50 protein-coding genes, 4 tRNA genes and 1 pseudogene (1 of these 55 only partly in view) are annotated in these 57120 nt (G+C 69.0%); 24 read left to right on the forward strand and 31 right to left on the reverse strand.

Annotated features, from left to right (window positions below):
• Positions 1–317: 317 nt before the first annotated feature.
• The 16 genes from IPV09_RS05235 to IPV09_RS05310 form a co-directional block, all read right to left on the reverse strand.
• Positions 318–1292 (reverse strand): polyprenyl synthetase family protein, encoded by a 975-nt coding sequence (locus IPV09_RS05235; protein WP_370590228.1) that lies wholly within the window; start codon positions 1290–1292, stop codon positions 318–320.
• 23 nt (positions 1293–1315) lie between these two features.
• Complete coding sequence (nuoN, locus tag IPV09_RS05240) at positions 1316–2893, reverse strand: NADH-quinone oxidoreductase subunit NuoN (RefSeq protein ID WP_207474174.1); 1578 nt, start codon at positions 2891–2893, stop codon at positions 1316–1318.
• Positions 2890–4410 carry an NADH-quinone oxidoreductase subunit M gene (locus IPV09_RS05245; protein ID WP_207474176.1) on the reverse strand — a complete coding sequence of 507 codons (1521 nt, stop codon included), beginning with the start codon at positions 4408–4410 and terminating at the stop codon, positions 2890–2892. The genes nuoN and IPV09_RS05245 overlap by 4 nt, the downstream gene beginning before the upstream one ends.
• A gap of 16 nt (positions 4411–4426) precedes the next feature.
• Entirely contained in the window at positions 4427–6340 is a 1914-nt protein-coding gene (gene nuoL, locus IPV09_RS05250; protein WP_370590229.1) for an NADH-quinone oxidoreductase subunit L, read from the reverse strand.
• 11 nt (positions 6341–6351) lie between these two features.
• Positions 6352–6651 (reverse strand): NADH-quinone oxidoreductase subunit NuoK, encoded by a 300-nt coding sequence (nuoK, locus tag IPV09_RS05255; RefSeq protein WP_207474177.1) that lies wholly within the window; start codon positions 6649–6651, stop codon positions 6352–6354.
• Entirely contained in the window at positions 6648–7463 is an 816-nt protein-coding gene (locus tag IPV09_RS05260) for an NADH-quinone oxidoreductase subunit J (protein WP_207474180.1), read from the reverse strand. The genes nuoK and IPV09_RS05260 overlap by 4 nt, the downstream gene beginning before the upstream one ends.
• A complete protein-coding gene (gene nuoI / locus IPV09_RS05265; protein WP_207474269.1) occupies positions 7463–8017 on the reverse strand; it encodes an NADH-quinone oxidoreductase subunit NuoI in 555 nt (184 codons plus the stop codon). Before nuoI ends, IPV09_RS05260 begins: the two co-directional genes overlap by 1 nt.
• A gap of 8 nt (positions 8018–8025) precedes the next feature.
• Entirely contained in the window at positions 8026–9390 is a 1365-nt protein-coding gene (gene nuoH / locus IPV09_RS05270; protein ID WP_370590233.1) for an NADH-quinone oxidoreductase subunit NuoH, read from the reverse strand.
• A gap of 11 nt (positions 9391–9401) precedes the next feature.
• Entirely contained in the window at positions 9402–11852 is a 2451-nt protein-coding gene (locus tag IPV09_RS05275; RefSeq protein WP_207474181.1) for an NADH-quinone oxidoreductase subunit G, read from the reverse strand.
• Entirely contained in the window at positions 11849–13195 is a 1347-nt protein-coding gene (nuoF, locus tag IPV09_RS05280; protein WP_207474183.1) for an NADH-quinone oxidoreductase subunit NuoF, read from the reverse strand. The genes IPV09_RS05275 and nuoF overlap by 4 nt, the downstream gene beginning before the upstream one ends.
• Positions 13192–13956, reverse strand: coding sequence for an NADH-quinone oxidoreductase subunit NuoE (nuoE, locus tag IPV09_RS05285; protein WP_207474185.1), 765 nt, complete (start codon positions 13954–13956; stop codon positions 13192–13194). The genes nuoF and nuoE overlap by 4 nt, the downstream gene beginning before the upstream one ends.
• A complete protein-coding gene (locus tag IPV09_RS05290; RefSeq protein WP_207474271.1) occupies positions 13953–15281 on the reverse strand; it encodes an NADH-quinone oxidoreductase subunit D in 1329 nt (442 codons plus the stop codon). The genes nuoE and IPV09_RS05290 overlap by 4 nt, the downstream gene beginning before the upstream one ends.
• A gap of 65 nt (positions 15282–15346) precedes the next feature.
• Positions 15347–16171 carry an NADH-quinone oxidoreductase subunit C gene (locus IPV09_RS05295; protein ID WP_207474187.1) on the reverse strand — a complete coding sequence of 275 codons (825 nt, stop codon included), beginning with the start codon at positions 16169–16171 and terminating at the stop codon, positions 15347–15349.
• Positions 16168–16725, reverse strand: coding sequence for an NADH-quinone oxidoreductase subunit B family protein (locus IPV09_RS05300; protein WP_207474189.1), 558 nt, complete (start codon positions 16723–16725; stop codon positions 16168–16170). Before IPV09_RS05300 ends, IPV09_RS05295 begins: the two co-directional genes overlap by 4 nt.
• A 25-nt stretch (positions 16726–16750) precedes the next feature.
• Positions 16751–17110 carry an NADH-quinone oxidoreductase subunit A gene (locus IPV09_RS05305; protein WP_207474190.1) on the reverse strand — a complete coding sequence of 120 codons (360 nt, stop codon included), beginning with the start codon at positions 17108–17110 and terminating at the stop codon, positions 16751–16753.
• 64 nt (positions 17111–17174) lie between these two features.
• A complete protein-coding gene (locus tag IPV09_RS05310) occupies positions 17175–18485 on the reverse strand; it encodes a geranylgeranyl reductase family protein (protein ID WP_207474191.1) in 1311 nt (436 codons plus the stop codon).
• Positions 18486–18643: 158 nt separating this feature from the next.
• Between IPV09_RS05310 and IPV09_RS05315 the strand changes: the two genes are divergently transcribed.
• The gene (locus IPV09_RS05315) at positions 18644–19894 is read left to right on the forward strand and encodes an isochorismate synthase MenF (RefSeq protein ID WP_207474192.1); all 1251 of its coding nucleotides are present in this window, start codon (positions 18644–18646) and stop codon (positions 19892–19894) included.
• Between the two features lie 29 nt (positions 19895–19923).
• Here the strand turns inward: IPV09_RS05315 and IPV09_RS05320 are convergent, their stop codons facing one another.
• Positions 19924–21708, reverse strand: coding sequence for a DUF6297 family protein (locus tag IPV09_RS05320; protein WP_207474193.1), 1785 nt, complete (start codon positions 21706–21708; stop codon positions 19924–19926).
• Positions 21705–22343 (reverse strand): ABC transporter ATP-binding protein, encoded by a 639-nt coding sequence (locus IPV09_RS05325; RefSeq protein WP_207474194.1) that lies wholly within the window; start codon positions 22341–22343, stop codon positions 21705–21707. Before IPV09_RS05325 ends, IPV09_RS05320 begins: the two co-directional genes overlap by 4 nt.
• A 107-nt stretch (positions 22344–22450) precedes the next feature.
• Between IPV09_RS05325 and IPV09_RS05330 the strand changes: the two genes are divergently transcribed.
• Together IPV09_RS05330 and IPV09_RS05335 are read left to right on the forward strand one after the other, a co-directional pair.
• Complete coding sequence (locus tag IPV09_RS05330; RefSeq protein ID WP_207474195.1) at positions 22451–23173, forward strand: class I SAM-dependent methyltransferase; 723 nt, start codon at positions 22451–22453, stop codon at positions 23171–23173.
• A complete protein-coding gene (locus IPV09_RS05335; RefSeq protein WP_207474197.1) occupies positions 23170–24885 on the forward strand; it encodes a TM0106 family RecB-like putative nuclease in 1716 nt (571 codons plus the stop codon). The genes IPV09_RS05330 and IPV09_RS05335 overlap by 4 nt, the downstream gene beginning before the upstream one ends.
• A gap of 201 nt (positions 24886–25086) precedes the next feature.
• Here IPV09_RS05335 and menD read toward each other — a convergent pair whose 3' ends face one another.
• From menD to IPV09_RS05355, 4 genes are read right to left on the reverse strand one after another with little or no spacing between them, the layout of a single operon-like run.
• Positions 25087–26682 (reverse strand): 2-succinyl-5-enolpyruvyl-6-hydroxy-3-cyclohexene-1-carboxylic-acid synthase, encoded by a 1596-nt coding sequence (menD, locus tag IPV09_RS05340; protein ID WP_207474199.1) that lies wholly within the window; start codon positions 26680–26682, stop codon positions 25087–25089.
• Entirely contained in the window at positions 26679–27683 is a 1005-nt protein-coding gene (locus IPV09_RS05345) for an o-succinylbenzoate synthase (protein ID WP_207474201.1), read from the reverse strand. The genes menD and IPV09_RS05345 overlap by 4 nt, the downstream gene beginning before the upstream one ends.
• Before the next feature lies 1 nt (position 27684).
• The gene (locus IPV09_RS05350) at positions 27685–29088 is read right to left on the reverse strand and encodes a hypothetical protein (protein ID WP_207474203.1); all 1404 of its coding nucleotides are present in this window, start codon (positions 29086–29088) and stop codon (positions 27685–27687) included.
• Between the two features lie 29 nt (positions 29089–29117).
• On the reverse strand, positions 29118–29576 hold the full coding sequence (locus IPV09_RS05355) for a MarR family winged helix-turn-helix transcriptional regulator (protein ID WP_370590230.1): 459 nt from the start codon (positions 29574–29576) through the stop codon (positions 29118–29120).
• A gap of 93 nt (positions 29577–29669) precedes the next feature.
• Here IPV09_RS05355 and IPV09_RS05360 point away from each other — a divergent pair, with 93 nt between their 5' ends.
• The 11 genes and pseudogenes from IPV09_RS05360 to IPV09_RS05405 all read left to right on the forward strand — a co-directional run bounded on the left by IPV09_RS05360 (position 29670) and on the right by IPV09_RS05405 (position 41109).
• Positions 29670–30407: a maleylpyruvate isomerase family mycothiol-dependent enzyme gene (locus tag IPV09_RS05360; RefSeq protein WP_207474205.1), complete on the forward strand. Its 738-nt coding sequence runs from the start codon at positions 29670–29672 to the stop codon at positions 30405–30407.
• Positions 30404–31501 (forward strand): AMP-binding protein, encoded by a 1098-nt coding sequence (locus IPV09_RS05365; RefSeq protein ID WP_370590231.1) that lies wholly within the window; start codon positions 30404–30406, stop codon positions 31499–31501. The genes IPV09_RS05360 and IPV09_RS05365 overlap by 4 nt, the downstream gene beginning before the upstream one ends.
• Positions 31502–31526: 25 nt before the next feature.
• Complete coding sequence (locus IPV09_RS05370) at positions 31527–32423, forward strand: 1,4-dihydroxy-2-naphthoate polyprenyltransferase (protein ID WP_207474206.1); 897 nt, start codon at positions 31527–31529, stop codon at positions 32421–32423.
• 60 nt (positions 32424–32483) lie between these two features.
• Positions 32484–32978 carry a MarR family transcriptional regulator gene (locus IPV09_RS05375; RefSeq protein ID WP_207474207.1) on the forward strand — a complete coding sequence of 165 codons (495 nt, stop codon included), beginning with the start codon at positions 32484–32486 and terminating at the stop codon, positions 32976–32978.
• Entirely contained in the window at positions 32975–34264 is a 1290-nt protein-coding gene (locus IPV09_RS05380) for an MFS transporter (RefSeq protein WP_207474208.1), read from the forward strand. Before IPV09_RS05375 ends, IPV09_RS05380 begins: the two co-directional genes overlap by 4 nt.
• A gap of 14 nt (positions 34265–34278) precedes the next feature.
• On the forward strand, positions 34279–35838 hold the full coding sequence (locus IPV09_RS05385; protein ID WP_207474209.1) for an inositol monophosphatase family protein: 1560 nt from the start codon (positions 34279–34281) through the stop codon (positions 35836–35838).
• Positions 35839–35899: 61 nt separating this feature from the next.
• Positions 35900–36295 (forward strand): annotated as a pseudogene (gene dhaM / locus IPV09_RS14605) (dihydroxyacetone kinase phosphoryl donor subunit DhaM); the annotation flags it as partial.
• Between the two features lie 78 nt (positions 36296–36373).
• On the forward strand, positions 36374–38209 hold the full coding sequence (locus tag IPV09_RS05390) for a putative PEP-binding protein (protein WP_370590234.1): 1836 nt from the start codon (positions 36374–36376) through the stop codon (positions 38207–38209).
• 214 nt (positions 38210–38423) lie between these two features.
• The gene (locus tag IPV09_RS05395) at positions 38424–38978 is read left to right on the forward strand and encodes a PRC-barrel domain-containing protein (protein ID WP_207474211.1); all 555 of its coding nucleotides are present in this window, start codon (positions 38424–38426) and stop codon (positions 38976–38978) included.
• A 65-nt stretch (positions 38979–39043) separates the two neighbouring features.
• Positions 39044–39874, forward strand: coding sequence for a nucleotidyltransferase family protein (locus IPV09_RS05400; protein ID WP_207474212.1), 831 nt, complete (start codon positions 39044–39046; stop codon positions 39872–39874).
• 2 nt (positions 39875–39876) lie between these two features.
• Entirely contained in the window at positions 39877–41109 is a 1233-nt protein-coding gene (locus IPV09_RS05405; protein WP_207474273.1) for a galactokinase family protein, read from the forward strand.
• A gap of 14 nt (positions 41110–41123) precedes the next feature.
• Here the strand turns inward: IPV09_RS05405 and IPV09_RS05410 are convergent, their stop codons facing one another.
• Positions 41124–42068 carry a cation diffusion facilitator family transporter gene (locus IPV09_RS05410; RefSeq protein WP_207474213.1) on the reverse strand — a complete coding sequence of 315 codons (945 nt, stop codon included), beginning with the start codon at positions 42066–42068 and terminating at the stop codon, positions 41124–41126.
• A 59-nt stretch (positions 42069–42127) separates the two neighbouring features.
• Between IPV09_RS05410 and IPV09_RS05415 the strand changes: the two genes are divergently transcribed.
• The gene (locus IPV09_RS05415) at positions 42128–43636 is read left to right on the forward strand and encodes a patatin-like phospholipase family protein (protein ID WP_207474214.1); all 1509 of its coding nucleotides are present in this window, start codon (positions 42128–42130) and stop codon (positions 43634–43636) included.
• 4 nt (positions 43637–43640) lie between these two features.
• On the opposite strand, the gene IPV09_RS05420 is transcribed toward IPV09_RS05415, so the two are convergent.
• Positions 43641–44381 carry an HAD-IIA family hydrolase gene (locus IPV09_RS05420; RefSeq protein WP_207474274.1) on the reverse strand — a complete coding sequence of 247 codons (741 nt, stop codon included), beginning with the start codon at positions 44379–44381 and terminating at the stop codon, positions 43641–43643.
• 143 nt (positions 44382–44524) lie between these two features.
• Here IPV09_RS05420 and IPV09_RS05425 point away from each other — a divergent pair.
• From IPV09_RS05425 to IPV09_RS05460, 8 genes are all read left to right on the forward strand, one after another.
• Positions 44525–44597, forward strand: a tRNA-Lys gene (locus IPV09_RS05425).
• Between the two features lie 99 nt (positions 44598–44696).
• Positions 44697–45938 carry a hypothetical protein gene (locus tag IPV09_RS05430; RefSeq protein ID WP_207474215.1) on the forward strand — a complete coding sequence of 414 codons (1242 nt, stop codon included), beginning with the start codon at positions 44697–44699 and terminating at the stop codon, positions 45936–45938.
• 21 nt (positions 45939–45959) lie between these two features.
• Positions 45960–46634, forward strand: coding sequence for a hypothetical protein (locus IPV09_RS05435; protein ID WP_207474216.1), 675 nt, complete (start codon positions 45960–45962; stop codon positions 46632–46634).
• A gap of 431 nt (positions 46635–47065) precedes the next feature.
• On the forward strand, positions 47066–48439 hold the full coding sequence (locus IPV09_RS05440; protein ID WP_207474217.1) for an SH3 domain-containing protein: 1374 nt from the start codon (positions 47066–47068) through the stop codon (positions 48437–48439).
• Positions 48440–48679: 240 nt separating this feature from the next.
• Positions 48680–48755 (forward strand) — tRNA-Glu (locus IPV09_RS05445).
• Between the two features lie 190 nt (positions 48756–48945).
• Positions 48946–49019, forward strand: a tRNA-Asp gene (locus IPV09_RS05450).
• Positions 49020–49077: 58 nt separating this feature from the next.
• Positions 49078–49151: transfer RNA gene (locus tag IPV09_RS05455), tRNA-Phe, on the forward strand.
• A 230-nt stretch (positions 49152–49381) separates the two neighbouring features.
• Positions 49382–49978, forward strand: a complete 597-nt coding sequence (locus IPV09_RS05460; RefSeq protein ID WP_207474218.1) for a hypothetical protein — start codon at positions 49382–49384, stop codon at positions 49976–49978.
• A gap of 85 nt (positions 49979–50063) precedes the next feature.
• On the opposite strand, the gene IPV09_RS05465 is transcribed toward IPV09_RS05460, so the two are convergent.
• From IPV09_RS05465 to IPV09_RS05490, 7 genes are all read right to left on the reverse strand, one after another.
• Positions 50064–51395 (reverse strand): NAD(P)/FAD-dependent oxidoreductase, encoded by a 1332-nt coding sequence (locus IPV09_RS05465; RefSeq protein WP_207474219.1) that lies wholly within the window; start codon positions 51393–51395, stop codon positions 50064–50066.
• 12 nt (positions 51396–51407) lie between these two features.
• The gene (locus IPV09_RS14185) at positions 51408–51611 is read right to left on the reverse strand and encodes a hypothetical protein (RefSeq protein WP_242681266.1); all 204 of its coding nucleotides are present in this window, start codon (positions 51609–51611) and stop codon (positions 51408–51410) included.
• Entirely contained in the window at positions 51608–52411 is an 804-nt protein-coding gene (locus IPV09_RS05470; protein ID WP_242681267.1) for an alpha/beta hydrolase, read from the reverse strand. Before IPV09_RS05470 ends, IPV09_RS14185 begins: the two co-directional genes overlap by 4 nt.
• A gap of 76 nt (positions 52412–52487) precedes the next feature.
• On the reverse strand, positions 52488–52712 hold the full coding sequence (locus IPV09_RS05475; protein ID WP_207474220.1) for a DUF3073 domain-containing protein: 225 nt from the start codon (positions 52710–52712) through the stop codon (positions 52488–52490).
• Between the two features lie 143 nt (positions 52713–52855).
• A complete protein-coding gene (purM, locus tag IPV09_RS05480; RefSeq protein WP_207474221.1) occupies positions 52856–53920 on the reverse strand; it encodes a phosphoribosylformylglycinamidine cyclo-ligase in 1065 nt (354 codons plus the stop codon).
• Positions 53917–55401 carry an amidophosphoribosyltransferase gene (purF, locus tag IPV09_RS05485; protein WP_207474222.1) on the reverse strand — a complete coding sequence of 495 codons (1485 nt, stop codon included), beginning with the start codon at positions 55399–55401 and terminating at the stop codon, positions 53917–53919. Before purF ends, purM begins: the two co-directional genes overlap by 4 nt.
• Positions 55402–55520: 119 nt before the next feature.
• Positions 55521–56330, reverse strand: a complete 810-nt coding sequence (locus IPV09_RS05490; RefSeq protein ID WP_207474223.1) for a DUF4397 domain-containing protein — start codon at positions 56328–56330, stop codon at positions 55521–55523.
• Between the two features lie 166 nt (positions 56331–56496).
• Here IPV09_RS05490 and IPV09_RS05495 point away from each other — a divergent pair, with 166 nt between their 5' ends.
• On the forward strand, positions 56497–57120 hold the 5' portion of the coding sequence (locus IPV09_RS05495) for a MerR family transcriptional regulator (RefSeq protein WP_207474224.1). Its footprint extends 228 nt past the window's final position; the window shows 624 of its 852 coding nt (coding positions 1–624); its start codon is at positions 56497–56499; its stop codon lies beyond the right edge, outside the window.

A 57120-nucleotide genomic window follows, 5' to 3' on the forward strand; every position in this document is an offset into this window, starting at 1 on the left:
CTGGCAACTCACCCAGCCCTCCCCGGGCACCTTCCTGTGGCGATCACCACTCGGGTTCGGCTACCTGGTCACGCCCTCGCACTCGTGGATGATCGAGGACCCCTCGGGTCAGATCCTGCCCAAGCAGCAGCACCCCGCACCGGCCGCCCTCGCCAGCTGATAACCGAACAACCAGTACCCGCCGTCACCCGGCGGGCCACTGGCATGTCTGCATCACGGCTCCACGCCCAGTCGGGGCCACCTGCAGTCCAGCGCTGACCCGCTCCTGATCCCGGCTGTTGGCCGCTGAGGCGGCTCACCCCACCGCAGGTGGCGCCTCAGCTCACCCGGGTGGCGATGTCGTCGCAGGCGCGCAGCAGCGCGTCCTTGGCCTGGCCTTCGGGCAGATTGGCCAGGTGACCGCGGGCCAGATCGGCGCGGCGCTGGACCTCGGCGCGCGCCTGGTCGATGACCGGGTGGTCGCGCAGTTTCGCCAGGACAGCAGCCAGTTCGGCGTCGTCGTCCAGGTTGGAGTCAATGGCCGCGACCAGCTCGGCATCGGCCGGGTCGTCGGACGCGCGCAGCAACAACGTCGGTAGCGTCGCAACACCTTCGCGCAGATCGGTGCCCGGCGTCTTCCCGGTCACCTCGCTGGTGATGTCGATGACGTCATCCGAGAGCTGGAAGACCAGTCCGATCTCGTCGCCGAACCTGCGCAGCGACTCCAGGTGCTCATCGCTGACGCCGGCGACCATGCCCCCGAAGACCGCCGAGGTGGCGATCAGCGAACCCGTCTTGTCGGCAATGACCTGCAGGTAGTGCTGCAGGGGATCTGCCCCGTTCAGCGGGCCAAGGGTTTCGGCGATCTGCCCCTGCACCAGGCGGGCGAAGGTCTCGGCCTGCAGCGAGACGTAGTCGACGCCCAGGGTGGCGACGGTCGACGAGGCCCGTGCGAACAGGTAGTCACCCACCATGATGGCCACGCTGTTGCCGAAGCGGGCGTTGGCCGAGGCCGCCCCACGGCGGAGGTCGGCCTCGTCCATGACGTCGTCGTGGTACAGGCTGGCCACGTGCGTCAACTCGACCACGGCAGCGGCCTTGACCAGTGCCTCCACGTCGGGCTCACCACCGAACGCGCTGGCCAGGACCACCAGCAACGGACGGAACCGTTTGCCGCCCGCCGAGATGATGTGGTTGGCCGCCTCGGTCATGAAGGGCGTGTCCGCCCCGGCGAGCTGCTCCAGGCGCTGCTCGACCAGGGCGAGACGTTCGGTCACCAGTGCCGAGAATGCCTCGTCGCCCGAAACGCTCACGGCGATCCTTTCGAAGGGGTGGGTCAGCGCAGGAATTCAGCAGCGCTGATGGCCAGGTCGGCCAGTGGTCCACTCCACAGACCAAGGGCAAGCGTACCGACGGCGGCGACGATGATCACAGTCCAGGTCATCCAGCTGGGCGAATCGACGGTCACACCCTCAGCGGCCTCACCGGGCTCGCGGAAGAACATGACCACGATCAGGCGCAGGTAGAAGAACGCTGCCACCAGGCTCATGAAGACCGCGACCAGCACCAGCCACGCGTAGCCACCCGCCCAGCCGGCCAGGAAGACCTGCAGCTTGCCGATGAAGCCACCGGTCAGCGGAATGCCGGCGAAGCTCAGCATGAACAACGTCATCAGGGCACCAATGAACGGGTGGCGACGACCCAGACCGGTCCAGGCGGCCATGTTGTTGGCCTCACCACCGGCCTTGCGGACCATCATCACGATCGCAAAGGCACCCAGCGTGGCCAGTGCGTAGGCGGCCAGGTAGAACAGCACCGCGTCCACCGAACCGACCGAAGCCTTCTGGTGGGTGGTCGAGGTGACGGCGCCCGCGATGGCGACCAGCAGGAAGCCTGCGTGGGCAATCGAGGAGTAGGCCAGCAGACGCTTGATGTCGGTCTGGCTCAGGGCCACGACGGAACCGACGAGCATGGTGAGCACCGCCAGCGCGGCCACGACCGGCTGCCAGTCCCAACGGATGCCGCCCAGCCCGACGTAGAGCACCCGCATCATCGCCAGCACGGCGGCTGCCTTGGTGGCGATGGCCATGTAGGCGGTGATCTGGGTCGGGGCGCCCATGTAGACGTCAGGGGTCCACGAGTGGAACGGGACGGCGCCGATCTTGAACAGCAGGCCGACCAGCACCAGCACGGTGCCGCCGTAGAGCAGCGCCGGACTGGAGTCGGGGTTGGTCTGGATCGCGGCGGCCAGGTCGCTGAGGCGCAGCGAGCCCGAGAAGCCGTAGAGCAGCGCGGTGCCGTACAGGAAGATCGCCGAGGTCAGCGACCCGAGCAGGAAGTACTTCAGCGCGGCCTCCTGGCTCAGCAGGCGACGACGACGCGCCATGCCCGAGAGCAGGTAGAGCGGCAACGAGAAGATCTCCAGCGCCACGAACATGGTGATGAAGTCATTCGCCGAGGCGAACAGCATCATGCCGAACGTGGCGAACAGCACCAGCGGGTAGACCTCGGTGTGCTCGTTGCGCACCTCGAATGCCTTGGCCTCCGCGGCCGAACCGGGCACCGACGAGGCCAGCGGGGTGAAGTTGGTGGCGCCCTTGTTCAGCTTGCGCTCGCTGACCAGCAGCATCGCCAGCAGGGTGACGACCAGCAGCAGCACCCAGATGAAGTAGGTGGGACCGTCGGTGGTGACCGAGCCCAGCGCATGCACCCCGAACTCCTCGGTGCGCCAGTTCTGGATCGCCATGGCCAGGGCACCGAGGATGCCCAATGCCGAGACGATCATCTGGGCCTCGTCGCGCAGCCCCTTCTTGATGATGCCCTCGATGAGGACACCGAACGCCGCGGCGGCGAACAGGATGATCAGGGGTGCCAGCGCTCGGTAGTCGAGCTGCACCTCGAGCAGGGTGATCATCGGTTGCCTCCCGTGGCGGGATCGGTCATGCCAATCTGCGACATGGTGTCCTTCGATGAGGTGTTGAGCACGTCTGTGAATGGCTTCGGGTAGAACCCGAAGAACAGCAGCAGTGCGATGAGAAGACCTGCGACGGTACGCTCACGCGCGCCGAGGTCGGTGGTGATCGTCGACTCGACCTGGTCGGTGACCGGGCCGGTCATGGTCCGCTGGTAGGCCAGCAGCACGTACAGCGCGGCCAGCACCATGCCGAGGCAGGCGACGGCGGCGTAGATCGGGTGACGCTGCCAGACCCCGGTCAGGACCAGGAACTCGCCCACGAAGCTGGCGGTGCCGGGCAGTGACAGGGCCGACAGGCCGGCCACCAGGAAGGTGCCCGCCAACAGCGGGGCCTTCTTCTGGACGCCGCCGAAGTGGCGGATGTCGGCGCTGCCGCGTCGATCAATCAGGAAGCCGATGATCAGGAACAGCGCTGCCGTCGAGAATCCGTGCGCCAACATGTAGTAGCCGGTGCCGGTGATCGAGGCGGTGGTGAAGGCAAAGATGCCGAGCACCATGAACCCGAAGTGGCTGACCGAGGTGTAGCTGATCAGGCGCAGCAGGTCCTTGGCGCCAATGGCCATCAGCGCGCCGTACAGGACGCTGACGACCGCCAGCACCAGCACCAGCGGGGTCGCCCAGGTGCTGGCCTCGGGGAAGATCTGCAGGCAGAACCGAAGCATGCCGAAGGTGCCGATCTTGTCCAGGATGCCGACCAGCAGCGTCGAGGCACCCGGACGGGCCTGCTCGGCAGTGTCCGGAAGCCACGTGTGCACCGGCACCATGGGCGCCTTGATCGCAAACGCGATGAAGAAGCCGGCCCACAGCCACTTGCCCATGGCGGAGTCGAAGTCCAGAGCCGCGAGGTCACTGACCAGGAAGCTGACATTGCCCTGGGCGGCGGACTCGGCACCGACACCGACCACGCTGAACAGCATGATCAGGCCGCCGGCCAGGGAGTAGAGCAGGAACTTCATGGCGGCGGCGCCACGCTTGGGCCCGCCCCATCCGCCGATCAGGAAGTACATCGGGATCAGGGTGGCCTCGAAGAACAGGTAGAACAGCAACGTGTCCACGCTCATGAAGCAGAACAGCGCGAAGCTCTCCAGCATCAGCGCCAGCGCGAAGAACGTGCCGGTGCCCCAGCTGCGGTCGCGTCCGTGGGTCATCGTGGTCTCGCCGCCGACGCGCCACTCGGCGATCAGCACGATGGGGACGACGACCACGGTCAGCAACACCATGGTCATGGTCAGGCCGTCGTCGCCGAGGGCGTAGTAGGCGCCGATCGACCGGATCCAGCTGTAGGTCTCGGACAGGTCGGTGCCGCGGGCCGCGATGAAGGCCCAGACGCCGAGGCCGAGCGTGGCGATCGAGAACACCAGGCCCGTCCAGCGAGCGGCCGCGCCTCGCAGCGCAAAGGTGATCAGTGACCCGACCAACGGCAGCAGCGCCAGAGCAGTCAACAAGGGGAATCCCATTTCTTCTTCCTCCCCCTCAGGCCAGGTGGCCCAGGTACATGGCGGCCGCAAGCAGCAGCACGCCAACGATGATGGTCAGGGCGTAGCTGCGCACGTACCCGTTCTGCAGGCGACGCAGCGCCATGGACATGCCGGTGAAGACACCGGCACCGCCCCGCACTGCCCCGTCGACGATGCCGTCGTCGAACGTCGCCAGCCCGCTGACGACCTTCTCGCCGGGACGCTGGAAGGCGTACAGGTTCACGTCGTCACCGAACAGGTCGCGGCGACCAGCCAGCACCAACGGGTTGCGGGTCTCGGGCTGGGTCTGCGGGATGCTGCGGCGGTGCAGGGCCCAGCCGATCAGGACTCCGGCGGCGACGGTGGCCATGGTGGCCCAGCCGATGGGGGTGATGTGCAGCAGGCCGGTGGTGTGCGGGTGGTCGTCGCCGACGGCCGGTGCCAGCCAGGTGCCGATCCAGCCGTTCATGACGATGCCGGCACCGACGCTGAGCACGGCCAGCACGATCAGCGGGACGGTCATCGTCAGCGGGGACTCGTGCGGGTGCACGTCGTCCTTCCAGCGCTTCTCACCGAAGAAGGTCATCATCATCAGTCGCGTCATGTAGTACGCGGTGACGCCGGCGCCCAGCAGGGCCAGCAGGCCGAAGGCCAGGTGCTTGTCCCAGGCCGCCTCGATGATGTGGTCCTTGGAGTAGAAGCCGCTGGTGAGCGGGAAGCCGATGATGGCCAGGTAGCCGAGCCCGAAGGTGACGAAGGTGATCGGCATGTACTTGGCCAGACCGCCGAAGCGTCGCATGTCGACGTCGTCGTTCATGCCGTGCATCACCGAACCGGCACCCAGGAACATGTTGGCCTTGAAGAAGCCGTGGGTGACGAGGTGGAAGATGGCGAAGGCCGCACCCGCCGGGCCGATGCCGGCGGCCAGCATCATGTAGCCGATCTGGCTCATGGTCGAACCGGCCAGCACCTTCTTGATGTCGTCCTTCGAGGTACCGATCCAGGCACCGAACAGCAGGGTCACGGTGCCCACGATGGCCACCGCCAGGGCGGCCTCCGGCGCCAGCGTGTAGATCGGGTGGCTGCGCACGACCAGGTAGACACCGGCGGTCACCATGGTGGCGGCGTGGATCAGTGCCGAGACGGGCGTGGGGCCCTCCATGGCGTCCAGCAGCCAGGACTGCAGCGGCACCTGGGCGGACTTGCCGCAGGCGGCGAGCAGCAGCAGGAAGCCGAGCAGGACGACCCAGGTCTTGTCGACCTGGCCGATGCCGGCCGCGACCTCGGTGAACTTCACCGAACCGATCTGCGACAGCATCACGCCCATGCCCATCACCATGCCGAGGTCGCCGACGCGGTTGACCACGAAGGCCTTCTTGGCGGCCTTGGCGGCGGAGTCACGGTGCTGCCAGAAACCGATCAGCAGGTAGGAGGCCAGACCGACGCCCTCCCAGCCGACGAACAGCAACAGGTAGTTGTCGGCCAGCACCAGGATCAGCATGGCGGCAACGAACAGGTTCAGGTAGGCGAAGAACCGGCGGCGGTTCTCGTCATGGGCCATGTAGCCCAGCGAGTACACGTGGATCAGCGAACCCACCCCGGTGATCAGCAGCACGAACACGATCGACAGCTGGTCGACCAGCAGGTTGACCCGGAAGGTCCACTCGCCGGTGGTCAGCCACTGGTAGACGGGCACCTCGACGGCGCGCTGGGCCGCATCGCGGCCCAGCAGGTCGACGAACAGCAGTGCACCGATGACGAAGGAGGCGATTGGCGCCAGCGTGGCCAGGTAGTGGCCCCAGCCGTTGGTGGCCCTGCCACCAACGAGCAGCAGACCGGCGACCACCAGTGGAATGGCGATCATCAACCAGGCCAGGCTGAACAATCCCGAGGCAGCTACCGGCTCGGTGACGGTTTCGAGGAAATACACGCCCTACCCCTTCAGAACTTCAGCAGGTTCGCGTCGTCGACCGAGGCCGAGCGGCGGGTACGGAAGATGGTCACGATGATGGCGAGCCCGACCACGACCTCGGCGGCCGCGACGACCATCACGAAAAAGGCAGCAACGTGTCCGTCCAGACCACCGTGGTGGTGGGCGAAGGCCACGAAGGCCAGGTTCGACGCGTTCAGCATCAACTCGATGGACATGAACGCGATGATGGCGTTGCGTCTCAGCAGGAAGCCGAGCACCCCGATGGTGAACAGGATGGCCGACAGGATCAGGTAGGCGTCGGTGCTCATTCCAGTTCTCCCATGTTGTTGGGCGACTTGTTGGCGCTGATGGCCGTGAAGGTGGCCTCGCTGGGTGCCTTGAGCTCGTTCGCGTCGACGAAGGCGCCGCGTTCGCTCAGGATCTTCGACACCGAGGTCTCGGCGACGCTGCCGTCAGGCAGCAGGGCCGGGGCGTGGATGGCGTTGAAGCGTGCGTAGACACCGGAGTTGGGCATCGGGCCGATGTGCTGCCCGTCCTTGGCGTAGGCGGCCATCTTCTTGGCGGCGGTCTGCTTCTGGTCCAGCTTGGGGATCATCCGCTCACCGTGGGCCAGCACCATCGCACCGACGGCGGCGATGGTGAGCAGCGCGGCCGTGGCCTCGAAGACCACCACGTAGCGACCGAAGAGCAGGTCGGCCAACGCCTGCACCGACCCGCCGGCGGGCGCGATGGCCGCGTCCAGTCCGACGGGGGCAGCAGTGACGGCGCGGCCGGCGACGGAGATCACCAGCAGGCCGAAGGCGAGTGCGGCCAGCGTCGAGGCCAGCCGGTGGCCCTTGATGGTCTCGATCACCGAGTCCGAGGTGTCGACACCGATCAGCATCACGACGAACAGGAACAGCATCATGATGGCGCCCGTGTAGACGATGATCTGGGCGACGAACAGGAACGGCGCGGCCAGCGACGCGTAGAGGGTCGCCAGGCCGATCATCATGCCGACCAGCCAGACGGCCGAGTGGACGGGCTTGCGGCTGAGCACCATGCCGAGGGCACAGATCACCATGATCGGTGCCACGACCCAGAACGCCACCGACTGGGCGCTCGCGAGTGGGAGCAACATCACTTGTCGCCTCCCTTCTGGGCACTCTCGTGGACCGGGGTCCGGTTGTCAGGCTTGCCGGTGGGCGGCAGGCCCAGGAAGTAGCTCTGCTCGTCGGGGCCGAGACGGCGCGCGTGCGGCGGCTCCTCCATGCCCGACAGCAGCGGGGCCAGCAGGTCGTCCTTGGTGTAGATCAGCGACTCGCGGCTGGTGTTGGCCAACTTGAACTCGTTGGTCATCGTCAGGGCACGCGTCGGGCAGGCCTCGATGCACAGACCACAGAAGATGCAGCGCAGGTAGTTGATCTGGTAGACGTGCCCGTACCGCTCCCCCGGTGAGTAGCGGCCGTCCTCGGTGTTGTCGGCACCCTCGACGTAGATGGCGTCGGCGGGGCAGGCCCAGGCGCACAGCTCACACCCGACGCACTTCTCCAGACCGTCAGGCCAGCGGTTGAGCTGGTGGCGCCCGTGGAATCGGGGCGCGGTGACCTTTTCACCCTTGTGCGGGTAGTTCTGGGTGAACGTCTTGCGGAACATCGTCTTGAAGGTGACGCCGAAACCGCCCCACTGCTCCATGAATCCCATCAGGACTCGTCTCCCTTCGATGACGCGGTCGCGTCGGCAGGTTCGGTTTCGGTGGCGTCATCGGTGGTGACCGAGGTCCCCGACAGCACGCCTGCCAGTTCGGGCAGGGTCTGGCCGGGCATCGGGGGCACCGGGTAGCCGCCCGCGAACGGGTCGAACGGCTCGGAGGTGTCGACCGCACCCCGTCGGGTCTCCTCCTGGGTGCCACCGCCCCACAGGATGAGCCCCAACAGGGCCACGACGAGGACGCCGATGATGATGAAGAAGACCGGCCCCGAGAACCAGCCCTCGCGCTGGCCCACCTTGAGCAGGGCGACCGCAACGATCCAGGCCAGGGCGATCTCGATCAGCCACTTCCAGCCCAGCTTCATGAACTGGTCGTAGCGGAAGCGTGGCAGGGTGCCGCGCAGCCACACGAAGCCGGTGATGATCAGCTGCACCTTGAGGATGAACCAGACCGGACCCATCCACGCGGAGTCGAGGAACTCGATCTGGTTGAACGGCCACGGCGCCCGGTAGCCACCCAGGAACAGGGTGGTGGCGATCGCCGAGACGGTGGCCATGTTGATGTACTCGGCCAGGAAGTACATGGCGTAACGGAAGCCGGAGTACTCGGTGAGGTAGCCCGAGACCAGCTCGGACTCACACTCGGGCAGGTCGAAGGGCGCCCGGTTGGTCTCGCCGACCATCGAGATCAGGTAGATCACGAAGGCCGGAGCCAGCAGCACGGCATTCCACTGCGGCAGGCCGGTGTCGAAGCTGCCGAAGGTGAAGGTCCGCGACTGGCTCTCGACGATGGTCGAGGTGCTCATCGAACCGGCGAACATGAACACGCCCACCAGCGACAGGCCCATGCAGGCCTCGTAGGAGATCATCTGCGCGGCGGAACGGACCGAACCGAGCAGCGAATAGGTCGAGTTCGACGCCCAGCCGGCCAGCACGATGCCGTAGATGCCCACCGAGGCGATGGCCAGCATGAACAGCATGCCGACGGGCAGGTCGGTCAGCTGCAGCCGGGTCTCGACACCGAACATGGTGACCTGCCCGCCCAGCGGCATCACTGCCCAGGCGGTGAAGGCGGCCATGCCGGTCAGCAGCGGGGCCAGGTTGAAGATCCACTTGTCGGTCTTGGTCGGCCGGAAGTCCTCTTTGAAGATCAGCTTGGCGCCGTCGGCCAGGGCCTGCCCCAGCCCGAAGGGGCCGTTCATGATCGGTCCGAGGCGGTGCTGCATCTTGCCCACCACGCGACGCTCGAACCAGACGTTGAAGATGGTCCAGACCAGCAGCAGGACGAACAGCCCCACCACCTTGATCAGCACGATCCACCAGGGATCGGGCGGCCACACGTTCTCCAGCGGCATCAGGTCCAGGGGATTCATGCCACACCTCCCACGAGTCGGACTCGGTCACCGGCCACAGCGCCCAGCGCGCTGGCCGTCTCGGTGCCGCTGTTCAGCGGCACCCACACCACGTCATCGGCCATGTCCTCGACGATTTCGAGGGGCAGGGTCAACTGGCCGTTCGGCCACACCACGGTTGCCTCTGCGGCACCGGCCAGGCCGTGGGCCTGAGCGGTGGCGGCGGAGGTTCGGACGACCGCACGCGGTGCGGTGGCCATCAGGTCGATCTCATTGTCGGTCGACGCGGAGTTGTCCAGCAGCACCCGCCAGGTGGCCAGCGTCAGGTCGCCCTGGCCGACCGGCTGGTCGGGAGCGGTCGGAGCCTGGGCGAGCGCCGGACGCTCACCGTCCCAGGTGCCCAACTCGTCGATCGAGGCCAGCGCGTCACGCGAACCGCGGAAGCCGAGGTCGCTGCCCAGGGCGTCGGCCAGCGCGGCCAGCACCCGGATGTCGGTCATCGGCGCCACCTGGTGCGCGATCACGGTGTTGACCCGGCCACGACGGTGCTCCCAGTTGAGGAAGGTGCCGGCGTGCTCCTCGATCAGGGCGACCGGGAAGACGACGTCGGCGCGCTCAGCCACCGCGCTGCGGCGATTCTCGATGCTGACCACGAAGGGGGCAGCCTCCAGGGCCTCGGTGACCAACGCGGGGGTGCGGAAGTCCTCGGGCTGCACCCCAGCCACCACCAGCGCCTGGAGGCCACCCGAGCGGGCGGCAGCGACGATGGCGTCGGCGTCCAGTCCCTCCGCGGTGGGCAGGGACTCCACGTCCCAGGCGGTGGCGACGTCGACGCGGGCGCTGGCGTCGGCGAGCGGACGTCCACCGGGGAGCAGGTTCGGCAGGCAGCCGGCCTCGACGGCGCCGACCTCACCGGCCCGACGCGGCACCCAGGCGAGCTTGGCGCCGGTCTGCTCGGCCAGGTGGGCGGCGGCGGTCAGGGCGCCCTGGGACAGGTTGGCCCGCTCCCCCACCAGCAGGATGGTCTGGTCGTCCAGCAGGCCCTCGTCCTTCAGGCTGCCGAGCACCTGGGCCTCGGTGCCGGGGACGCAGGCGACGACCCGGGCATTGAGCTTCTGGGAGCCACGCGAGGCGTAGGGCGCCAGGGTGACGACCTGCAGCTTGTTCTTGCGGTGGGCCTTGCGCAGGCGCAGGAAGACGATGGGTGATTCGTCCTCGGGCTCGAAGCTGACCAGGACGACGCGCTTGGCGTTCTCCAGGGCCTCGTAGGTGACCGAGTCCGCCAGGGTGCGACCGGCCACGGTGGCGGCCAGGAACTGGCTCTCCTCGCCGGTGTGCGGACGCGAACGGAAGTCAATGTTGTTGGTGCCCAGCACGGCCCGCGCGAAGCGGCTGTAGGCGTAGGCGGCCTCCATGGTCAACCGCCCACCGGGCAGCACGCCGACCTGCTGGCCGGCGGCCCGCAGACCGTGCACGGCGGCGTCGATGGCCTCGTGCCAGCTCGAAGGCTGCAGGACGCCGTCACGGCGCACCAGCGGGGTGGTCAGCCGGTCCGCACCGCGGGCCGAGACGAAGGCGAAGCGGCCCTTGTCACAGTTCCACTCCTCGTTGACCTCGGGCAGGTTCCCGGCCAGGCGACGCTTGACCTGGTAGTGGCGGTGGTCGCTGCGCAACTCGCAGCCGGCGGCGCAGTTCTCGCAGGTCGTGGTGGTGCTGACCAGGTCGAAGGGCCGGGCCTGGAAACGGTACGAGACGCTGGTCAGCGCACCGACCGGGCAGATCTGGATGACGTTGCCCGAGAAGTAGGAGTCGTAGGGGTCTTCCTGGTACGTGCCGATCTGCTGCAGGGCGCCGCGCTCGACCAGGGCGATGAACGGGTCACCGGAGATCTGTTCGCTGAACCGGGTGCAGCGGGCGCACAGCACGCAGCGCTCGCGGTCGAGCAGGATCTGCGCCGAGATGTTGACCGGCTTCGGGAAGGTCCGCTTGATGCCCTCGTAGCGGCTCTCGCCGTAGCCGTGGCTCAATGACTGGTTCTGCAGCGGGCACTCGCCGCCCTTGTCGCAGATGGGGCAGTCGAGGGGGTGGTTGATCAGCAGCAGTTCCAGCATCCCCTCCTGCGCCTTCTTGGCGACAGGCGAGGTGAGGTGGGTGTTGATGACCATGCCGGGGGCGCACTCGATGGTGCACGAGGCCTGCGGCTTGGGGAAGCCGCGGCCGTTGCCCGCGTCGGGGATCTCGACCATGCACTGGCGGCAGGCGCCCACGGGGTCGAGCAACGGGTGGTCGCAGAACCGCGGGATGTCGATGCCGACCACCTCGGCGGCACGGATGGCCAGGGTGCCCTTGGGCACGCTCACCTCGATGCCGTCGATGGTGAGGGTGATCAGGTCTTCGCGCTTGGCGACCTCGGCGGCCCCCTCGCCGTGGGGGGTGGCTTCGGTCCTGGACTTGGCGTCGACGCTCATGCGTGTGCACCTTCCTTGTCACTGGCCACGCTGGCAGCAGCGGGCCTGGCGAACAGGGCGCTCTTCTCGTAGGGGAAGAGTTCCCATGCCGGGGTCGTGTACCCGGCCTCGAATTCCTCACGGAACTCCTTGACGGCGCTGGTCACGGCAGCGACGGCACCATCGGCCAGGGCGCAGAAGGAGCGTCCGCCAATGTTGTCGCAGACGTCGAGCAGCTTGTCGACGTCGCCCTCGGTGCCCTTGCCTGCCTCGAGGTTGCGCAGTGTCTGGACCAGCCACCAGGTGCCTTCACGGCACGGGGTGCACTTGCCGCAGGACTCGTGCTTGTAGAACTCGACCCAGCGCAGGGTGGTGCGCACCACCGAGGTGGTTTCGTCGAAGATCTGCAGCGCACGGGTGCCCAGCAGCGACCCGGCGGCGGCCATCGCCTCGTAGTCCAGCGGCAGGTCGACCTTGTCGGCGGTCAGGATCTGCGTCGATGAGCCGCCGGGGGTGAAGAACTTCAGCTGGTGGCCCTCACGCATGCCCCCGCCCAGCTCGATCAGCTCGGCCAGGGTCGTGCCCAGGGGTGCCTCGAACTGGCCGGGGCTCTTGACGTGGCCGGACAGCGAGTACAGCACGAAGCCACGCGACTTCTCGGTGCCCATCGCGTTGAACCAGCCCTCGCCGTTGGCGATGATGGCCGGCACCGAGGCGATGGACTCGACGTTGTTGACCACCGTCGGGCTGGCGTACAGGCCGGCGACGGCGGGGAACGGGGGGCGCAGGCGCGGCTGGCCGCGGCGTCCCTCGAGCGAGTCGAGCAGCGCGGTCTCCTCACCGCAGATGTAGGCACCGGCACCGGCGTGGACGACGACCTCCAGGTCGCGTCCCGAGCCGAGGATGTCCTTGCCGATGTAGCCGGCGGCGTAGGCCTCGCGGACGGCCTGCTGCAGGCGGCGGATGACGTGCAGCACCTCACCGCGGACGTAGATGAAGGCGTAGACGGCCTTGGTGGCCATCGCCGAGATGATGACGCCCTCGACCAGCGTGTGCGGGCTGGCCATCATCAGCGGGATGTCCTTGCAGGTGCCCGGCTCGGACTCGTCCGCGTTGACCACCAGGTAGGTGGGGTTCGGGTTGTCCTTGGGCAGGAAGCTCCACTTCATGCCCGTGGGGAAGCCGGCGCCGCCGCGGCCGCGCAGGTTGGAGGCCTTGACCTCGTTGACGATCTCGTCGGGTGACATGGAGACGGCCTTGCGCAGCCCCTGGTAGCCGCCGCGGCGCTCGTAGTTCTCGAGCTTCCAGGCGCGGTCCTCACCCCAGTTGGCGCTGAGAATCGGGGTCAGCTTGTCGATGCTCACTTGCCCTCCTCCTTGTGGTCGGCTTCCGGACGCACGGTGTCCGGTGCCGGGGCGGTCCAGCCCTCGCGTTCGGCAATGCGCAACCCGACCAGCGAGGCGTGTCCGGCGGTGGGGCCCTCGTCGGCGCGTCCGTCGGGGAAGCCGGCGAGCACGCGCTCGGCCTCACGCCAGGAGGTGATTCGGGCGCCGCGGGTGGAATGCACCTCGTCGTCGTTGGCCAGCTTGTCGAGCAGGTCGTCGGCCTTCTCGGGGGACATGTTGTCCATGAACTCCCAGTTGACCATCATCACCGGCGCGAAGTCGCAGGCGGCGTTGCACTCCAGGCGCTCCAGGCTGATCTTGCCGTCGGCGGTGGTCTGGTTCTCGCTGATGCCGAGCTTCTTCTCGACGTGCTCCAGCAGGATGTCGCCACCCATGACGGCGCACAGCGCGGTGGTGCAGACCCCGACGTGGTGCTGGCCGGCGGGACGACGCTTGTACATGGTGTAGAAGGTGGCCACCCCCGAGACCTGGGCGGTGGTGATCTCCAGCACCTCGGCGCACACCTCGATGCCGCGCGGCGAGATGCGGCCGTCGACGCTCTGCACCAGGTGCAGCATCGGCAGCAGCGCCGAACGCTTCTGCGGGTAGCGGGCCGCGATCTGTCGCAGTTCGGCGATGGTGGACTCATCGATGCTGGTGCTGGTGTCGGCGTAGTCGATGCCACCCGAGCCCGGCTGCTGCGGGTCGTCGAAGTGGGACTGGAACTCGTGACCGCTCATCGGTCAACACCTCCAAGAACGGGGTCGATGGAGGCCACGGCGACCACCACGTCGGACATCATGCCGCCCTCGCACATGATCGGCGTCGCCTGCAGGTGGTGGAAACCTGGGTCGCGCAGGTGGGAGCGGTACGGACGGGTGCCCCCGTCCGAGACCAGGTGTACGGCGAGCTCGCCCTTGGGCGACTCGATGGCCTGGTAGACCTGGCCGGGGGGCACGCGGAAGCCCTCGGTGACGATCTTGAAGTGGTGGATCAGCGCCTCCATGGACTCACCCATGATGTGCTTGATGTGCTCGTTGGAGTTGCCCTGGCCGTCGGGGCCGAGCGAGAGCTGGGCGGGCCACTTGATCTTGGGGTCCTCGATCATCACCGGCTCGCCGGTCGACTTCTCGAGGCGCTCGGCGCACTGCTTGACGATCTTCAACGACTCCCACATCTCGGCCTCGCGCACCCGGAAGGCGCCGTAGGCGTCGCTGGTGTCCCAGGTGGGCACGTCGAAGTCGTAGGTCTCGTAACCGCAGTAGGGCTCCGACTTGCGCAGGTCGTGCGGGAAGCCGGTGCCGCGCAGTCGGGGACCGGTGACGCCCATGGCCATGGCCTGGGTCAGGTCAAGGTGCCCGACGCCCATCCGGCCCAGGAAGATCGGGTTCTCGTTGCAGAAGATGCCGTACTCGGGCAGGTACTTCTCGAGCCAGCTGATCACCCGGCGCAGGTGGTCCAGGCCGCCCTCGGGCAGGTCGTTGGCGACCCCTCCGGGACGGATGTAGGCGTGGTTCATCCGCAGGCCTGTGACGGCCTCGAAGAAGTCGAGGATCATCTCGCGCTCACGGAAGCCGATCGTCATGACCGTCAGGGCGCCGATCTCCATGCCGCCGGTGCCGATCGCGACCAGGTGTGAGGCGATTCGGTTCAGCTCCATGAACAGCACCCGCAGCACCGTGGCGCGCTCGGGGATCGCGTCGGTGACATTGAGCAGCTTCTCGACGCCCAGACAGTAGACGGCCTCGTTGAAGATCGGGGCGACGTAGTCGGCGCGGGTCAGGAAGGTCACGCCCTGGGTCCAGGTGCGGTACTCCATGTTCTTCTCGATGCCGGTGTGCAGGAAGCCGATGCCGGGACGAAGGCTCGTCACGGTCTCGCCGTCCATCTCCAGGATCAGGCGCAGCACGCCGTGGGTCGAGGGGTGCTGGGGACCCATGTTGACCACGATGGTCTCGTCGCCGCGTTCGGCCTGCTCGGCGACGATCTCGTCCCAGTCACCACCCTGGGACAGGTAGACCTTGTCGACGTCCCCGTCGCCGATGCTGGCGAAGCCCTGGTTCATGGCCTCGGTCGAGCTGGACGGGATGGCGCGCTCAGCGTCGTGCTCGTGGATGTTCTGGGTGCTCATCAGGAGTAGCTCCTACGCTCGTGCGGCGGCGGGACGACGGCGCCCTTGTACTCGACATCGACGCCACCGAGCGGGTAGTCCTTGCGCTGCGGGTGGCCGTGCCAGTCATCGGGCATCAGGATGCGGGTGAGGGCATGGTGGCCATCGAAGATGATGCCGAACATGTCCCAGGTCTCACGCTCGTGCCAGTCGACGTGCGGGTAGACGCTGATCAGCGACGGGGTGTGCGGGTCAGCGTCGGGCAGGCCGACCTCGAGGCGGATGCGACGGTTGTGGGTGATCGAGAGCAGGTGGTAGACCACGTGCAGTTCCTCACCGACCGAGTACGGGTAGTGCACCCCGGACACGCTGGGGCACATCTCGAAGCGCAGCTGGGCGTCGTCGCGCAGGGCGCGGGCCAGCTCCACCATCTTGGCGGGGCGCACGTGGAAGGTGATCTCGCCGCGGTCGACGATGGTGCGTCCGGTCGAGAAGCCGGGAACCAGCGCCTCCATCCGGTCGGCCACCTGGTCAAACCAGCCGCCGTAGGGACGCTGGGCCGACTCGGGCATGGTGATGGTGCGGGCGATCTCGCCGTAGCCGGAGGTGTCGGTGGAACGCTGGCCACCCCACATGCCCTCGCGCACCCGCAGCACCTGCGGGTCGCCGGCCTGCGGCGTCTGCGGGGCCAGGTGGACGGTGCCGGTGGTCTCCGACGCCCGCGCGTCCTCGCGTTCGACGCCCGCCTTCGGGTTGGGCTCGGCAGAGCCCTGCTTCTCATGGGCGGGGGCATCGGGGGCCGGGGTGTTCGGCGAGTTGTTGTCCTGCTTGTTCTGCTCGCTCATCGCATGAGTCCCTTCATCTCCATCGTGGAGGGCGCTTCCAGCGCTTCGGCCTCGCGGGTCTCGATCTGCTCGACCATGTTGGGGCCGATGGGGGTCTTGGCGACGATGCCCTTCTTCAGCTTGAAGACGGCGTCAATGAGCATGTCGGGGCGCGGCGGGCAGCCGGGCAGGTAGATGTCGACGGGCAGGAAGTGGTCGCAGCCCTGGACGATCGCGTAGTTGTTGAACATGCCGCCGGAACTGGCGCAGGCGCCCATCGAAATGACCCACTTGGGGTTCGGCATCTGGTCGTAGACCTGGCGGATGACCGGGGCCATCTTCTGGCTGACCCGGCCCGAGACGATCAGCAGGTCGGCCTGGCGCGGGGAGGCGCGGAAGACTTCCTGGCCCCAGCGGCCGGCGTCGAAGCGGGGTGCACCGAATGACATCATCTCGATGGCGCAGCATGCCAGGCCCATCGTGGCCGGCCAGAACGACGCCTGCCGCATCCAGCCGGCGATGGCCTCGATGCTGGTGAGAATGACGCCACTGGGGAGCTGTTCTTCAATACCCATGATTGTTTCCTTCCTGGGTTTCTGGTCAGTCCCAGTCCAGGCCGCCGCGGCGCAGGACGTAGAAGTAGGGGATGAACACGGTGACGATGAACAGGAGCATCGCGAGCACCGGGAAAAGGGTCATCTGGTTGAACGCCACGGCCCACGGGTAGAGGAAGACGATCTCGATGTCGAAGATGATGAACATCATCGCGGTGATGTAGTACTTCACCGGGAACCGGCCGCCGCCGACGGGCTGGGGGGTCGGCTGGATGCCGCACTCGTAGGAGTCGTACTTCGCCCGGTTGTACCGCTGCGGGCCCACGTGGCCGCTGAGGTTGATCGAGACGATGATGAACAGCGAAGCCAGCGCAAAAATCCCGAGAATGGGAATGTAGGCGTTCACGCGAGTCCTCCCCCGAGCCGACGAGGCTCTGATGTGGTGGTGCAGTGGGTGTGGCGGATCGCGGTCATGCCGACGGAGCAATCCGGGTCAGGGTGTTGATCAGGCGGTCGACGACGTCCCCGTCGTGCTGGTCGGTGAGGTTGGCCAGCAGCTTGTGGACAATCTTCATCAGGCTCTTGCGGGGCAGCCCGTAGCGCACGCAGACCTTCATCACCTCAGGATGGCCGATCAGCTTGGCAAAGATGGTGCCCAGGCGGAAGTACCCGCCCATGTCGGCCCTCAGGCGGGTGACGTAGCCCTGCAGCGCCTGCTCGGCGTTCGGGGTGCCCCAGCCGCGGGAGCGGGCCTCGGCGATGGCCTCGGCGGCGATCTCGGCAGCCTCCAGGGCGTAGTCGATGCCCTCACCGTTGAACGGGTTGACCATGCCGCCGGCGTCGCCGACCAGCAGCAGGCCGCGGGCGTAGGCCGGCTGGCGGTTGAACGCCATCGGCAGCGGGGCGCTGCGGATCTCGCTGATCCGGTTGTCCTCGGTGAAGCCCCACTCGGGCGGGGTGGCCGCGAGCCAGCGCAGCATCAGGTCCTTGTAGTCGGTCCTGGCGAAGGCCGGCGAGGTGCTCAGCATGCCGAGGCCGACATTGCTGATGCCGTTGCCGCTGGGAAAGGCCCAGCCGTAGCCGGGCAGCAGCGCCGACTGGTGGGGTTTGCCGTCCCACAGTTCCAGCCAGGACTCCATCCAGTCGCCCTCGCCCCGTTCGCACTCGTAGTAGGCGCGAGCGGCCACACCCATGGGACGGTCGTCGCGCTTGGTGATGCCCATCTGCACCGACAGGCGCGAGGAGGGACCGTCGCAGGCCACGACGATGGGAGCGCGGAACTGGCGGCCGTCCTTGCTGGTCACCCCAACGATGCGGTCGGTGCGCTCGTCGATGATGGGGGTCTTGACGGTGCATCCGGTGATCAGGGTGGCGCCGAGTGCTTCGGCGTGCCGAGCCAACAGTTCGTCGAAGTCCTGGCGCCGGCGCACCAGTCCGTAGTTCGGGAAGTCGGACAGTTCCGGCCAGGGCATGTCGAAGGGTTCCACCCGGCCGCCGTAGACGCGCAGGCCCTTGTTGCGGTGCCAACCCTCGGCGGTGGTGTCGATGCCCAGGTTGACCAACTGCTTGACGGCGCGCGGGGTCAGTCCGTCGCCGCAGATCTTGTCGCGGGGGAAGGTCGCCTTCTCGAGCAGCAGTACCTGCAGCCCGCGGCGCGCCAGATGGGCCGCGGTGGCCGCACCGGCGGGGCCGGCGCCCACGACGATGGCGTCTGCCTGCAGCACCTCGACTGACTCGGAGGTGTCGTCACGCGGGGTCTGGTCGACCGCGACGTCACTCATCTTTCCTACTTCCTGAGGGCTCATTCCTCTGGGAGTCTAGGCACTTTTTTCACGAGCGGCGAACCGGCGTCCCACGAGGGATTTCGGCAACATCGGGCTACTCAAATTGGGGCACCCGGCCTGCCCGACCCGTGCGGTGGGTCGGCTAGGCTGCCCCAGTGACAAGGAGCGACCGCCGCGGCCGCCTGCGCGCGCGCACGGTTGCCATCCCTGACCCCGGGCCGCTGGAGGCCTACCTGCCGACCGGTGCTGCCACCGCTTTCCTGCGGCGGGGTGACGGCATCATCGGGTTGGGTGAGGTGCACCGCGTCGAGGTTCGGACGGCCTCCCAGGCTGACGCCGCCTGGTCGGAGTTCATCGCCGACGTCGAGCACGAAACCGAACTGATGGGCCATTTCGGCACCGGCCCGCTGGCCTTTGGCTCGTTCCTGTTTGACCCCGACAACAGCGCCGCCACGTCGGTCCTGGTCGTGCCCGAGCTGCTGGTCGGACGCCGCAAGGGCGTCAGCTGGATGACCCTGGTCGGCTACGACACCCTGCCGGACCTGTTGCCGATCCCCCAGCCGGCCCCGATGCCCCATGGTCGGGTCACCTGGCGCGAGGGTGCCATGGCTGGTGAGGCGTGGAGTGAGCTGGTGGCCACCGCCATCCGGGCCATCGACGCCCACGAGGTCGACAAGGTGGTCCTGGCCCGCGACGTGGTGGCCACTGCTGTTGACCCCATCGACCCCCGGTCCCTGGTCAACTACCTGACCGCCGAGTACCCCACCACCTGGACCTACCTGGTCGACGGCATGGTGGGCGCCACCCCCGAGATGCTGGTGCGACGCGAGGGCGGTCTGGCGACCTCGCGGGTGCTGGCCGGAACCATCCGCCGTCATGGTGTCGGGCCCGAGGACGCCGCCCTACTGGCCGATGCGCTGAGTTCCTCGTCGAAGGACCTGCGCGAGCACGAGTTCGCGGTCACCTCGGTGGCCGAGGCCCTGGAGCCGTTCTGCTCGGGCATGAACGTGCCCGACGCCCCCTACGTCCTGGAACTTCCGAACGTGCTGCACCTGGCCACCGACATCACCGGTGTCGCCCGTCCCGGGGCGACGTCGCTGGCCATGGCGGCGGCGCTGCACCCGTCGGCGGCCGTCTGCGGCACCCCCACCGACGTGGCCCGGTCGCTGATCGCCCGCATCGAGGGCATGGACCGGGAGCGCTACGCCGGCCCGGTGGGCTGGATGGACGCCGACGGCAATGGCGAATGGGCGATCGCGTTGCGCGGCGGCCAGCTGAACCGGGCCAACCCCCGCGAGATCCGCCTGTTCGCCGGTGGTGGCATCGTCGCCGACTCCGACCCGGTCGCCGAACTCGCCGAGACCCGGGCGAAGCTGTTGCCCATGCGGGCGGCCGTCGGCGACTAGGGCCCCGACCAGACCCGGGTGCGCCCGGGTCAGCGTCCGCGGGTGACCTTGATCTTCTGACCCGGTGTGGCGTTGGGCGTGGACCCGGGCTTGCCGCCCTTGGTGGTGGCCCGCGCCTGCTCCATCTGCTTGCGGTTCTCCTCCTGCATGGCGGCCAGTTCCTCCTGGTCGATGCCGCCCATCCGCAGCACCGAGAAGCAGATGACGGCCAGCACAATGCTGATCCACACCGACCAGCCCAGCAGGGCGGGCAGGGTGATGATGGCGACCATGTCGAAGCCCCGCACCAGGTTGAAGATCATCCCCGGCGGCAGCGCCCCCATCTGGGTGGACACCATGGGCGCCTGGTAGTTGGCCGGCTTGGCGCTGACCCAGCGAATGGCACCGACGAAGCCGGCCGCGGCGGTGACGACGGCGATCATGGCCGTCTCCAGTGGACCCGCGCCGATCATCGGGGCATCGGCGACGCCCATGATGGCCGGGGTGATCAGGATTGCCCACAGCAGCGCCAGCACCGCCGGGACGACCGAGGCAGCGGTGCGGATCTGGCTGGTGGTGAACGGCAGCATCCGGGCCAGGCCGTTGCTGCGCGACAGCACCCGCAGCGTGTTGAAGAACGGCACCAGCGCAGCCAGCAGCACCAGCGCCGAGATCGGGATGGTCAACCGGCCCAGGCCGAGGGCCTGCATGGCGTAGGGCACGATCGCGCTGGCCAGCAGGGTGAGCAGTGGCCGCGGGAAGCGGTGCAGGCGCTGCACGTCGCGCATCACCAGCGCCTGCAGGCCCGTGGACCGGCCGCGGGTCGGCTTCACGTGCCCGCGCTCGTTGGCCTCGCGGGTCACCAGGATGTCGCGCATCAGGGCGAAGTCGAGCGCGAAGGCAGCGCCCTGCATGCCGCTGACCAGGTTGCCGCCAGCGACCAGCCGGGCGCGCCGGATGCGGTCGATGCGGTGGTTGGCGATGATCGACGAGGCGATCAGCATCACCAGTCCGATGCCAGCCACCACCAGGGCCAGCAGTTCGGTGACGTCGCGGCCGAGCACCGGGTGCAGCCAGCCGGCGGCGGTGGCGACGACCAGCAGCAGGGCAGCCATCGCGGCCAGGGCCATCACCGAGTGGATGAGCTTGACCCGCCAGGTGCGCTCGGCGCCCTGTTCGGCGGCGGCCAGCGCGGTCAGTCCGCCGGCACCCAGGCCACAGGCCAGGGTCCAGGCCACGATCGCCCCGGGTGCCGAGCCGGTCAGGGTGGCCACCAGCGCGCCCAGCACCGCCCCGCTGACCAGTGCGATCAGCACGGCAGCGAGCAGGCGACGGCCCAGCAGGCGGCGGCGCGACACCGGCGCCTCCATCAGCCAGAAGCCCTCGGCGGCCGAGGCCAGCACCGGGCCGAACATCCGGGCGATGGCCAGGGTGAAGGCGAGCACCCCGAAGGTGGCGGCCCACGGCAGCAGCCCACGACCCGAACTGCAGGCGTCGGTGCTGCAGTCGGCGGCCAGTGACTGGGCACGGATCAGCGAGCTGACCACCATGGCCACGATCATCACGATGGCGAAGACGGCGATGTAGGCGTCGCTGAGCGCCTGCCACAGGTTCTTGGTGGCGCGGCCCTTGCGCCAGTCGTCCATCAGGCCGAGCAGGGCGCGTTCGTCGACGACGTGCTGCTCGAAGGCGTTGACGTCGTGGGTGAGCACCAGTGCCGGTTCGGGCACCTCAACCGGGACCGGCTGCTGGGGCGCGTCGGGCTGGGGCTGGGCCGCGGACTGCGCCTTCTGGGCGCTGCGACCGACCCGTCGGTTGCGTCGGGGCTGGCTCATCGGGTGCCGACCTCGACCACGCGGGCGTTGAGCGCCTCGACCAGGGAAGGCTCGTGGGAGGCCATCAGGATCGCCAGCCCGTTCTGCTTCTCCACGGCCAGGCGCTTGCCGAGCCAGGCCACGCCCTCGACGTCGAGGCGCTGCTCCGGCTCGTCCAGCACCAGCAGTTTGCGGGGCCGGACCAGGGCGGTGGCCAGGGCCAGACGGCGGCGCTGGCCCGAGGACAGGGTGCCGGGGAGCTGGCCCGACTGGGGCACCAGCTGCACCTCCTCCAGCACCTCGTCGACGAGCGCGTCGACGTCGTCCAGGCCGTGCGCGCGGGCCAGCAGGTCGAGGTGCTCGACGACCGACAGGTCGGGGAAGAAGTCGAGGTCGTCGATGACGGTGGCCACGTTGCGGCGGATCTCGGGGTTGGTCTCGGCAACCTTCATGCCCAGCACCTCGACGGTTCCCTCGGTGGGACGGTCGGCACCGACGATGCACCGCAGGATGGTCGACTTGCCGGCACCGTTGCGTCCGGTCAGCGCCACCGCCTCGCCCTCACTGATGGTGAGGCTGAACTTGTCGACGATGGTGTGGTCCCCGTATCGCTTGACGAGGTTGTCCACGCTGAGCACGGTCTTCGCTTTGGCCATGGACACATTGTTCACCATCGACCAAGGTGCTCCGACACCCGTCGGCGCCTCACTGCTCGGACGTGGGCCTGCACGTGCTGTCGGCGGCTTGTGGGAAGATTGGTGGCATGTCCCAGACCCGTGCCACCCTCGCCAAGCGTCGCGCTGACGTGGCCGCCATGTTCGACTCGGTGGCCACCCGGTACGACCTGATGAACTCGCTGATGACCTTCGGCGTGGTCGAGCGGTGGCGCAAGGACGTGCTCGAGGCAGTCGACCCGAAGGCGGGCATGAAGATCCTCGACCTGGCCGCCGGCACCGGTGCCTCGTCGGCCCCCCTGGCCGCCACCGGCGCCCACGTCTTCCCCACCGACATGAGCCTGGGCATGCTGCGGGTCGGCAAGCAGAAGCTGCCCACCCTGAACTTCATTGCTGGCGACGCCCTGTCGCTGCCCTACGCCGACAACTCCTTCGACGTGGTCACCATCAGCTACGGACTGCGCAACATCGAGGACACCGCCGCCGGCCTGCAGGAGTTGTTGCGGGTGACCCGGCCGGGCGGCCAGATCGTCATCGCCGAGTTCTCGACGCCGACCAACCGGCTGTTCCGCAGCGCCTACGGCTTCGTGCTGGGCACTGTCATCCCGACCCTGTCCAAGGGATTCGCCAGCAACAGCCCGGCCTACTCCTACCTCACCGAGTCGATCCGGGCCTGGCCCGACCAGCAGGGACTGGCCGAGTTGATGTCGGGGGCCGGCTGGAAGGCGGTCGGCTGGATGAACCTGACCGGCGGCATCGTGGCCCTGCACCGTGGCTGGAAGGCCGGCCCCGACCCTCGTCGGGCAGAATGATCCTGCTCGACGCGTACGCCGCGCGCAGTTGCCCGGTCAAGACGCAGAACCAGTTCGACCCGACCATCGCTGCGCCAGGCGAGGGCGCCGACGCAGAACTGCAGGAGATCTTTGCCGGGTCCCAGCAGTACAAGGACCTGGTGCTGGGCCGGTTGGCGGGTGCACCAGGCGCCGTGGACCTGCGCACCCAGCGCGAGGGTCGGGCCGAGGCCACCGTCGCTGCCGTCGCGTCGGGGGCGGCCGTCATCATCGGTCCCTGGCTGCCCCTGGACGCCGGCGGTCACCGCCGCGGCAACCCGGACGCTCTGGTGCGCGGCCAGGACCGACCCGATGGTCGTCCCGGCTACCACCCGGTGCAGGTCAAACGCAAGCTGCTGGTCGAGAAGCGCCGCCCGACCGAGGTGTTCTGCTGGACGACCCCGCTGGAACAGCCCTTCGCGGCCGCGCTGCAGCCACTCAACGAGCACTCCTTCCGCACCTCGCGCGACGCCGAGTTGATCCAGATGGCCCACTACGTGCGCGCCCTGGAGAACCTGGGTTGGGCCGCCGAGCGGGAGGTGGCCGGCCTGATCGGCACCGACCAGTTGATCGGGCTGGAGGACGAGCGGGCAGCAGATCATGGCATCGTCTTCGTCGACCTGCGGCATCGTTTCCTGCGGACCTTTTCGCGCACCGCCGAGACCCATTGGCGGATGCGCTCGGCGCTGGAGCGCTACGACCATGAGTTCGGGTTCCGCCTCACCGTCGCCCAGACCGCCCAGGGCCATCGTCCCGACGAGCCCTACCACCCGCGGGTCACCCCGATCGTGGTGCGCGAGTGCGCCTCATGCCCGTGGTGGCAGCGGTGCGAACCGCTGCTGGACGCCGACGACCTGAGCCTGCGGATCACCAAGACACCGCTGGACGTCCGCGAAATCTCGGTGCTGCGCAAGCTGGGCATCTCCACCCTGGACGACCTGGCCGACGCCAGCCTGGAGGCGCTGCTGCCGCAGTACCTGCCCGAAGTCGCCCACCGCAACCAGGCCGAACGACGATTGCGCACCGCCGCCCAGCGGGCGCAGATGATGCGGGCCGGGGTGGCCCTCAGCCGGGTGGGCAACGACCCGATCGCCCTGCCGGCCGGTGACATCGAGGTCGACCTGGACATCGAGACCAGCAGCAATGACGAGATCTACCTGTGGGGGCTGCTGGTCAGCGCCGACGGGCAGCCGCCGACCTACCATGCCTTCGTCCACTGGGGTCCGATGACCACCGAGGCGCAGGTGGGCCTGGCCCGCCAGGCCATGTCCTTCCTGGAGGACCTCTTCGCCACCGGACGTCGGGTCCGGGTCTACCACTACTCCGACTACGAGCCGCGCCACCTGCGTGAACTGTCCTCGGCCGACAAGAGCCCTGACGACCTGTTGGGACGGGCACTGGGACGCGTCGGCCAGCACTGGGTCGACCTCTACACCGTGATGGAGACCCACTTCTTCGGGGTGCAGGGACTCGGCCTGAAGGTGGTCGCCCACGAGGGCGCCGGGTTCCAGTGGCGCGACGACGAGGCCGGCGGGTTGAACTCGCAGGGCTGGTTCGCCGACGCCATCGACCCGTCCTTGTCGACCGAGGAGCGCGACGCAGCCCGGCAGCGGGTGCTGGCCTACAACGAGGACGACGTCCGGGCGACCCAGGTGCTGCGGGCGTGGTTGCGCACCGAGCACGGGGCTCGTTGAGGCCAGGCGGCACATCGTTCACCAAGTGCCGGTCCTGACCGAGCCAGGCGGCACATCGTTCACGAAGTGCCGGTCCAGGCAACCCCAGACGGCACATCGTTCACAAAGTGCCGGGCCAGACCAACCCAGACGGCACATCGTTCACGAAGTGCCGGCGGAGAACTGACGCCCTGCCAGGCGCTGCACCTGAACCGCGGCGGGCTACCCGGCTCGGCGGGCACTCCGGTCCACCTGCACCACCACGACCTCGACACCTGCCGGGGGCCGCGCCAGCGCCGCGGCCAGGTCATCGACCGCGCTGACCTGGGTCACCGTGGCACCGAACCCGGCGGCGACCATTGCCAGGTCAACGCGTTGCGGGGTGGCGAAGACCCGTTCGAAATGCCGCTGGTAGTCGGCGGCACCCTGCTCCAGGCCATGGAAGATGGAGCCCCCATGATCGTCCAGGACGACCACCCGCAGGTCGGGACGCCGCTCCAGGTCACCGATGCCGAGAGCACTGACGTCATGCAGGAAGGTGAGGTCCCCGACCACCACGGTCACCGGACGACCTGAGCCCAGGGCCAGGCCGATGCCGGTGCTGATCGTGCCGTCGATGCCGGCCAGCCCGCGATTGGCATGCACCACCGGGCCCGAGTCCATGATCGGCAACAGGTCGGCGTCCCTGATCGGGTTGGACGAGCCGAGCATGACCAGGTCGTCGGCGCCGAACCCCGCCCACACCGTCCGGGTCGCGAGCCGCGGCGACAGCACGCCGTCCACGTCGTCCCCGAGGCTGGTGCAGGACTCGAGCTCGCGGTCGGCGGCCAGCCATTCCTGAAGCCACTCCTCCGAGCCGCGGTCCTCGGTGGTGACGCCATCGACGACGCTGCTGGCGCCATGGCCCGGATCGATCCAGTCGGCACCTGCCGACACCATGATCAACTCCACGTCGTGGCGGGCGAGCAGCGCCGAGACGGGACGCGACAGGGTGGGCCGTCCAAAGACCACGACGCGCTCGACCCGGTCGGCCAAGCGCGGCAACAGCAGCCGGTACCCGGCGATGGCGTGGGCGCCGCGACGGGCATTGCTGGACGGTTCGGCCAGCAGCGGTGCCCCGGCCTCGGCCGCGAAGGCCACGGCCCGGGCGCCCACCGCGGGCGGGGCGTCGCCGGCGACGACCACGGTGCGCGGGCGACCGTCGAGCAGCAGCGGCGAGGCGGGCATCGGCTCCCGGACGGCCAGCACCGCCGCCGGTTCGACTGGCTCCAGCAGCTCCGGGCCGACCAGGGGCGCGGCGAGTTCGACGTTCAACTGGACCGGTCCCGGCTGGCGGGTCCTCGCCCCGGAAGCCAGCAGCACGGCCCGCCGGACCAGGTGGCGCCAGTCCTCGACGCCACCAGAGTCCGAGGCCACCCGCAGGCACTCCAGGGCATGCTCACCGAGCAGTCGGTCCTGTCGGGTGGTCTGGTTCGCCCCGGAGTTGATCATGGACGAGGGCCGGTCAGCGCTGAGCACCAGCAGGGGCACCCCGGCATGACGTGCCTCCATCACGGCCGGCAGCAGGTTTCCCACGGCGGTGCCCGAGGTGGTCACCACCGCTGCCACCTCGCCGGTGGCGCGCGCCAGCCCCAGTGCGATGAACCCGGCGCTGCGCTCATCCACCCGCACGTGCAATGACAGCTGCCCTGCCTGTTCGGCGGCCGCCAGGGCCAGCGCCAGGGGGGCGTTGCGGGACCCGGGGGCCAGCACCACCTGCCGCACCCCCTGGGCCAGCAACGTGGCCACCACGGTCCGGGCCAGGTCGACCGAGCTCACGCGTCGGCCTCGACCAGGTGGTGCAGCACCCCGTCCAGACGTTCCAGCCAGCGTTCGGTGACCCTCTCGTCAGCGGCAAACCGGGTCAGCGCCTCGGCATCGACGTCCAGCTCGCCGACCTGCAGCACACCGTCAACCTCGCGCAACGAGGTGGTGGTCAGGTCGCCATCCAACAGAGCGGCGGTGTTCAACCCGCACGCGAACGGCAGGTCGGGCAGGGCGGCGGCCAGCGCCAGACCAGCCCGCAGCCCGATGGACGTCTCCAACGCCGAGGAGACCACCAGCGGCAGCCCGAGCCGCTCCCCCAGTTCGAGGCAGGCCTGCACTCCACCCAGGGGCTGCACCTTGATCACGGCCACGTCAGCGGCCTCGAGTTCGACGACCCGTTCGGGGTCACCGACCCGCCTGATCGACTCGTCGGCGGCAATGGGCACATTCCACCCGCGGCGGGCCAGTTCCCGGCGCAGCCGGGCCAGTTCCTCAGTGGTGCGGCAGGGCTGTTCGACGTACTCCAGGTCGAATCGGCGCAACTGGTTGATCATGGTCAGCGCCTGGCTCGGCGTCCAGGCGCCATTGGCGTCGATTCGCACCCGACCCTGGGCGCCGAGTGCGTCACGGACCGCCTCGACCCGGGCGATGTCGTCGGCCGGGCCCTGGTTCGTCTCGGCGACCTTGACCTTGGCGGTGCGACATCCCGAGGCCGCCACCCGGGCGTGGGCGGAGGCGGCGTCCTCGGCGGGCACCGTCACGTTGACCGGCACCTGGTCGCGGACCGGCTCGGGGAAACCGCTGGTCGCGGCGGATTGCGCTGCCAACCACCAGCGGGAGGCCTCGGCGATGCCGTACTCCTCGAAGGGGCTCCACTCGACCCAGCCGAGGGGGGTGCGCACCACCATGCCGCGGCGGGCGGTGATGCCACGAAAACGGGTGGGCAGGGCAATGTCGTAGACGACCAGGTCGTCGATCCACTCCACGTCACGAACGCGCGCGGGCCAGTCCATCTCAGGCCAACGCCGCTTCGAGCAGGCGGTCACGTCCGGCCAGGTAGTCCCGCCAGGAGTTCTGGACGTCCACGTCGGGACGGAACTCGCCGATGCCCTGCAACAGGAACTTGTCGGGCAACCACACGTCGCTCCACGGCCCCGGTTCGGAGCCGACGTCGTGCCAGTCGTGGCAGAGCTGGACGACCAGTCTGCTGTGCGGCAGGGTGATCGTCCGGCCCTGGGCACGGCTGCGCAGCCGGTCGCCGACGTCATTGCCCAGCACCGTGGTGCGCTCGGGGGCGTGGGCCAGAAACTGCGAGGCGCTGATCAGTCCGCCGCCGATGGTGTTGGGGCCGACCAGCACCTTGATCGGCACGTGCCCGGCGCGGGCTGCCCTGGCGATGGCCTTGACCAGCGGAAGGGTCACCCGGTAGTCCCCGCCGCAGTGGTAGCGCACGTCGACGACGTAGCGCGCGTGGCCGCCGGCGCCAATCACGCCCAGTGCCTCGTCGACGGCGTCCTGGTCGGGGTCATCGCCGTCCGGGTTGCCCATCAGGCGCAGGTAGAGGGCGTGCTGGTCGCTGCCGGGCAGCGGCACCTGGACGGTCCGCAGCAACGCATCCCAGTGCTGCAGGTAGAGCGGGCTGGGCGCCTCGGGGCTGTCGGGGTCCTCCCCCGGGTCGAGCAGCGCCGTGCGCCACCCGCGGGTCCCCAGCCCCTCATCACCGGGGAAGCGGTCCCTGAAGTCGGCCATCGGACCACCGGGCATCGGCTCGGACGAGGCGGTCAGGCTGACGTGGCTCAGGGTTCCGTCCGCTGCCTCCAGTTCGAGGGCGACGATGCCGCCGTGCACCCCCATCCCGATCTGGCGCAGCGCCTCGGGGACGGTGAAGAACCAGGCCGAACGGTTGCGCAGCCAGGCCGGGGTGCCTCCGCCGACGAAGCGGGCGAACAGGGGCCAGGTCACGTCCGGTGCCCCGCCGGCGATGGACAGCACCCGCTGCCCGGCGAGGTGGGCATGGTCAGGGGCCGCCTTGGCGACCACCAGTGAGTCCCTCATCCAGGCGAAGCGCACCGGCAACCGGTGGGCCTGGGTGATCAGCACGGTGGTGGCAGCGTTGTCGAAATGGGCCAGCGCCTCGCAGCAGGCCAGCGTCAGTTCGTCCAGGGTGCGCACCGGACGGTTCGCGAGCACGTCGTCGAAGGCCTCGCGCTGGTCGGCGCTGATGCCGAACTCGTGCCAGCGCACCGCATCGCGCAGGAACTGCACGTCGCCCCCGTAACCGACCAGCCCGCCCCGAGGACGACGCATGGGCAGCCACGTGCGGAACAGCGACCCCTGGTCGACCGAACTGGCGACCACGGTGCCCGCAGCACCGGCGATGGCCGCGCCCAACGCCCACTTCGTGCGACGGCTGACCATGATGACTCCCCTCGACTGGTGTGGCCAGCCTAGCGGGATGCCTCCTCGTCACCGGTGAGGACCTGCAGGTCCAGCAGGGAGCGACGCAGGGCGTCGAGCCGCCGGCTGCCCAGGACCTGGCGCCAGTCGTCCTCGATGCGGGCTTCCTCGGCGCGGGCATGGGGGATGATGGCGCGTCCCCGCTCGGTCAGTCGGACCAGGCGAGCTCGACCGTCGGCTGGGTCGGGCAGGCGTTCGACGTACCCGTCGGCCTCGAGCCGGTCCACCAGGGGGACGGCTGTCTGCTTGGCGATGCGGGCGCGCTCAGCCAGGACGACCAGACGCGTGCCGTCCGGGTCAATGCCGGCCAGCAGGCGCGCCTGGGCCCTGGAGATGTCATCAAACCCCGCCTCGGCGATGGCACCCACGATGCGGTCCTCGGCCGCCCGGAAGGACGTGAACAGCAGCAACACCGTGGGCCACTCCCATGGCTCATCTGGCAACGACACGATTTCTCCTGGGGACGGGGGCACGGACCACTCTTGTCCACCAGCCAGAATAGTCCTATTATCGAACCATCTGCACGACGGGAGGGGACTCCGATGGACGACGAACAGGTGTGGGCCGCCGTGGATGCACGGCGAGCAGGGCTGGTCGAGTTGTTGTCCGGCCTGGCCCAGCGCGACTGGGAACTCACCTCGGTCTGCCCGGAATGGACGATCAAGGACGTCGCCGCCCACCTGACGATGCCGTCGCTGGGCCTCCGCACGATGCTCGGCCTGGCCCTGCGCCACCGGCGCGGCACGAACACCTTGATCCGGGAGGGCTCGCGGGAACTGGCCAGACGGCACTCCCCCGACCAGATCATCGAGCAACTGCGGGCCATGATTGGCTACCACCGCCACTTCCCCACGCTCACCTGCCGGGAGGCGCTGATCGACATTCTGGGCCACAGCCTGGACATCGCGATCCCGCTGGCTGCGGCCGGCTCCACCCCTGCGGCCCAGCTGGCGTGCGGCCTGCCCGCCGAGCAGGTGGCGGAGGCGGCCGATCACGTCCTGTCCTACCGCGGCAATCGCAAGTCCAAGGTCTTCGCCCCCGTCCCCCTGGATGGCCTGCTGCTGCGGGCCACCGACCACCCATGGAGTGCTGGCGCCGGACGTGAGGTCAGCGGGACCATGACCGACCTGTTCCTGCTGCTGATCGGCCGGGACGTGCACCTGGACCGACTGGTGGGTCCGGGGTGCCGCAGGTGCAGGACGACTCAGGGCGGCTCAGTACGGGTTGAGGACGACGGAGACGATCATGGCTGCGAATGTCCGAATAGGGTGGCGAGGTGATCCCCACCGTCTGCCGCCCCGACGAGATCTTGCGCCTGCTTCCCGACGCGCTGGCCGGACGAGCCGTCCTGCTGCCTGTCAAGGATTCCCGCGACGCTGAGCCGCTCCGGCCAGACCTTCCGGTCATCGAGCCCGGTGCCGCGGTGATCGTGACCACGTCCGGGTCGACCGGTACCCCCAAGGGTGTCGTGCTGTCGGCCGCTGCCCTGCTGGCCTCGGCCGGCGCCACGCGTGAGCGGCTCGGTGCCGCGATGCGCTGGTACTCCCCGCTGCCGCAGCACTACGTCGCCGGGTTGATGGTGCTCGTGCGTTCCCTGGAGGCCGGCACCGAGCCGGTGCTGCTGGCCAGTGACCTGTCCGACCTGCCGCCGGCCGACCTGGCCGAACCCCGGGCGCTGTCGATCGTCCCGACCCACCTGCACCGCGCCCTCGACGACCCGGAGACTACCGGCCGACTGGCGGCTTTCGACGCCGTCCTGCTGGGCGGGGCACCCGCGCGTCCCGACCTGCTCGACCGCGCCCGCGCCGCCGGCATCCGAGTGGTGACCACCTATGGCATGAGTGAGACCAGCGGCGGGTGCGTCTATGACGGCGTCCCCCTCGACGGTGTCGACGTCCTGGTCGACCCCAACGATGGACGCATCAGCCTGGCCGGGCCGACGCTGTTCAGCGGCTACCGCCTCGACCCCGGACTCACCGCCGAGACGTTGGTGGGGGGACGCCTGCTGACCCACGACCGCGGCGTGTGGCAGGACGGTCGACTGCACGTCACCGGACGCATCGACGACGTCGTGATCAGCGGCGGGGTCAATGTCGACCTGGCCGAGGTGCAGCGCCACCTGGCCCTGGTCGACCCGCACCCCGGTGTCGTCGTCGGGGTGCCCGACCAGGAGTGGGGCACCCGCATCGTCCTGGTCACCGAATCGGGCGAGACCGACCTGGCGCTGTGGCGCCAGCGCCTGGCCGGCGCCGGCCTGGCCCGCCCGGCGCTGCCCCGCCAGGTGGTCACGGTCTTTCGACTGCCGCGCACCGTCTCTGGCAAGATCGATCGGCAGGCCCTGGTCGCGGCCGTGACCCGCACCTCGACCAGTTGAACACCCACCCACCCCAGGAGGAACCGTGGCCACCAGGCAGCAATGGGTCGAAGGCGCCCGTCCGCGCACCCTGCCCGCCGCCACGGCACCGGTGATGGCCGGCACCGCCACCGCCTGGCATGCGCTGGGCGAACTCACCGGTCGCGGGTTGCTGCTGGCGCTGCTCGCGGCCGTGGTGGCCCTGGCCCTGCAGGTGGGCGTGAACTACGCCAACGACTACTCCGACGGCATCCGCGGCACCGACGACGACCGGGTCGGCCCGATGCGCCTGGTCGGCTCCGGAGCCGCCGAACCCCGACAGGTCAAGCGGGCCGCCTTCTTCTGTTTCGCCCTGGCCGCCGTGGCCGGTCTGCTCGTCGTCCTGTTGACCCAGGCCTGGTGGCTGCTGGCGGTGGGGGCGGCGTCGATCCTGGCCGCCTGGTTCTACACCGGCGGCAAGAACCCCTACGGCTATGCCGGGTGGGGTGAGGTCTTCGTCTTCGTCTTCTTCGGCCTGGTGGCCGTCTGCGGCACCCACTACATCCTGACCGGGGGCCTCACTATCGCCTCCGTGGTGGCCGCCGTCGGTGTCGGGGCGCTGGCGTGCGCCCTGCTGGTGACCAACAACCTGCGTGACATTGCTTCCGACATCGCCTCGGGCAAGCGCACCCTGGCCACCCGTCTGGGCGAGCGCGGCACCCGCACCTTCTTCGTCGCGCTGGTGGTGGTGGCGGCCCTGGGTGTTGTCCTGGTGGCCGCACTGACCACCTGGTGGGCGCTGCTGGGCCTGCTCATGGTCCCGTCGGCTGCCATGTCCATCCAGGTGGTGGCCTCCGGCGCCCGGGGGCGCGAGCTGGTGCCGGCGCTGAAGTCCACCGGCCTGGCCGAACTGCGGATGGGTCTGGGACTGCTGGCCGGGGTGGCCGCCACCCATCTGTTCTGACAGGCTGCGGCGTCCGGCACCGACTGGCCCCGGCCCGTCCGCGGGGATATCGTTAGCTGAGTGAAGCATCTGTCGCCCCTCGGCGGCCCGATGCCCTGCAACGCCAGCCCCGAGGACCCCGCCCAGATGACATCCACTGCTGAACCGACCGTCCAACAGGTCGCCCATGAGTTGCGCGCCGCGTGCATGCGGATCACCCGCAAGGTCCGCTACGAGGCCTCCCACCTGCCACCCCACCAGGTGGCGGTGCTCTCGCACCTGAACCAGCGTCCCCGCACCGCCGCCGAACTGGCCGACGCCGAGTCGGTCAGCGCCCCCAGCATGTCCCGCACGGTCGGTGAGCTCGAAGCCGCCGGGCTGATTTCGCGCGAGGTCTCGGCCACCGACCGCCGCCAGCGCATTTGCACCGTCACCGACCATGGCCACGCCATGATCGAGGCCATTCGCTCCAGTCGGGACACCTGGATGGTCGAACGCCTGATCGCCTGCACCGACGAGGAACGCGACACCCTGGTCGAGGCAACCCGACTGCTGAATCGAATGCTCCACCAATGAACTCGACGTTTGCGAGCCTGCGTGTTCGCAACTACCGGCTGTGGTTCATCGGTGTCACCACCAGCAACGTGGGCCAGTGGATGTCGCGCACCGCCGCCAGTTGGCTGGTCCTGGTCACCCTGACCGACGGCAACGCCCGCGCCCTGGGCTGGGTGACCAGCCTCAACTTCCTGCCCACCCTGCTGCTCGTCCCGATCGCCGGTTCCATCGCCGACCGCTACAGCAAGCGGCTGGTGATGAACTGCGCCCAGGTCGTGCTCGCCATCGACGCCCTGGTGCTGGCGCTCCTGGTCATCACCGGACGGGTGGAACTGTGGCACGTCTACGCCCTGGCCCTGGTCGACGGCATCGCCGCGGCGATTGACCAGCCCGCCCGCCAGTCCATGGCCGCCGAACTGGTGCCCAAGGAACTGCTGACCAATGCCATCAGCCTCAACTCCGCCTCGTTCAACATGGCCCGCCTGGTCGGTCCCGGCATCGCCGGGTTCCTGATCGCGGCCATCGACACCGGCCCCGTCCTGGCGGTCAGCGTGTTCACCTTCGCGGCGCTGATCAGTTCGCTGTTGCTGATGGACCGCTCGAAGATGAGCAACACCCGCGCCAAGCGGGGACAGGGCGGCATGGTGCAGGGCGTGAGGTACGTGGCCCGGCGCGTCGACCTGCTGGTGTTGCTGGTGATCGCCTTCGTGATGGGCGCCTTCGGCTTCAACTTCGCCATCAGCAACGCGGTGATGGCCACCGAGGCCTTCGGCCGTGGTGCCAGCGAGTACGGCCTGCTGGGCTCGGTGATGGGCATCGGCTCGTTGACCGCCGCCCTCACCGCCGCGCGCCGGGAGCGGCCCCGGTTCCGGTTCATCCTGGCGGCCATGGGAGGCTTCGCGGTCTGCATGATCGCCTCGTCCTTCGCCCCCAACTACTACGTCTTCGCGCTGCTGATGATCCCCATCGGCTACTGCGCGGTCACCACGCTGATCAGCGCCAACGCCCTGGTGCAGACCAGTGTCAGCCCCGAGATGCGCGGTCGGGTGATGAGTGTGTGGGGTGCGGTCATCCTGGGCGGCACCCCGATCGTCTCCCCCATCGTGGGCTGGATGGGTGACGTCATCGGCCCCCGGTGGACGGTACTGGGCCCGGCCATTCCGGTGCTGCTCACCTTCGTCGGGGTCACCGCCTGGATCATGCGCCACGACCGGCTCTCGGTGCGCTTCGACCGCGCCAAGAAGGCGCCCTGGTTGACGCTGGTGCACGGCAGGGTGACCGAGGACATGCCCCATCCGCTGCGCTGAATAGGATGGGGCCCGTGTCTGCCAACGTCGCCGCCCCCGAGTCCCCCACCGCCGTCCGCATCATTGCCCGCGGCGGTGACGCCGAGTCGGCCCGCGAGAACACCCTGGCCGCCATCCTGGCTGCGATCGACGCCAAGGCCACCGACGTCCAGGTCGACGTGCGCACCAGTGCCGACGGCATCACCATGGTCATTGGCGATGCCACCACCCTGCGCCTGTGGGGCCACGCCGCCCCCGTCGCCCGCCAAACCGCGGACGATCTGGCGGCCCTCGGCACCGAGGGCACCCGCATCCCCACCCTGGGCCAGGTCCTTGACCTGCTGGCCGACACCGACCAGGCGCCCCGCCTGGTCATCAACACCCCCGCCGCCGACGCCGCCGCCGCCTGGACCACGCTGCGCCAGCACCCCGCCGGCCGCCACCTCGACGTTGTCTGGCGCGGCGACACCGCCGCGATGGGCACCATTCGCCGCCTGGACGCCGACGCCAGCCTCCACCTGCCCCACCCCGGCGGCGACCTGGACGAGTCGGCGATCGCGGCGCTGCGACCCGAGGCCATCGACGTCGACTTCGCGCTGCTCAGCCCCGAGCTGGTTCGCGCCGCGCGCGCCCTGGGCCTGCAGACGCTGGTGGGCACCCTGTCGGATGCCGAACAGATGAGTTGGGCCATCGACGTCGGTGCCGACCAGATCGTCACCGACCGTCCCCGCCTGCTGCGCCAACTGGCGACCACGGGCTACAGCCCGCTGGCATTGGCCTGGGCAGGGGCCGACCGGGTGGCCGAACGCCTCGGACTGGGCGACGAGCTGGCCACGTGGCTGCAGGTGGCCCGCCAGGTCGCCGAGTGGACCATCCACTACACCCGCACGGCTGCGCTGGGCACCATCGAGACCAAGGGCCACCCCGCCGACGTGGTGACGGCCGTCGACCGGGCCGTGGAACAGCACGTCCGCTCGGTGATCGCCCACGAACTGCCCGACCACGTGGTGGTCGGTGAGGAGTTCGGCGGCGCGGCCGACACCGGCCGGCCGACCTGGTTCCTCGACCCGGTCGACGGCACCAACAACCTGGGCAGCCACCTGCCCTGGACCTCGATGAGCCTGGCGCTGGCCATCGACGGCCAGCCGGTAGTCGCCGTCGTCGCCCAACCGTGGACTGGCGAGATCTTCCTGGCGGCCCGCGGTTTCGGCGCCGTCCTCAACGGACGGCCGCTGCAACTGGGCCGGGTCAACGCCCTGGCCGGTCGCACCGTGATGACCGAACTCCACGTCCACGAGTTCCACCCCGGCCAGGACGACTTCATCCGGCGCCTGGGCGAGCACCATGTGGTCACCCGGATCATGGGTTCGGGCACGCTCACCCTGGCCCGGATCGCCGCCGGGGACTCGGTGGCGGGCATCGTGGAACGCTTCCACCCGGTCGACCACCTGGCCGGCGCCCTGATCGCCCACGAGGCGGGCGCCCGGGTGGTCAACTCCGATGGCGACGACAACCTGTTCCCCGACGGCGGTGGCATGATGGTCGCCGCCCCGGGGGCAGCCGAAAGACTGTGGCCCTTGTGGCAGCCGCAGTAGGCGCAGCGATAGCATTTCCCACACCCGTTGTTGAATCCACCACCGCAGTTGGAGATTTGTGATGATTGGCATCGTCGTCGTGTCACACAGTCGGGCACTCGCCGAGGCAGCCCTGGCCCTGGCCCTGGAAATGACCCCCGACCCGCCGCAGGTTGCCATCGCCGCGGGCCTGGACGACGGGTCCTTCGGTACCGATGCCGCCGCCATCAGCGAGGCGATCACCCAGGTCGATTCCCCCGACGGCGTGCTGGTGATGCTCGACCTGGGTAGCGCCATCCTCAGCGGCGAGATGGCCTGCGAGTTCCTCGACCCCGACACCGCCGACCGGGTGCTGCTCAGCCCCGCGCCGCTGGTCGAGGGTCTGGTCGCCGCCCTGGTGACCGCGGCGTCCGGCGGGTCCCTGCAGGAGGTGGCCGAGGAGGCCGCCGCCGGCTGCCAGGCCAAGCAGGAGCACCTGGGCGGTACCGACGCCGCCCCGACCACCACCACGGCCCTGGCCGCACCGGCTGCTGACGCCCTCGACTTCGAGTGGACGATCCTGAACCCCCACGGCCTGCACGCCCGCCCGGCCGCGGCCTTCGTCCGTGCCCTGCGCGACGTCGACGCCGTGGTGCAGGTGTCCAACGCCACCACCGGCGCCGGGCCCGTGACCGGCACCAGCCTGTCCCGGATCGCCACCCTCGGCCTGCGCAAGGACGACGTGATGCGCGCCACCATCAGCGGCCCCGAGGCCGCCCGCGCGCTGAACAACATCACCCGCCTGGCCGAGGCCGGCTTCGGTGAGGACGTCACCGGCTCCACCCCCGTCGAGGCCCCGAAGCCGCTCACCGCCACCGCCGGGGGGCCGGCCAGGTCCGGCAGCCAGGTCGTCATCGGCACCGCCTTTGTCACCGGGGGTGAGGTCGACACCCGCGGCTACGTCCCGAGCCCCGACGAGCGGGGACGTCTGCGCACCGCCATCAGCGTCGTCCAGTCCCGCCTGACGGGCGCTGACGACATCCTGATGATGCAGGCCTCGCTGCTGGACGACCCGTCCCTGGTCGACGCACTGACCGAGGACATGCTGTCGGGCCACCCGGCGCCGGCCTCGGTCGACTGCGTCTTCACCCGCGTCGCCGAGCAGTTCCAGGCCCTGGACGACCCCTACCAGGCCGAACGCGCCCAGGACGTCCGCTCGTTGCGGCGGCTGCTGCTGGCCGAACTCATGGGCCAGAAGCCTGAGGAGCTGCCCACCGGGGAGCACGTCCTGGTCGTCCCCGAACTCGACGCCGCCACCGCCGCCCAGCTCGACCCGGTGGCCTGCCTGGGGGTGGTGACCACCACCGGCGGCGCCACCGGCCACGGCGTCATCATCGCCACCGGACGCGGCATCCCGGTGCTGACCGGACGCGCCGACGCCGCCGGGCTGCAGACCGGCCAGCGGGTCGCCTTCGACCCGGTCGCCGGCCAGTTGTGGTGTGACCCGGACGAGGCCACCATTGCCGAGATCGGCCAGCGCGCCCAGGCTCGGCAGGCCGAGGAGGCCCAGGCCGAGGCACTTGCCCAGGAGCCGGCGCTGACCCTGGCCGGCAAGCGCATCACCGTCGAGGCCAATGTGGGCTCGGTCGAGGACGCGGTGCGCGGTGCCGCCGGCGGCGCCGAGGGCTCCGGCCTGGTGCGCACCGAACTGCTCTTCGGTCACCTGAACGTGGCGCCCACGGCCCAGCAGCAGGCCGCGGTGCTGGTCGAGATCGGCCAGGCGATGGCACCGCACCCCATCACGGTGCGCACCTGGGACGTCGGCGGCGACAAGCCACTTCCCTACCTCAAGCAGGACAAGGAACTGAACCCGTTCCTCGGCGAGCGTGGCCTGCGGACCATGCGACGGGTGCCGGAGTTCTTCGCCGAGCAGTTGCGCGGTATCGCGCTGGCCTCCCGACAGGTTCCGGTGCGGGTGATGTTCCCCATGGTGACCGAACCCGAAGAGATGGCCTGGGCCCGCGAGATGGCCCTGCGGGCGATCGCCGAGGTGGGCGCGGAGCCCTTCCCGATCGGCATGATGGTCGAGGTTCCCGCGGCCGCGCTGCGGGCCGCGGAGTTCGCCGGGCTGACCGACTTCGTCAGCATTGGCACCAACGACCTGACCCAGTACACGACGGCCACCGACCGCTCGAACGGGGTGGTGGCAGGCCTGGCCAAGTCCGATTCGGCCGGTGTGCTGGAACTGATGAGGATCACCTGCGAGCGACTGCCCGGGGTGCCGGTGGCCGTCTGCGGCGACCTGGCCTCCAAGCCGGGGTTGACCGCCACCCTGGTCGCGATGGGCGTGAGCGAGCTGAGTTGCCGCCCGCCGCTGGTCGGACAGATCAAGCAGGCCGTGCGCGCCAGCTGAGCAGGCCCCGTCGACGACTCGGGCCGCCGCAGCAGACGAGTGGTCCCAGTAACGTGCAGCCAGTGGGCCACATCGGGCCCCGGCGGGCGATGTTGGCCCACTGGGTGCACGTTGCTGGGCGAATCCCTTGACCCACTCGGCGATCCGGGCACGGTGGGGTGAAGTTTGCTCGATCAGCCCTCACCCGACAGTTCCGGGCGCTAGTTTCACTGGCATGACTGAGTTCAACCTCGATGAGTACTACGACGCCGTGGTCTTTGACATCAACGGCGAAAAGGTCGGCGGCGTCGGCCAGGTGTTCCTGGACGAGGAGTCCGGCCAGCCGTCGTGGGTGACGGTCCGCACCGGTCTGTTCGGTCTCAAGGAGAGCTTCGTGCCGCTCGTCGAGGCACGCCTCGAGGACGGCGTGCTGCACGTGGCCTTCAGCAAGGAGTTCATCAAGGACGCCCCCCGACAGGATCCTGAGACGCCGATGACGGTCGCCGAGGAGGATGCCCTGCAGGCCTACTACGGCACCGAGGACGAACCCGAGAAGGTGTCGGCCAACCTGAAGGCGCAGCAGGAGGCCATCGCGTCGGGGCAGGCACCGGCCGACCGGGAGGAGTTCCAGGACGCCGACCAGGAACGTGCCCGCGAGGAGGCCGACGACACCGAGCCGCTGGCCCCCGACGCCGACCGGCCGGTCGCCGACACCGATCCGCTGGTCGCCGACACCGATCCGCTGGCCCCCGACGCCGACCGCCGCGTGCCACTCGACGACGAGCGGTGAGCGAGCGCTCATCGCACCGGCCCCCGCGGCGTCGCTGGCGCGCCTGAGTCCCTAGGATCAACGTCATGAGCCATTCACCAGCAGCACCGCCGCCGCACCGCGCCATCGTGATGTCGCGGGGCCTGGGCACCCGCATGCGCGCCGAGGCAGACGGCGTCGAACTCACCAGCGGCCAGCAGGCGGTCGCCGACACCGGGGTGAAGGGCATGGTCTCGGTGGGTCGTCCCTTCCTGGACCACGTCATCAGCGACCTGGCCGACGCCGGCTTCGACGAGGTGTGCCTGGTCATCGGCCCCGAGCACCACCTGGTGCGCGACTACTACGACTCGCTGAGCACTGATCGGGTGAAGGTCTCCTACGCCGTCCAGGAGCAACCGCTGGGGACGGCGAACGCTGTCTGGGCAGCCCGCCAGTTCGCCGGTGACGAGCGGGTGCTGGTGATCAACGCCGACAACCACTACCCGTCCTACGCGGTGGCCAAGCTGCGCGCCATCCCCGGCGCCGGCACGCTGGGATTCGACCGGCGGGCGCTGGTGGAGGGTTCCAACATCACCGCGGAGAGGGTCGCCAAGTTCGCGCTGCTCACCCGCGACGCGGACAACCAGTTGACGGGCATCCACGAGAAGCCCGATGCCGAGACCTTGGCCGCCCTGGGCGAGGACGCCCTGGTCTCGATGAACTGCTGGCTGTTCACCCCGGCCATCGTGGCCGCCTGCGGCACGGTGGCACCTTCACCGCGTGGCGAACTCGAGATCGTCGACGCCGTCCGCGACGCGATGGCCGCCGGTGTCCGGGTGGAGGTGGTCCCGGTCAAGGCCGGGGTGCTGGACCTGTCCACCAAGCTCGACATCGGCGCGGTGGCCGCGCTGCTCGTGGGCCGGGAGCCGCACCTGTGAGCCTGACCAATGTCGTCGACGCGCGACCCCTGGGCCAACCGGTCGCGTGGTTCTCACCGGGCCGCATCGAGGTGCTGGGCAAGCACACCGACTATGCCGGTGGCCGCTCATTGTTGGCGGCCGTCGACCGGGGGGTCACCGTCAGCCTCATCCCCGCCAAGCAAGGCATCACCGCCCGCACCGCCGCCCTGGCCGGTGACCTGAGAGTCGTGCCGGGCCAGGCTCTTGACCTGGCCGGCGGGCACTGGGGGCACTACCTGCAGACCGTCGCCGACCGCCTGTTCCACAACTTCGGTCCCCTGGCCCCCGTCGACATCACCATTGACTCGAACCTGCCCCTGGCCAGTGGCATGAGCAGCAGTTCGGCGCTGGTGGTGGCGCTGGCGCTCAGCCTGGCCGAGTACAACGGCTTCACCGGCACCGAGCGCTGGCGCCGCCACATCGCCGCCCCCGCCGACCTGGCCGGCTACCTGGCCTGCATCGAGAACGGGATGAGCTTCGGCCAGTTGGCCGGGCATCGTGGGGTGGGCACCTTCGGCGGCTCCGAGGACCACACCGCGATGATCTGCTGCGAGCCCGACCACCTGGGCCTGTTCGGGTTCAACCCGATCCGTCGCGAGCTCAGCATCCCCATGCCCGACGACCTGACGTTCGTGGTGGCGGTCAGCGGGGTCGCGGCCGAGAAGACCGGCCCGGCGCGCGAGTTGTACAACCGAGCGGCCCTGGGCGTCGGGGACATCCTGGCCCGCTGGAACGCCGACCCCGACCTGCCGGACCGACGGAGCCTGGCCGAGGCGGTGCGCTCCTCGGACGACGCGGTGACGCGGCTGCGCGCCCTGGTGTCCGACGACGACTACTTGCAGCGACGCCTGGAGCACTTCCTCGCCGAGTCCGAGGTCATCATTCCCGAGGCCGCCGAGGCGCTCGTCACCGGCGACCTGGACCGCTTCGGTGAGGCCGTCGAGGCGTCCCAGCAGCAGGCGTCGTCCGCGCTGGGCAACCAGGTGCCCGAGACGGAGTTCCTGGCCGGCCAGGCGCGGAAACTGGGCGCGATCGCCGCCACCAGTTTCGGGGCCGGGTTCGGGGGCAGCGTATGGGCGATGGTGCCCAGCAGTGACGCCGAGGCCTTCGCCGAGGACTGGCTGCAGCGCTACACCGTCCAGTACCCGATGGTCGCGACGATGGCGTCGGTGCTCATCGCCCGCCCCGGGGGCCCGGTGCGTCCAGTCGTCTGAGCGCCGACCAGCGCTCAGACCTCGATGTCCTCGTAGCTGCGGGGGTCCTCGATGGGCTCCAGGTGGATCAGCACCCGCAGTTCGGGCATCACCTCGTGCAGGGCGTCGGTGATGTCCTCGATCGCGTCGTGGCCCTGCTGCACCGTCCACTCCCCCGGCACCAGCATGTGGCATTCCATGAACCGGCGGTGGCCGGACTCCCGGGTGCGGTAGGCGTGGAAGTCGATCTCCTCGCTGCGGAAGCGGTCGAGGGTGTCCCGCAGCAGGGCGTTCTGCTCCTTGGGCAGCGAGATGTCCATCAGGCCCTCGGTCGAGTCACGCAGCAACTTCCAGCCGGTGAACAGGATGTTGATGGCCACCGCAAAGGCGACGATCGCGTCCAGCCGGTCCCACTTGGTGACCCACACGAGTCCGACGCCGATGATCACCCCGATCGAGGTGACCACATCGGTCCACAGGTGCTTGCCGTCGGCGACCAGGGTCATTGAGCGATGGGCCCGACCCACCCGGATCAGGACCATCCCGACCAGTCCGTTGATGACCGAGGCGACCACCGAGATCAGCAGGCCGACGCCAACCTGCTCCAGGGGCTGCGGCGCCAGGAAGCGCTGCACCGAACTGACAATGATGACACCGGCCGCGACGATGATCATCAGGCCCTCGGTGCCGGCCGAGAAGTACTCCGCCTTCGAATGGCCGAAGTGGTGGTTCTTGTCCGGCGGACGCATCGCCACCGTGAGTGCGATCAGCGCGACCACGGCGGCGACCAGGTTCACCAGCGACTCGGCGGCGTCCGAGAGGAGTCCCACCGACCCGGTGATCTGCCAGGCGGCGCCCTTGAGGAAGATGGTGGCCAGCGCCGCCGCGATCGACAACCACGCGTACTTGCGCAGGTCCACCGGGGCGGCCACCCTGGTGGCGGCCTTGGTCTCGGGGGCTACATGGGTCACATGTTCCATTCTCGCAGGTGGCCACCCGGGCCCACGACCACGGCCCACCCACCAACTAGGCTGGCCGCATGGCACGTCGACTGTGGAGCGGTTTCCCCTCACTGTCCTGGGTCAACCGGCTCGCCCCCGACAGGGACGAGGTCGAGGGACTCGTGCTCAGCGGCGGCGGTTCGCGGGCCAGTTTCCAGACCGGTGCCCTGCGCTACCTGTACGACCGCGCGAACATCTCCCCCAGCGTCATGGTGGGCACCTCGGCCGGCTCGGTGCTGGCAGCGGCCCTGTCCCAGTCGCTGGACCGCCAGGGACAGATCGAGGTGCTGGACCGCATCGAGGAGCTGTGGCTGTCGATGACCCACAGCGACCAGATGTTCGCCCCCCGCCCGTGGTTCCAGCGTCTGCAGGATCGTGGCGGTGAGTGGATGGCACTGATCCAGCAGGAGAGCCAGCGCCCGCCCCCGTCCTTCACGCTGCCCAAGATCACGCTGCCGCACCTGCGCACACCGTCGGTCCCCGAACCGTCGGTCGACGAACAGGCGGTCGACCCCGCTGAGTTGAGCGGCGCCGAACTCACCCTGCACATCGCCATGAGCGAGCCCAGGCCGACCGGTCAGGCACTGGGCCCGGGGGCGGTGCTGCCGCTGCTGTCAATGCTGCCGCGGCTGCGCACCGCCGGGGGGGACCTGTCGCTGATCCTGCGCGGCGCCGACGCCTCGCGCTCGATGTTCCACCCGGGAGAGATCCTGATGCGGTTGCTCGACGGCGAGATCTTCCGCTCCGACCGCACCCGCGACTCGGGGGTGACGGTGCGCATCTCGATGGTGGCCCTGGAGTCGGGGGAACTGCGCTTCATGACCGAGGACGGCACCATGGTCGACCGCGAGAACAACCCGCTGCCCGACATCCCTGCCGCCGACCTCAGCCTGGGGGCGCTGGCCTCGTGCGCCATCCCGGGGGTCTTCGCCCCCGTGCGGATCGGGGACGAGTGGTACGTCGATGGCGGCACCCGGGAGGCGACACCCGCCGAAATGGCCCTCGGACCGCTGGACGTCGACCGCTGCTACGTCGTGGTCTCCTCGCCGGTGGAGAACCCGCGCGCCGAGTCGTTCGCCTCCAAGTCGATGCTGCACATCCTGATGCGCTCGGCCGAGATCCTCACCGACGAGGCCGAACGGGACGAGGTGGCAATGGCGCGCAGCAGCGGCGCCCTGGTGATCGAACCGGACCTGTTCGTCCACGACGCCATCACCGTCGACCCGGGACTGCTGCGGATCAATCGTGACTACGGCTGGTTGCGCGCCGCCGAGGCACACCTGGGGCTGCCGGTGAGCGTGGCCGACGTCCACCGCAAGGTGATCGAGTTGCGTCTTGAGGCCCTGTCCCTGGAGCGGCGGGTGCTGGCCGACCCCACCGTCGAGGCCGACCTGCTGGACCTGGCCAGGCTGAAGTGGTCAATCCGCGACCAGGTCGACTTGTTGGACGCCAATCGGCTGCCCGCCGGGTCGCAGCGGTGGTGGGCCGACTGGGAATCCCACCCCGAGCCGGTGACGCTGCCACCCACCTGGCGCAGCGTGCCGTGACTCCTCAGATGAGGGAGTGGAGTTCGGCCACCGATTCCAGCACCAGGTCTGGACGGTAGGGGTAGCGCTCGATGTCCTTGCGGCTGGTGATACCGGTCAGCACGAGGATGGTGAACAGCCCGGCCTCCATGCCGGCGATGATGTCGGTGTCCATCCGGTCGCCGATCATCGCCGTGGTCTCGGAATGCGCCTCGATCTTGTTCAACGCCGAGCGGAACATCATCGGGTTCGGCTTGCCGACGATGTAGGGGCGTCGACCGGTCGCCGCGGTGATCATGGCGGAGACGGCACCGGTCGCCGGCAGCAGTCCGTCGGCGCTGGGCCCGGTGACGTCCGGGTTGGTGGCGATGAACTTGGCGCCCCGGTCAATGTGGCGAATGGCGTTGGTGATCGCTTCGAAGGAGTAGGTGCGGGTTTCGCCCAGCACCACGTAGTCCGGGTCGGTGTCGGTCATGATGAACCCCGCCGCGTGCAGCGCCGTGGTCAGGCCGGCCTCGCCGATCACCGACAGCTTGGCGCCGTGCTGCTGGTTCGCCAGGAAGTCGGCCGTGGCCATCGCCGAGGTCCACAAGTTCTCCTCGGGCACCGTGATGCCCGACGATTCGAGCCGTGCCGACAGGTCACGGGGGGTGAAGATCGAGTTGTTGGTCAGGACCAGGAACCGGTGGGAGGTGTCCACCCAGCGGTTGAGCAGCTCTGTGGCTCCGGGCAGCGCGCTGCTCTCGTGGACGAGGACGCCATCCATGTCGGTGAGCCAGCATTCGATATCACGTGGGGTACGCACGTGCCCAGACTATGTCCCCTGCCACGGGTGCGGGGCATCGGGGGTCGACGTGCAGGCGCGCAGCGACTGTCGGCACAGGTGTGCACCCCGCTAGGATGTGGCCCGCCCCCATAGCTCAGTCGGCAGAGCAAGGGACTTTTAATCCTTGGGTCGCGGGTTCGAGCCCCGCTGGGGGCACCGACCAATCTGCTGGTTCCTCTGGACAAACCGGCCCGTGGTGTGGGTACGGTGGCTGTGGTTTCGCCAACCGAACAGACCAGCTGAGGGGCAAGGACTGTGGAACGAACACCAGGACGTCTGCGGGTACGCGCCGCCCTGATGTCCTGCCTGCTCGTCCTGGGCGGCGTCCTGCTGCCGGCACCCCCGGCCCGCGCGGTCGAGCGCGCCCCATGCCTGGAGGCCGGCAATGTCTGGGTGGTCGTCCAGCCCGACCAGGATTCCTCGTGGACGGGCTGCGCCACCGAGTTCTCCACCGGACTGGCGGCACTGACCAGCGCCGGCTTCAGCACCGACGGCGAGCCGGTGTTCACCAGGATCAATGGCCACCCGGCCACCGCCGACGGCTTGCACTACTGGTCCTACTGGCATGCCACTCCCGACGCCCGGGGCACGTTCACCGGGTTCGTCTACTCCCAGGACAATCCCAGCGTGTCGCGTCCCGAGCCGGGCAGCATCCAGGTGTGGACCTACGCCAGCCTCGAGGCGTCGGCGACCGACGCGATGCCGACGGTCACCCTGCCGAGCCCCCGACCGCCGACGACCTTCGGTGACCAGGACGGCAACGGGCAGGCCGACCTGATGGCGATGACCAGGTCGGGGGCGTTGCTGCAGTACGGCGTCCGCGGGGGTCACCTGTCGGAGCCCTTCACCGCCGGCCGGGGCTGGCAGGACTACGACTGGGTCGCCAACGTTCCCGACCTGGACGGGGACGACGTCACCGAACTCGCCGGACGCCGCAAGGACGGCTCCCTGTGGTTGCTGCGTGGTCTGACCGGCGGCGCCTATGCCGCGGCGGTGCAGGTCGGTGCCGGCTGGGACGACCTGTCACTGCTGACCGTGCTCGACGACATCACCGGCGACGGACTGCCCGAACTGGTGGCCCGCGACAGCGACGGTGAACTGATCCGCTACTCCTTCACCGCCGACAGTCTTGGGGGCCGATACCTGGTGGGTGCGGCCGTGATCGGCAGGAACTGGACGGGCATCCGGATGGCCGCGACCGTCGGTGACTGCAGCGGCGACCAGGTGCCCGACCTGCTCGCCGTCGACCAGCACGGCGCCCTGCCGCGCTACAGCATTGCCGGTGGCCGGATCGTCGCGGTCCACCGGGTCGGACGCAACTGGCAGGGCATGGGCATCCTGACCTCGCCCGGTGACCTGACCCGGGACGGCCGCCGCGACCTGGTCGCGCTGCGCAGCGACGGCACCGTGTGGGCCTACCCGCACCAGGGGAATGCCAGGTGGGGCGCGATCCGGCAACTCGGCGTCGGCCTGACCGACGTCGTCGGGCTCGCCTGAGCCACGTGGCAGGCTGGTGTCATGGACGGCACACTCGGGGTGGTCATCATCTTGGTCGTCGGCATCACCCTGCTGGTGGTCGCGGCCCTGGCGGACTGGCGCTCCCGGCGACGGCTGGACGCCGCCCTGCAGCAGGCTCCCGACCGTGGCCCCGCCATGGCCGATGCGCCCGTCCCGCGCTACCTGCCCGAACCCAGCCCCGATGAGCGGCCCCGCCTTCATCCGCTGACCAGCCAGGAGCAGGCCGACCTCAACGCCGAGCTGGCCACCGACCAGTTGCGCACCGTGGCGGCCACCCTGGCCGATGCTCGGCTCGCCACCACCACCGACCCCCAGCGCGCGATCATCCGCGGCCCCCTGGTGATGGTCTGCCCCGAGGGCGTCGGCAGCCTGCGCGAAGTCCTCGACACGCTGAATCGCGCCTCCCAGCAGAAGTCGGGAATCGTCCTGGTCGCCCCCAGCTTCGACGCCGAGGTACTGGACGTGATGAGCATCAACGTCGACCGGGGCATCCTGGAGGCGCTGCCGCTGCGCGCCGACGAGGACACCTGCGCCCAGATCGCCGGATTGACCGGCGCCACCGGGGTGCCGCGGGCCGACCTGCAGGCCGGCTACCTGCCGCACTCCGTCTACGGACGGGCCCTGCTGGTGGTCGCCGGGCTGGACCAGACCGTCCTGGTCGCACCCCCCGCCTGAGTGCGCAACTGTGAATGCGCACCTGAACTGTCAAGTGAGGGTTCAGGGCTGGCGCACACATTCTGAGAAGGCCTGCTCAGGAATGCCACGTCGCCTGCTTGGTGGCGTGCGACCCAGTGGCTTGTGAAGCCACTCACATCACTGTTTTGGCTTGTCACGGCCGGTTCCACGAAGGCTCGACACTACTCAATGGCATCCACGTAATTTCACCCATGGCATTTTCGGAAATGCTTGGCAAACCCGGTCGTCGCCCAGTCACTGGTCTTGAAGCGGTTCCCGGACGCGCCTAGATTCCCCACGTCGGCGGACTGCCGCGCAGGCGTGGGGGCAACCCCGGGGAAGACGCCTGGCGGTCCGCCCGACACATCCATCCATGTGTGGGGCCCGGGAAGGCCCCCAACCCGGGAGAAGCTGTGAAATTCACCAGGAGGATGCAAGTAGGTGCTGCCGCCGTCGCGGTCACCAGCTCGCTGGCCATCGGTACCATCGCGTTGAGCCCCTCGGCCATCGCCAACTACGGGGCGGTGACCGCCACCACCGCCGTGAACATCCGCACGTCACCGAACACCGGGTCATCGATCCTCGGCGTCCTGCACAAGGGCCAGCGCCTGACCCAGGTCGGTGCCATGAAGTACGGCTTCGTCCCGGTGAAATTTGGTTCGACCACCGCCTACGTCTCGGCCAATTACCTGGCTGGCGCCAAGGCCAGCGACGCCAGCACTGGTACCGCCCCGGGGGCCAAGGGCGACGTGTTCACCTCCGAGCCGCTGAACGTCCGTAGCGGCCCGGGCATCAAGTACTCCATCCACGCCACCCTGGCCAAGGGCTCAAAGGTCGAGCGCACCGGCCTGGTCTCGGGCGGGTTCACCCAGATCTTCTTCTCCACCGGACGCGCCTGGGTCTCCACGACCTACCTGAGCGCCGCGCAGCCCTCGACCAAGACCATCGCCACCACGGGTTCGGTCAAGTCCAGTGCCAGCCTGATGGTGCGCAACCAGACCGGGCGAGGCATCGCCAGCATGGGTGACATCCCGCCCGGCAGCGTGCTGCCCAGCACCGGCAACAAGGCCGGCTACCTGACCGAGGTCGTCTGGCGTGGACAGCGCGTGTGGGTGACCACCGCCTACATCCACAAGGTCGGGCAGGTCCCGACCGCAGAGCCCGAGGCCCTGCCCCAGGAGATCGGCACCCGGTACGCCACCGAGACCGTCAACGTCCGCTCTGGCCCCGGAACCTCGTACTCGACGGTCGCCAGCTTGGCCAAGGACTCCGCCGTGCGGATCACCGGCACCATCACCAGCGGGTTCGCCCAGATCAACTTCAACGGCGCCACCCGCTGGGTCTCGGCCGCCTACCTGTCCAGCACCCAGGGCGGCGCGGACACCGGTGGCGGCAGCACCGGTGGTGGGAACACCGGCGGCAGCGGACCCATTGACCTGACCGGCTCCATCGGGCTGAACGGGCTCAACGCGTCGACCCGCAACATCGTCAACGTGGTGGCCTCGCGCTTTGGAGTGACCACCTTCTACGGTGTGCGCCCCGACTCACTGCCCGACCACCCGAGCGGCCACGCCGTCGACATCATGCTGCCGAAGTGGAACACCGCCGCCGGCAAGGCCAGGGGCTGGGACATCGCCAACTACCTTCGGGCCAACGCCTCCTCGCTGAACATCCAGTACCTGATCTTCGACCAGAAGATCTGGAACGTGTCCCGCGACAAGGAGGGGTGGCGGGCGATGGCTGACCGCGGCAACTCCACGGCCAACCACAAGGACCACGTCCACGTCACCACCAAGGGGCTGTGACCTGGCCTGGTGGCACCAGGGGCGCAATGTCCGGTCGCCGCGACGGTTCGAGCGCACATCGTGGCGCTGCGGGCACAATGTCCGGTCGCCGCGACGTTTCGAGCGCACATCCTGGCGCTGCGGGCAGAATGTCCGGTCGGTCGGCGGTTCGCGAGGTACTTCGTGACGCTGCGGGCACAATGTCCGGTCGGCCGGCGTTTTGGGGGGCGGGCCGGATGTCCACTATGCTTCTGCAGTCGCGTCCCCATCGTTTAGCGGCCTAGGACACCGCCCTTTCAAGGCGGCAGCGCGGGTTCGAATCCCGTTGGGGATACCACGGCAACTGCCGGAACCAGTCACTGGTTCCGGCAGTTCTGCCTCTCGGGCAGGACGGTCGCCACTCACCTTCCAAACCGGGTGCGACAAGGCATTACACCGGGTCGATGGGCTCGATTTCACAACCACGGGCAATGTCGGTATAGTTTCTCAAGCTGCCTCACAGAGACAGCAAGCCTCTGGGCCCACAAGGCCCCGTAGCGCAGTTGGTTAGCGCGCCGCCCTGTCACGGCGGAGGTCGCGGGTTCGAGTCCCGTCGGGGTCGCTGAAGCGGTGATGGTCACATCACCGCTTTTGTGTTGGATCATCCAACACAGCAGCACGGCCAGGTAGCTCAGTTGGTAGTAGCGTTCGCCTGAAAAGTGAAAGGTCGCCGGTTCGAGCCCGGCCCTGGCCACAGGCAGCAGCCCCGGTTCGCCGGGGCTGTTTCGCGTTCTGCCCCGGTTCGCCGGGGCTGTTTCGCGTTCTGCCCCGGTTCGCCGGGGCTGTTTCGCGTTCTGCCCCGGTTCGCCGGGGGCTCTTTCGCGTTCTGCCCCGGGTCTCGACGGGCCTGCCGGTGCCGTACGCTGACGAGGCCCGCCGGTGCCGTACGCTGACGAGGCCCGTCCGCGCACGTGAGGAGCACCCATGTCCCAGAACATGAACGACCAGTGGGGCCAGCAGCCCGGCCCGTGGCAGCAGCAGCCTGCTCCGTGGGGCCAGCAGCCCGTGGGCCAGCCACAGGCCCAGTCGGCTCCCACGGCCGCGCCAGCTGCCCGCAACGACCTGATCAAGTCGCTGGTCATTGGTCTGGCGATGATTGTCTTCGCCGTGGTGATGCTGGTCTGGTTCGACCGACTCTTCTACGTGCTGCCGATCTTCGGCGTGGTCATCATCATCCAGGGGCTGGTGAAGTTCCTCAAGGCGCGCAAGGACCCGGCGCCGGGCCTGGCCGCCTGGGGGGCCCAGCAGTCCTACCCCCACCAGTCGGGTCAGCAGCAGTCCCCTGCCCAGTCGGGCCAGCAGCAGTCCGGGGGCCAGGCGTGGCAGCAGCAGCCGGCCGCCCAGCCCTGGCAGCCGCCGTCCGCCGGTCAGCCCTGGCAGCCGCCGTCAGCTGGCCAGGCGTGGCAGCAGCAGCCGGCCGCCCAGCCCCAGTCAGCGGACCAGCCCTGGCAGCCGCCGTCCGCCGGCCAGCCCTGGCAGCCCCAGCACCAGCAGCCCCAGCCACCCCAGCAGTGGAACTGACCGGCTGACCCCGTACACAGCGCAGCCGCCCAGACCACGATGGTCTGGGCGGCTGTGTGCTTCTGCGCCTCGAGGAGGGCCTGGGTCAGTCGGCGTCGGCCTCGTCGGCCTGGATGGCGGTGCGCCCCCCGCTGCGGGCCAGCATGGCAGGCGAATCGGTGACGTCGCCCTGAATACCGGTCGCCGACTTGGGCCAGGTCAGGTACCGGAAGCCCATGTTGATCATGGCCTGAAGACGGTTGCGTCCGCCCAGCAGGCTGCGCAGGTGGACGACCACCCAGGTCAGCCAGCCGATGAAGCCGGTGATCTTCAGTTCGGGCAGCGGCCCCATGGGGGCGAGTTGGACCACGGCCGCATTGCGGGCGATGGTGGCCATGGTGCCCTGGTCAAAGTAGGCGAACGGCTCGGTGGGCTCGCCGTTGCGCACGTGGGCAATCTGCTTGGCCACGTGCTCGCCCTGCTGCAGCGCGGGCTGGGCCAGCTGCGGCAGCGGGTTCTTCTCGATCAAGGCTGCGTCGCCAATGGCGAAGACGTCGGTGAACCCCTGGACGCGCAGGTCCTCGTCCACCAGGATGCGGCCGCCGCGACCCTGGGGCATGCCCCAGTCGGCGACGATGGGGTGGGCCCCCACCCCGGCCGCCCAGATGACCAGGTCGACGTCCATGGTGCCACCGCCCTTGAAGGTGACCTTGTCGGGTTCGACCCTCTCGATGGCGGTGCTCAGCCGCACGTCCACCCCGCGCAGGCGCAGTTCGTCAATGGTGTAGTCGCGCAGCTTCGCGTCAAAGGGTGCCAGCAGCGTGTCGCCCATTTCGACCATGACCACCCGGAAGGCGTCAATGTGCAGCTCGGGGTACAACACGGGAAGTCCCTCGGACTTCATCTCGGCCAGGGCACCGGCCATCTCGACGCCCGTCGGGCCGCCGCCGACGATGGCCACCGTGAAGCGGCGGTCGGGGTCCTTGGCGCTGGCCAGGTGCTCCAGCCCGCTGAAGATGATGTCGCGCACCTCGATCGCGGCGGCGCGGGTGTAGATGGATCGGGTGTGCTCGGCCGCCCCCTCGATGCCGAAGTACCCGGCGCCCACGCCCTGGGACAGCACCAGGTAGTCGTAGGGCAGGTCATCGCCGCGGCTGACCTGGACGGTCTTGTTCTGGGTGTCGATCCCGGTCACGGTGCCACGGCGGAAGTGTCCGAGGTGGTGCTTCTTGTTGCTGACGAACCTGCGCAGGGCGTAGGTGATGTCGCCGGGGTTCAGACCCCCGGTGGCCACCTGGTACAGCAATGGCTGGAAGGTCGTGTACGGGTGCCGGTCCACGAGGGTGACGTGGAATCCGGCATCGGTCAGCTTCGTCGTCGCGCTCAGGCCGGCGAAACCGCCCCCGACCACGACAACGCGTCCCAAATTGTTCGGCATGAGTGAATTATCTCACGGCGAGCCGGGTGGAGGCTGATCGCGCAACCATGCGGCCATCCAACGGGTCATCGTGTCCCAGACGACGTCGCGCACGTCAGCGCGGGACAGCACCAGGTCGTGCAGCCCGTCGTTGATGCGCACGATCGTCACGTGGGGGCCCAATTGGTGCCCTCTGCGGGCGACCTTGTCGACGTCGAGCACCGTGTCGGCAGTCATCTGGCCGGGTGCCAGGTGCGCTTGAAGTCGGAACGACGGCTGATCATGGTCAGGACGGGGGTATCGATCGCCAGGCCGGCCCGCACCCGCTCGTGGCCGGTGGCGATGGCCGTCAGCCAGCCGGCCCGCAGCATGAACGACGGGTGGCGCTTCAGGCCCAGGTCGAAGTTCCACTCACCGTCCAGGGAGTCATGGATCGAGCGCAGGTAGGTGTCGGAATCGCGCTGCGGAATGGTCCGGGCCGCCCGGTGGGCGTCCTTGCCGACGTTCTTGGCCAGCAGGGCGACCCCGGAGCGGATCAGCGGGGAGCCCTGGAAGTCGAGCCATGGCGAGTTCAGGATCAGCCCGTGGGCCCGGCCGGGGCGGTCATGGGCCCACAGCGTGGCCACCAGCCCGCCCGTCGAGTGGCCCATCAGGGTCACGCTGTCATGGTCGAGCCCGAGCACGTCGAAGGCCGCATCCAGTTCCTGGTAGTAGTCGGACAGGTCGGTCGTGAAACCGCCCAGTTGGCCCTCGGCCAGGTTGCGCCCGTAGCGGCGCAGTTCGAGGGCGTAGAAGTCATAGCCCTGCGCGTCGAAGTAGTCGGCCAACCAGGTCTGGAAGAAGTAGTCGCTCCAGCCATGCAGGTAGAGCACCGCACGCTGGTGCGTCGGGGTGTTGCGACGCACCAGACCTGCGGTGATGAGCGTGTCCTCGGGCTCGCCGGCGGCCGGGGCCGGTTCGGCGAGGTCGAGGGTCGCGTACTGGTACCCGGGCAGGATTCGATCGGGCGACCACTGCAGACTGCCGGACCCGTTCATGGGCTCGACAGTATCCTGCGTGGTCCTACCTACCAGCCAGGGTGGGACAGAGCGGAGGGCGGATGCCCGTCACCGCTCAGCGAGGATCATCCTCGTCGTCATCGACGACGTCGGCGGACTGACTTCCGTAGACCTCTGCGAGGCCGTTGTAGTCCGGTTCGTCGTAGAAGCCACTTGATGCGGCAGACGATTCACTGTTGCGGAGCTCTCGCTCCAAGGAAGCAAAGTCCGTGTCGACAGTTCGATACTTGAGATCTCGTGCGACTTTGGTCTGCTTCGCCTTTGCACGGCCGCGCCCCATTGGGTCGACCCCCTCGCTGTGTCATCGCGGTAAACGCGGAATTGGTAGTCCTATTCGTGAGTGCAAGGGTACTAGAGCCGAGCCGCGCAGCCAAAGCTGACCCGTCAGGCGATATGACGGTGTTCGCCACCGGCGCAGACTGCTCAGTGGTGGTCGCCGACCAGCTGCACGTGCTGCTCGCCACGGGCATGCACCCGACCACAGACCCATGAGGCCAACCCGTCGGCCCGCAGCGAGGCCTGGGCAGCGTCCGCGCTGGCCTCGGGCAGGACCACGGCCATCCCGACACCCTGGTTCAGGGTCGCCTCGACATCGGCCCGGGACAGGCCGCCCACCTGCGCCACCAGCTCGAAAATGGCCGGCGGACTCCAACTGGCGCGCTCGATCGTGACCGAGTACTGCTCGGGAATGACGCGGGCCAGGTTGTTGGCGAAGCCGCCGCCGGTGATGTGGCTCATGGTGTGCACGCCCGCGGGGCCGCCGACGGCCTGGATCATGGACAGGATCGCCTTGGCGTAGATCTGGGTGGGCACCAGCAGCGCCTCACCGAGGGTGGTGCCGAGCTCGGCCACGTCACGGTCCAGCGCCCAGCCGGCGTCGTTCAGCAGCACCTTGCGCACCAGCGAGTAGCCGTTGGAGTGCAGACCTGAACTCGCGACGGCCAGCACGACCTCGTCGCCCTGCACCAGATGAGCACCCAGGATCTGGTCCTTCTCGACGACGCCGGTGGTGGCACCGGCGATGTCGTACTCGTCGGGCTCGAGCAACCCCGGGTGCTCGGCCGTCTCGCCACCGAGCAGCGCCGCTCCGGCCGCTTGGCAGCCGGCCGCGATACCCTTGACGATGTCGGCGATGCGTTCGGGGACGACCTTGCCGGTGGCGATGTAGTCGGTGACGAACAGGGGTTCGGCGCCACTGACGACCAAGTCGTCGACGAGCATGCCGATCAGGTCGATGCCGATGGTGTCGTGGACGTCCATCGCCTGCGCGATGGCGACCTTGGTGCCGACCCCGTCGGTGGAGGTGGCCAGCACCGGGTGGCGGTAGCCCTGCAACGCCTGGGCGTCGAAGAAGCCGGCGAAGCCGCCCAGTCCCCCCATCACCTCGGGGCGTCGGGTCCTGGTGACGTGCTGTTTCATCAGCTCGACGGCGCGGTCACCCGCGTCGATGTCGACTCCGGCGGCGGCGTAGGCGGACTGCTCGGTCATTCGGTCGGCTCCTGGGTCGGGGTCAGGCCAAGTTCGGTGGCACCTGCCGGCACCTGGACGGGGTAGACGCCATCGAAGCAGGCGCGGCACAGGTTGTCCTTGGGGACGTGGGTGGCGCGGATGAGGCCGTCGAGGCTGATGTAGCCCAACGAGTCGGCGCCGATGGAGCGACAGATCTCGTCGTTCTCGAGACCGGCGGCGATCAGCTCCGCGCGAGTGGAGAAGTCGATGCCGTAGAAGCAGGGCCACTCGACCGGGGGCGACGAGATGCGCACGTGCACCTCGGCCGCGCCGGCCTCGCGCAGCATGGCGATCAGTTGGCGCTGGGTGTTGCCGCGGACGATCGAGTCGTCGACCACCACCAGCCGCTTGCCCTTGATCACGTCGCGCAGCGGGTTCAGCTTCAACCGGATGCCCATCTTGCGCATGGTGTCCGACGGCTGGATGAAGGTGCGTCCGACGTAGTTGTTCTTGACCAGCCCCTGGCCGAAAGGGATGCCGGACTCGGCGGCGTAGCCGATCGCGGCGGGGGTTCCCGACTCGGGCACGGGGATGACCAGGTCGGCCTCGACGGGGGCCTCCTCGGCGAGGATCTTGCCGACCTTCACCCGCACGTTGTGGATGCGGCGTCCGGCGATGATGGTGTCGGGGCGGGCCAGGTAGACGTACTCGAACAGGCAGCCCTTGGGCCGGGCCTGCGCGAATCGCTCGGACCGCAGCCCGGCGGCGTCGACCACGACCATCTCGCCGGGTTCGATCTCGCGGATGAAGCTGGCACCGACGATGTCGAGCGCCGCGGTCTCGCTGGCCACCACCCAGCCCTGCTCGAGGCGTCCGAGCACCAGCGGACGGATGCCTTGCGGGTCGCGGGCCGCGACCAGGGTGTGCTCGTTCATCATCACCAGGCAGAAGGCCCCCTTGAGTCGCGGCAACACCTCGCGGGCCGCATCCTCCAGCGGGGCGTCGTAGGTCGACAGCAGGGCGGTCACCAGGGAGGTGTCGTTGGTGGAGTCCATGCTGACCTTGTGCGGCACGTCGGCGATGCCGCGCTCGGCCAGCATCTGCTCGAGTTCGTGGGTGTTGGTCAGGTTGCCGTTGTGGCCCAGGGCGATGCCACCGCGCGGGCCAGAACGAAAGGTCGGCTGGGCGTTGTTCCACACCGACGCCCCAGTGGTGGAGTAACGGGTGTGCCCGATCGCCAGGTGGCCCTTGAGCGAACTCAGCGTGCCCTCGTCAAAGACCTGGCTGACCAGACCCATGTCCTTGAAGACCATGATGCGCTTGCCATTGCTGACCGCGATGCCGGCGGACTCCTGGCCGCGGTGCTGCAGTGCGTACATGCCGAAGAAGCTGAGCCGGGCGGCCTCCTCCCCGGGGGCGTAGACACCGAAGACGCCGCAGGCATCCTGGGGACCCTGGTCCTGGGGGTCCAGTTCCTGGGTCAGACGGCCGTCACCTGGGCGAGAGGAGCTGAAAAGCACCCCGCCAGACTACTCCCGCGGTGCCGGCGAGCCCGCCACTGTTCAGCGGCGGGCCGGTGCGGACGCAGCGGTCCCCGCAGCCGGGGGCACCGGCTGCGGGGACCGCGGTGTGGTGTGGGTCAGGAACGGACAGCGGCGACCTTGCGGGTGGCCACCACCGCACCCACGGCTGCGATGACGCCCAGCACGCCCAGGCCGAGCGGCAGGGTGAGGTCGGAGTCGGCAGTGGCGACGCCGGTGTCCGGCATGCCCTTGCCGCCGAGCGCGACCTGCTGGACAGCGAGCTTCAGGTTGTTGCCCTCGGCAGAGCCCCAGGCGTAGACGATGGTGTTCATGTTCTGGGTCAGGGTGACGTCGGCGGGGCCGATCGCCACGGTGTCGGTGTCGGCCAGGACGACGTCAGCCGAAACCTTGCCGGGAGCGAGGTCCAGCTTGGCCTCCTTGGGGTTGGTCAGTCCGGGGACCACGACCGTGCCACCGGCGCGGATGTCGACAGCAGGAGCCGCGGCGAGGTGGCGCACGGTCAACCGCGAGCCCTTGGCCGAGGCGGAGGTGTCATTGGCGAAGGCGGCCAGGGCCGGCTTGCCAGCGGCGTCCAGGTGGGCCGCCAGGGTCAGGTTGGCGCCGGCGGGGACCTTGAGGCCCTTGGCCTCGATGACGGCGGCACCATCGGCCCCGTCGCCGGCCTTGACGATCTTGATGTCGTAGGAACCGGCCGGCAGCATCTGGGGTTCGGTCAGGGTGCCGGGGGCGAAGTTGGTCAACAGCGGCTTGCCGTTGGCCCAGACGTCGACGGTGGCGTCAGGCACCGCGTGCAGGATGCTGACGGCCGAAGTGTGGTTGTCGGCCTGGGCGGCGGGAGCCGAGAGGCCCACCACGGTGAGCAGGGCTGCGGACATCACTGCCGCAGCGCGTCGGATCGTGAACATGGTTGCTCCTTCACTGGTGGCGAGGGTCCGAGGAGTTCGGTCCCGGTGCCGGGGGATGTCTCCATGGTGCGGATATCTAGACAGTCCGTCGAGATAACTGGACAGTTTGTATAGGTTTTTGTGAAGATCGACCCGTAGGCGGTTCCGGACGAGGAAGGGATCCACCATGGCTGAGGCACCTCATTCCATTGGCGACGTGTCGCGGCTGACTGGTCTGGGCATTGCCACGCTGCGCGCCTGGGAGACCCGGTACGAAGTGGTCAGCCCGCACCGCAGCGGCAATGGCATCCGCCGCTATGACGACGACCAGGTCGCCCGACTGACGCGCATGCGTGAACTGGTGGAGGCCGGCATCCCGCCGCGCCGGGCCGCCGCCATGGTCGACTCCTCCAGGCAGAATGAGAACGTGTCACCGCTCCACGACCATGAGGCGCTGCTGCGTGCCCGCACCGAGCGTGGGCAGGTCGAGTCGTTGCTGTCCGAAACGTTCGCCCTGGCGTCCCTGGAAACGGTCATCGACCAGTGGTTGATGCCCTCCTTGCACCGGGTCGGTGAGGCCTGGTCCACCGGCCAGATCGACGTGGCCGAGGAGCACCTGATCAGTGCTGCGGTAATGCACCGTCTGGCCGCCACCTTCACCGCTGGTCGGGCCAGCGGCCCCCGGGTGGTGGTGGGCCTGCCGGCAGGGTCGCGCCATGAGCTGCCCGCGCTCGCGCTGGCCGTCTGCCTGCGTCGCCAGAACGTGGACGTGGTCTACCTGGGCGCCGACGTCCCGGCGACCAGCTGGCCG

The organism is Tessaracoccus sp. SD287 (assembly GCF_017355265.1).
In the GTDB taxonomy this organism is placed as follows: Bacteria; Actinomycetota; Actinomycetes; order Propionibacteriales; family Propionibacteriaceae; genus Aestuariimicrobium.

What these genes read in the sequence shown, in the direction of transcription:
- nuoN (WP_207474174.1), bottom strand. Translation starts at nt 2,893, where the DNA reads ATGATCACCCTGCTCGAGGTGCAGCTCGACTACCGAGCGCTGGCACCC.
- IPV09_RS05245 (WP_207474176.1), bottom strand. Translation starts at nt 4,410, where the DNA reads ATGGGATTCCCCTTGTTGACTGCTCTGGCGCTGCTGCCGTTGGTCGGG.
- nuoK (WP_207474177.1), bottom strand. Translation starts at nt 6,651, where the DNA reads ATGAGCACCGACGCCTACCTGATCCTGTCGGCCATCCTGTTCACCATC.
- IPV09_RS05260 (WP_207474180.1), bottom strand. Translation starts at nt 7,463, where the DNA reads ATGTTGCTCCCACTCGCGAGCGCCCAGTCGGTGGCGTTCTGGGTCGTG.
- nuoI (WP_207474269.1), bottom strand. Translation starts at nt 8,017, where the DNA reads ATGGAGCAGTGGGGCGGTTTCGGCGTCACCTTCAAGACGATGTTCCGC.
- IPV09_RS05275 (WP_207474181.1), bottom strand. Translation starts at nt 11,852, where the DNA reads ATGAGCGTCGACGCCAAGTCCAGGACCGAAGCCACCCCCCACGGCGAG.
- nuoE (WP_207474185.1), bottom strand. Translation starts at nt 13,956, where the DNA reads ATGAGCGGTCACGAGTTCCAGTCCCACTTCGACGACCCGCAGCAGCCG.
- IPV09_RS05290 (WP_207474271.1), bottom strand. Translation starts at nt 15,281, where the DNA reads ATGAACCAGGGCTTCGCCAGCATCGGCGACGGGGACGTCGACAAGGTC.
- IPV09_RS05295 (WP_207474187.1), bottom strand. Translation starts at nt 16,171, where the DNA reads ATGAGCGAGCAGAACAAGCAGGACAACAACTCGCCGAACACCCCGGCC.
- IPV09_RS05300 (WP_207474189.1), bottom strand. Translation starts at nt 16,725, where the DNA reads ATGGGTATTGAAGAACAGCTCCCCAGTGGCGTCATTCTCACCAGCATC.
- IPV09_RS05310 (WP_207474191.1), bottom strand. Translation starts at nt 18,485, where the DNA reads ATGAGTGACGTCGCGGTCGACCAGACCCCGCGTGACGACACCTCCGAG.
- IPV09_RS05320 (WP_207474193.1), bottom strand. Translation starts at nt 21,708, where the DNA reads ATGAGCCAGCCCCGACGCAACCGACGGGTCGGTCGCAGCGCCCAGAAG.
- IPV09_RS05325 (WP_207474194.1), bottom strand. Translation starts at nt 22,343, where the DNA reads ATGGCCAAAGCGAAGACCGTGCTCAGCGTGGACAACCTCGTCAAGCGA.
- IPV09_RS05330 (WP_207474195.1), top strand. Translation starts at nt 22,451, where the DNA reads ATGTCCCAGACCCGTGCCACCCTCGCCAAGCGTCGCGCTGACGTGGCC.
- IPV09_RS05335 (WP_207474197.1), top strand. Translation starts at nt 23,170, where the DNA reads ATGATCCTGCTCGACGCGTACGCCGCGCGCAGTTGCCCGGTCAAGACG.
- IPV09_RS05345 (WP_207474201.1), bottom strand. Translation starts at nt 27,683, where the DNA reads ATGGACTGGCCCGCGCGCGTTCGTGACGTGGAGTGGATCGACGACCTG.
- IPV09_RS05350 (WP_207474203.1), bottom strand. Translation starts at nt 29,088, where the DNA reads ATGGTCAGCCGTCGCACGAAGTGGGCGTTGGGCGCGGCCATCGCCGGT.
- IPV09_RS05360 (WP_207474205.1), top strand. Translation starts at nt 29,670, where the DNA reads ATGGACGACGAACAGGTGTGGGCCGCCGTGGATGCACGGCGAGCAGGG.
- IPV09_RS05380 (WP_207474208.1), top strand. Translation starts at nt 32,975, where the DNA reads ATGAACTCGACGTTTGCGAGCCTGCGTGTTCGCAACTACCGGCTGTGG.
- IPV09_RS05395 (WP_207474211.1), top strand. Translation starts at nt 38,424, where the DNA reads ATGACTGAGTTCAACCTCGATGAGTACTACGACGCCGTGGTCTTTGAC.
- IPV09_RS05400 (WP_207474212.1), top strand. Translation starts at nt 39,044, where the DNA reads ATGAGCCATTCACCAGCAGCACCGCCGCCGCACCGCGCCATCGTGATG.
- IPV09_RS05410 (WP_207474213.1), bottom strand. Translation starts at nt 42,068, where the DNA reads ATGGAACATGTGACCCATGTAGCCCCCGAGACCAAGGCCGCCACCAGG.
- IPV09_RS05415 (WP_207474214.1), top strand. Translation starts at nt 42,128, where the DNA reads ATGGCACGTCGACTGTGGAGCGGTTTCCCCTCACTGTCCTGGGTCAAC.
- IPV09_RS05420 (WP_207474274.1), bottom strand. Translation starts at nt 44,381, where the DNA reads ATGGATGGCGTCCTCGTCCACGAGAGCAGCGCGCTGCCCGGAGCCACA.
- IPV09_RS05435 (WP_207474216.1), top strand. Translation starts at nt 45,960, where the DNA reads ATGGACGGCACACTCGGGGTGGTCATCATCTTGGTCGTCGGCATCACC.
- IPV09_RS05440 (WP_207474217.1), top strand. Translation starts at nt 47,066, where the DNA reads ATGCAAGTAGGTGCTGCCGCCGTCGCGGTCACCAGCTCGCTGGCCATC.
- IPV09_RS05460 (WP_207474218.1), top strand. Translation starts at nt 49,382, where the DNA reads ATGTCCCAGAACATGAACGACCAGTGGGGCCAGCAGCCCGGCCCGTGG.
- IPV09_RS05465 (WP_207474219.1), bottom strand. Translation starts at nt 51,395, where the DNA reads ATGCCGAACAATTTGGGACGCGTTGTCGTGGTCGGGGGCGGTTTCGCC.
- IPV09_RS14185 (WP_242681266.1), bottom strand. Translation starts at nt 51,611, where the DNA reads ATGACTGCCGACACGGTGCTCGACGTCGACAAGGTCGCCCGCAGAGGG.
- IPV09_RS05470 (WP_242681267.1), bottom strand. Translation starts at nt 52,411, where the DNA reads ATGAACGGGTCCGGCAGTCTGCAGTGGTCGCCCGATCGAATCCTGCCC.
- IPV09_RS05475 (WP_207474220.1), bottom strand. Translation starts at nt 52,712, where the DNA reads ATGGGGCGCGGCCGTGCAAAGGCGAAGCAGACCAAAGTCGCACGAGAT.
- purM (WP_207474221.1), bottom strand. Translation starts at nt 53,920, where the DNA reads ATGACCGAGCAGTCCGCCTACGCCGCCGCCGGAGTCGACATCGACGCG.
- IPV09_RS05490 (WP_207474223.1), bottom strand. Translation starts at nt 56,330, where the DNA reads ATGTTCACGATCCGACGCGCTGCGGCAGTGATGTCCGCAGCCCTGCTC.